Genomic DNA, 56,032 nt, shown 5'->3' with positions numbered 1-56,032 from the left:
GTCCTCACCTTCTGAAAGAGCCGCGGATATCTTGGCGGCCCGGTTCTGAGGAGAACCCATGTCGCTTGCCGTGGTGCGCTCGCGCGCGCCGGCCGCTGGCCGCGCGCCTGAAGTGACCGTCGAAGTCCATCTGGCTAACGGGTTGCCGTCGTTTTCGATCGTCGGCCTGCCCGATCTCGAGGTGCGCGAAAGCCGCGAGCGCGTCCGCGCCGCGCTGCAGAACTGCGGGTTCGACTTTCCCGTGCGCCGCATCACCGTCAATCTGGCGCCGGCCGATTTGCCGAAGGAATCGGGCCGTTTCGATCTTCCGATCGCGCTCGGCATCCTCGCAGCAAGCGGGCAGATTCCCGACGACGCGCTCGGCGAGCGCGAGTTTGCCGGCGAGCTTTCGCTGACGGGGGCCCTGCGTCCGATGCGCGGCGCCTTCGCGATGGCATGCGGCACCGCACGCAGCCGTCGCAAAGACGCGCAGGCGAAGCCGGCGTCGCAGCTAACCGCGCGAGCCGCCCAAGCCGCCCAAGCCGCCCAAGCCGCCCAAGCCGCCCAAGCCGCCCAAGCCGATAAGCCAGATAGCGCGTTGCATGACCCTTCGCGCGAACCGCGAGGCCGTCCGCCCGAGTTGTATTTACCGGCGGCGAGTGCGCAGGAGGCAGCGTTGGTGCCGGGCGTGGCTGTCTTCGGCGCGTCGGACCTGCCTTCGCTGTGCGCGCACTTATCGGGCGAGCGCAATGGCCGTCTTACGCCGATCGCCCCGCCCATCCCCGGCGCGTCGGAGCCGAGGGCGGCGCCCCCGGATATGGCCGATGTCATCGGCCAGCACGGGGCACGGCGCGCACTCGAAGTGGCGGCGGCCGGCGGCCACCACGTCTTGATGGTCGGGCCACCGGGTGCGGGCAAGTCGATGTTGGCGGCGCGGCTGCCGGGCTTGCTGCCGCCCATGACGGACGATGAAGCGCTCAGCTCCGCCGCCCTGCTCTCGGCCAGCACGCTCGGTTTTTCCCCGGCGCAATGGCGGCAACGGCCGTTTCGCGCGCCGCACCACTCGTCGAGCGCAGCCGCGCGCGTCGGCGGCCGCAACCCGCCTCAGCCGGGCGAGATCACGCTCGCTCACCTCGGGGTTCTCTTCCTCGACGAGTTGCCGGAATTCGATCGTCACGTGCTCGAGATGCTGCGCGAACCGCTGGAAGTGGGCCGCATCACGGTGTCGCGCGCCGCGCTACAAGTCGATTTTCCCGCCGCTTGCCAGTTCGTCGCCGCGATGAATCCCTGTCCGTGCGGCTGGCGCGGCGATCCCGGCGGGCGCTGCCGCTGCACGCCCGAAGTCGCTGCGCGCTATTTGCGCAAGCTGTCGGGGCCGCTCGTGGATCGCATCGATATTCAGATCGAGCTGCCGGCGCTCACGCCAGCGGAACTGAGCGCGCGCGCCGCCGAAAAGAGCGAGCCGAGCGCGATGGCCGCAGCGCGCGTGGCGGCAGCCCGCGAGCGGCAGATCGAGCGACAAGGAAAAACCAATCGCGAACTCTCCGGCCGCGAGGTCGACGACGTCTGTCGATTGGACGCCGCCGGCGAAGCGCTTCTGCGCGAAGCGGGCGAGCGCTTCCGGTGGTCGGCACGCGCCTATTACCGCGTGTTGAAGGTGGCACGCTCGATCGCCGATCTAGCGGCAGACGCGATGCCCGCCGCGCAGCATGTCGCCGAAGCCATTCAGTATCGCCGCGTGTTTTCGCTCCCCTGAGGCGTCCGGCTTTGAAGGTTTCTCGCTTAGAAGGGCGAACTCGCGACGAGCGAAAGCTCGGGTCCGTCGATTTGAAGTGGCGTCATGCCAAATTAGGGGGCAATCGCTGTCCAGGTATTCCGAGCGGGCGCGTCGATCCCATCGAAGCCAATTTTTTGGCTGTCAAGACTTGACTTGTGCACAATTTAGGCTTTCCTGGCATGTAACGCCAGTTTAAAAGCAACGTTGCAGGGATGCGCCACATCCCTTTGATTTTCAACAGTTTTTCTCCATGCCGCTTGCGTGATCAATCGGCCGACAGGCCCATCCCATGGGCTTGCCGGCGGACGAAGCGGGATTTCCCCACAGACTTATCCACAGCGTCTGTGGATAGCTCGAAAACCTACAAGAAATCCGTGGATTAGCGACTTTTCTTGGGGCAAAACCTTCACTCGTATGAGCGATCGTCAACTGTCCTCTTCATCGGCCGTTCGCCGCACGAGGAGCGACTAAAGGTCAGTCGAGCTTGAGCGACCCGAAAAATTGGTCGGACTGATCCTGGGGCGGGACGCGCGCGGCGATGATCGCCGCTTGGTAGACGTGCCGTCCGCGCACGGCGATCCATGCGTGGATGGTGCGCTGCTGGTGGGCATCGCCGGCCGCGCCCGTCGCAACGATATCGACACCCGGCACGGCGGCCCCCGTCGCAAGCGGAACTTGCACGGCGTGTTCGACCGGCGACGCGCTGACATTGCGCGCGAGCGCGCGACGCAAATCGTCGGCCACCGTTTGGCCGAGGGCGGCATCGTCGCGCGGCAAATCCACGACGGCGATCGCAAACACGACGTGCTGCGTTTCGGCCGCACGCACATGCATCGGCAGGGTTTGGCCGGCAATCGCCACTTGCCGTTCGTCCACGGTCGGCTTGGCGGGCAGATCGATGGCGTAGCCTTCGGCGGCATCGGACACCGTCCGCCAGTTGTAGGCCGGGGAGCAAGCGCTGATGAGTGCCACGCCGAGCAACGCTTGCAGCACGACCGACGAAAGACGGCCCACGCTCGTCGCACGAGCGCGCGAGCGCGAAGCGACTAAAGCCGACGAACGGCGCTGCGAAAACGCACGCCGCCAGGCGGGCGCACAAGGAAAACAAAAGCGCATAGAGGGCGAAGGAATCGAAACATGGTGTGGGACCGAAAGCGAGATTATCCGACATGGTGCCGACGAGCCATGCGAGTTCGTGTGCACCTGCGCATGCCCGACGGCCGCCCTTTTCCGAATATGGGTAAAATAGCGACGCAAAATCGCGCCTGCTCCGGCCGCCCGCCGTCGAGCCCCCGCATCCAGCGGGGCGCGATGATCCGCATGAGGTCGTCACCATGAGCCAAGCCCCCGCTTCTTCCGCCCGCCGCGCGAGTTCGCTGCGCTATATCGCCTTCGCCTGCGTGGCCGTCGCGATTGCGATCGCCGCCTACTTCACGTTCGGCCGCAGCCAGCAAGTCCCCGCTGCAACCTTCACGCTGTTGTCCGGGCAGAAGCTGTCCACGTCCGACCTGAAAGGCAAGGTCTACCTCGTGAACTTCTGGGCGACCGACTGCGAAACGTGCATCAAGGAAATGCCGCAGATGGTCGACACCTACAACCGCTATAAGGGCCAGGGCTTGGAGTTCGTCGCGGTCGCGATGCAATACGACGCGCCGATGTACGTCGTCAATTACACCCAAACGCGCAAACTGCCGTTCAAAGTGGCGATGGATGACGGCACCGCGGCCAAGAAGTTCGGCAACGTCCAAATGACGCCGACCACCTTCGTCGTCGACAAGAACGGCACGATTCTCAAGCGCTATGTCGGCGAGCCGCAATTCGCCGAACTCGATCAGCTTCTGCAAAAGGCACTCGGCTCGGCCTGAGCCGGCGCAGCGCACGCTCGCGGCGTAGAGCCTCGACCTCGGGCGAGACGCCCTAGTGCCCTTCCTTCCCGGCCTCGCCACGCTCGGCGAGGCCGTATCGTTTGATCTTCTCGTAAAGCGTCGCCTTGCCGATCTGCAGCTCGTCGGCCGCGGCTAAAACGGCGCCGGCGTGCTGATCGAGCACTTCGGCAATCACCGCCCGCTCGAACTGCTCGACACGCTCCTTCAGCGATTGCGCCGGCTGACCGCCGTGCCCCCGGTCGCCCGATGCGCCCTCGATGCCCAGCACGATGCGATCGGCCGCGTTGCGCAGCTCGCGCACGTTGCCGGGCCAGTCTCGCGCCATCAGGTCCGCACGCTGGCGCGCCGTCAGTATCGGCGCGGGCCGCCCGTAGCGAACGGCGGCCTCGAGCATGAAGTGTTCGATCAGGGGGGCGATATCCTCGCGGCGCTCCACCAGCGGCGGCACGTCGATCGTCACGACATTCAGCCGATACAGCAGATCGCGCCGGAAAGTGCCGGCCGCGACCAGCGCCTGCATGTCGCCTTTGGCCGCGGCGATCACGCGCAAATCGACACGCACGGCCTGGTTCGAACCCAAGCGCTCGAGCGAGCCCTCCTGCAACACGCGCAGCAGCTTCACTTGCAGCGCCGGCGGCATGCTCTCGATCTCGTCGAGAAAGACGGTGCCGCCCGATGCGTATTCGAGCTTGCCGATGCGACGCTTCGTCGCACCCGTGAAGGCGCCCGGTTCATAGCCGAACATTTCCGACTCGAACATCGATTCGGGCAATGCGCCGCAATTGACTGCCACGAACGGCTTGGCCTGGCGCGGCGACAGTTCGTGCAAGCTACGCGCGACCAGTTCCTTGCCCGCTCCGGTATCGCCGATGATCAGCACGGGCGCGTCCGTCGGGGCGATATTGGCGATCAACCGGCGCACTTCCCCGATAGCGGGACTGCGGCCGATGATGCGCGGCACGAGCGCATCGCGTGCGGCCAATTCGCGCCGCAGCGCGGCGTTTTCGAGGACTAGGCGCCGGCGCTCGAGCGCACGGCGTACCGTGTCGACGAGGCGTTCCGCGGCAAACGGCTTTTCGACGAAATCGTAAGCGCCGTCGCGCATCGCCTGGACAGCCATGGAGATGTCGCCATGCCCAGTAACGAGGATGACGGGGACATCGGGCGCGCGCTGATGGCACTCGCCGAGCAAGTCGAGCCCGCTCGCGCCGGGCAGGCGGACGTCGCTCACGACGATGCCGGCGAAACGCTCGTCGAGCAGATCGAGCACGCCGCTCGCCTCCTCCACCGAGCCATAGCCGCTGACGGCGAACCCCGCCAGTTGCAAGCTCTGGACGCTTGCACGACGCACGAGTTCGTCGTCCTCGATGAAGAGAACTTGTAGGTTATCCGTCGTCGCGGTCGAGTTCATGGTTTGCCTGAGAAGTTCGCGCGCAGTGCTAGCTCGAAGCGCCGGCGTCGCGCTGCCCCACGGCGGCCGGCGCCGCCGCCGGCGAGGCCGCGCGCCGCAAGGTCAGCACGAACGCCGCGCCGCCGCCCGCTTCGTTGCGAGCGACGAGCGAGCCGCCGCAATCGCGCGCGATCGAGGAAGCGATCGCCAAACCGAGGCCGAGGCCCTTGCCCGCCCCCTTCGTCGTAAAGAACGGCTCGAAAAGCTTGGACATCGCCTCGGCTGGAATGCCGGGCCCATTGTCGCGCACAGCGAGCGCGAGCGCGTCGCCGCCCAGGTCGATATCGATCGACAGGCGCGCCGCGGCCACGGGCTCGAGTGCATCCAGCGCGTTGCCGATCAAATTGATGAGCGCCTGTTCGAGACGCAGGCCGTCGCAGTAAACGGCGAGCGCGGGATGATCGGCGTTCAAGTCCAACGGACGGTACTTGAGTTGCTCGCGCCGCGGCTCCGCGTGTTCCGACGCTGCGGGCAGCTGCGGATCGGCCAGGCTTGGAACCTCGCGCACGCGGACCTCGAGCGACACGCGCTGCAGCCGCTCTTGCAGCACTTGCAACGCATTGCGCAACGCCCGTGCGAGCGGCGAGCACGCATTGCTCGGTTGCGCACGGCCGACGAACAATTTCAGCTGATTGGTAATCTTGCCCATACGCTCGGTGAGCGCGCCGATCGCTTCGAGATTTTCGCGCGCAGCAGGCAGCGCCCCTCGCTCGATCAAGACGCGCGTGTTGTCCGAAAACGTACGCAACGCCGCGAGCGGTTGATTGAGTTCGTGCGTGATGCCGGCAGCCATTTGCCCTAGTGCGGCGAGCTTGCTCGTCTGAAGCAGTTCCGCGTGCGCCGCGCGCAGTTCGCTTTCCGCACGCGTGCGCTCGGCCACTTCGGTTTGCAGTTGCGCGTTGGCGGCCGACAAATCGGCCGTCCGTTCCTCCACGCGCCGGTTCAGCTCGGCGTAGGCGGCCTGCAGCCTGGCCCGCCCGGCTTCGCGATCGCGGGCGCGGGCCCGCCGTACGCGCCAGTAAAACGCAAGCAAGCACAGCGAAATGAAACCGAAGCCGGCGGCGGCCGTGGCGTTGCGCGCGTCGTCGATGACCGAGCCCACGGGAGCGAGCGTCATCAACTGCCACTCTGGCCCATGGACAGTGCGCCGTGTCAGCAAGTAGTACGGCGAAGGTGCGTGCGTGCCGATTCGCACGATCCGAGCATCGGGCGTATCGAGCGCGCGCACCGGTGCCATCGGCAATGTCGTGATCTGGGCCCCGGCATACTGTCGCGTCTCGTCGATGGCAGCCACGACGGCGAGCGGCAGATCGCGCACCGAGCGATATTTCCACGCCTGCACCGACGAAAGAAAAATCACGCCGTGTCTATCGGCGACCAGTACCGGCTCGCTCGAATCCGTCCCGGGAAACCCTTCGAGGTTGAGCTTTAGGACGGCTGCGCCGACGATCCGGTCACCGCGGCGAACCGGTTGCGAGAGATAGTAGCCCGGCACGTGCGAGACGGTACCGATGCCGAAGAAGCGCCCCACGTGCGAGGCCATCGCATCGACGAAATACGGACGAAAGCGGTATTGCGAGCCCACGAAGCTGTCCGCGCGATCCCAATTGCTGGCGGCCAAACATAGGCCGTCGGCGCGGATGATATAGGTGACGTCGGCATGCACGTGCGCATTCGCGTCTTCGAGGTAGCGGTTGGCCCGCGCGATGGCATCGGGCGAGCCGGTGTCCAGCGCTTCGGCTACGACAGGATGGCTCGCCACGAGGTAGGACAGCGATTCGTAGCGCTCGAGCGTGTCGCTGAGCGCGCCAGCCGTGCGGCCGGCGCGGGCGGCGGCCTGGCGCTGTAAGACGTCGATCCCGCGCCGCCAGGCGAAATGCCAAGTGGCGGCGCACACGGCGAGCAGCACCGAGGCAAGCGCGAGAACGACAATGAGGCGACGCGTCACGTTGACGGATTCCGGGCAAAAGCGTGACCTATTGTGGCATAGCCCGTCGATCGCCCTGGCGCCGCCGAGCGTCAGACGCCCGCGCTATTCGTCTGCGCGTCGGCTTCGACCGCCGCACCGCCACGGCCCAATTGCGCGTTCAGCTTCGTGCGATCGAGTTCCTTCTCCCAAGCCGAGACGACGACAGCCGCCACGCCGTTGCCGACGATATTCGTCAGCGCGCGGCATTCGCTCATGAACCGGTCGATACCGAGAATCAGCACCATGCCCGAAAGCGGGATCGTCGGCACCACGGCGAGCGTGGCGGCCAGCGTGATGAAGCCGGCGCCCGTCACGCCGCTCGCGCCCTTGGAGGTCAGCATGGCCACGGCGATCAGCGTGAGCTGTTGCATCAGCGTAAGGTCGGTGTTCGTCGCCTGCGCGATGAACAGCACGGCCATCGTCATATAGATGTTCGTGCCGTCGAGGTTGAACGAGTAGCCCGTGGGCACGACGAGGCCGACGACCGACCGCGAGCATCCGAGCTTTTCGAGCTTGCCCATCAGTTGCGGCAACGCGGCTTCCGACGAACTCGTCCCGAGGACGATCAGCATTTCCTCCTTGATGTACGCCACGAACCGAACGATGTTGAAGCCGACGAGGCGAGCGACGGTACCGAGTACGACGAGCACGAAGACGATCGACGTCAGGTAGAACGTGCCGATCAACTTCATGAGCGGCAGCAGCGAGCCGACGCCGTACTTGCCGATCGTGAAGGCCATCGCGCCGAACGCGCCGATCGGTGCGAGCTTCGTCACGATGCGCACGATGCCGAACAGCACTTGCGAGACGCTTTCGATGAATTCGGTTACGGGTTTGCCGCGCTCGCCGATCGTCGCGAGCACGCTGCCGAAGAGCAAGGCGATCAGCAAGATCTGCAAAATCTCGCCTTGCGCGAAGGCGTCGATCATCGTGTGCGGGATGATGTGCATGAAGAAATCGACGGCGCTTTGACCGTGCGCTTTCGCCGCGTACGACGCCACGGCCTTGCCGTCGAGCGTATTCACGTCGACGTTGAAGCCCGCGCCCGGTTTCAGGACGTGCGTGGCGATGAGGCCGAGCAGCAGCGCGAAGGTGGAGATGACCTCGAAGTAGAGCAGCGCCTTGCCGCCTACGCGGCCGACCTTCTTCATGTCTTCCATGCCGGCGATGCCGGTGACCACCGTACAGAAGATGATCGGGCCGATCACCATCTTCACGAGGTTGATGAATGCGTCCCCGAGCGGTTTCATGTCGATCGCGAGCGCGCTCGAAAAATGACCGAGCGCGATGCCGGCGATGATCGCCGCAATCACCTGCAGATAGAGGATTCGATAGAAGGGTTTCTTCAGAGGACGCATCGTTGTCTCCCAGCTTAGGAATGAATCGATCGGCCGAGGCGGCCGTTCGTGGGGTCCATCGATTGCAAGGTCAATGCCAGTGCGAGACACCAACTATCTCTTTGATTTTTTTGATGTTTCCCGTCAAAGGCAGCGCCCGGCGTCCAGCTTCCCGGAATGTCGGAGAGCAGCCGTCCGGTTGGCTGGAAACGTGAATCGGTCTGAATCTCCAGTGCGTTTCGGCGGAATGCGTTTGCTGGGGGTACAAATAAGTGGTTGCCGACCGATATGAGCAAGCGAAATTTGAATAAACTGAGGGATGACAATCCGGCCTGGGGCGAGCCTGAGTTTGCGCGGGCACGTCCGGCGCAAGCCGTGCTTCCCGAACTGTTCGGCGTAGAGGTCGCCGAACAAATTCTTAAGCGTCGCGGGCGCCCCAAATCCGTGCATGCAAAAGTCGCCCTGAAGTTACGGATCGACCCCGATGTGGTGGAGGCGTATAGAGCACAAGGTGCTGGGTGGCAGACGCGTATCAACGATGCACTGCGCGATTACGCGAAATCGAACGGGATGCTTTGAACCCCGAAGCCAAACGAAAACGCGGCGGCGCGACCGATCATCCGAACCGATCGCGCCGCCGCGCAGGCAGCAGGCCGAAAAGCTTAACGGCGCACAGCCGGAGACATCAAACCACGCCTTCCACGCCCGCGTCGTGCGCTTGTTGATCGGCGTGGTAGCTCGAGCGCACCATCGCACCCACGGCCGCATGCGTGAAGCCCATCTTATAGGCCTCTTCCTCGTACATCTTGAACGTATCGGGGTGCACGTAGGCGCGCACGGGCAGATGGTGTTCCGACGGCTGCAGATACTGGCCGATCGTCAGCATATCGACATCGTGCGCACGCAGATCGCGCATCACTTGCAAGATCTCTTCTTCCGTCTCGCCGAGGCCCACCATGATGCCCGACTTCGTCGGCACGTCCGGATGCAGCGCCTTGAAATCCTTCAGCAGCTTGAGCGAGTGCGCATAATCGGACCCTGGGCGCGCTTCCTTGTACAGACGCGGCACCGTTTCGAGGTTGTGGTTCATGACGTCCGGCGGCGCGGCGTTCAGGATCTCGAGCGCACGGTCGAGACGGCCACGGAAATCGGGCGTCAGGATTTCGATGCGCGTGGCAGGCGAGTGCTCGCGCACTTGCCGAATACATTCGACGAAATGCCCCGCCCCGCCGTCGCGCAGATCGTCGCGATCGACGCTCGTGATCACGACGTATTTGAGCTTGAGCGCCGCGATCGTCCGCGCGAGGTTGCCCGGCTCTTCGGTGTCGAGCGGATCGGGCCGGCCATGGCCGACGTCGCAGAACGGGCAGCGGCGCGTGCATTTGTCGCCCATGATCATGAACGTGGCCGTGCCCTTGCCGAAACACTCGCCGATGTTCGGACAGCTCGCCTCTTCGCAGACCGTATGCAAGTTGTGTTCGCGCAGGATCTGCTTGATCTCCGAAAAACGCGAACTGCCCGTTGCCGCCTTCACCCGAATCCATTCGGGCTTTTTCAGCTTCTCGACCGGGACGATCTTGATCGGAATACGCGCCGTCTTCGCTTGCGCCTTTTGCTTGGCAGTAGCGTCGTACGCGGGAGCGACTTGGGGCGCGTCGGAGGCGCCGCTGGGTTGAGCGGTAACGTCAGTCATTCGGTGATCCAGTCGATGAGCGTGCGCCAAGCGCGCCGCCGAGGTTCGCGGCGAGCCGTGCCGCCAGGGTTTCGGCCACTTCGTGCCAGCCGCAAGCGACGCCGAGCGTCGCCATGTCGACTGTCTCCAGGCCCGCGTAGCCGCACGGGTTGATCGCGAGAAACGGCCGCAAGTCCATCCTTACGTTCAGACTTACGCCGTGATAGCTGCATCCGTTGCGGATTTTCAGGCCGAGCGCGGCGACCTTCGCGCCTTCGTGCCCGAGCGCGCCCGCGCCGGGCGCCACATAGATGCCGGGCGCGCCAGGCCGACGCTCGCCCGCGAGATTATACGCCGCGAGGGTATCGATCACGGCTTGCTCGATCAGCGTCACCATTTCGCGCACCATGAGCTTGCGCCGGCGCAGGTCGAGCAACAGGTAGGCGACGACTTGTCCCGGGCCGTGATAGGTGATTTGACCGCCGCGGTCGACTTTCACGAGCGGAATCGCCGGATCGGCCGCCAGCAAATGAGCGGGGTCGCCCGCCTGACCCAGCGTGAACACGGGCGGATGTTCGACGAGCCAGATTTCGTCCGGCGTATCGGCCGTGCGCGCTTCGGTGAACGCGCGCATGGCGTCGAAGCTGACTTCGTAGGGCACCAAGCCTTGCCGGCGAACGATCGGCGTCAAATCCGCCAACGGGGCATCGAGCGCGGCGGCGCCGCTTGAACCCGCGCCCTGGGGCGCCTCATCCGAGGAAGACGATAGCGGAGGGGCGGACGATAAAGACAATGCGGCATACATGATGGCCGCAGTTTACCGGAATCGGGATCGGCGCGCCCGAGCCGACGGACGAGCGCTTGCGTCAAATCAAGCCCGATTCCGCAGGCTCCGGCTTAAGGCTTGCCCTCAAACGGTACGCCAACCGTTGCGGCGCGCGCCCCACCAGTCGGATAGCGCACGGGACACGTCGGCCAGCATCGATGCGCGCGAAAGCGGTGCGACGAACGCCACCCGTGCCGCCTCGGTGCCTTCCGCGCTAAGCCACAGCCGCTCGCCGGGACGCAAGCGAAGGGATCTGCCGGACGCCAGCCAATAATCTTCGACGTCGTTGCTGCGCGTTACCCACACCGGCGCACCATGGACCGACAAGCGCGTGCTGTGAGCCACCATCATCGACAGCGTTTCGCCGGGGGCGATTTCGAACGTGATACTTGAGGAAATTTGTCGCATGATCGTTCCGCCAAAAAGTTGCTCCGTGGCTACAATCGTAGGCACGCCAAGGCAATCGACAAAACGATCAATTCTCACGATCATGTGAGAAAAACTAACAAGCGAATCGAGAAAAGGCACCGTGGATCTGCGACAGCTGCCCATGCTCAATGCATTGAGGACCTTCGAAGCCGCCGCGCGCCACGAAAGCTTCTCGCGCGCGGCGGACGAGCTATTCGTCACCCACGGCGCCGTCAGCCACCAAATTCGGGCGCTCGAAGACGAACTCGGCACGCCGCTGTTTTCGCGCGAAGGCAAACGCGTGCGATTGACGGACGTGGGTTGCCGCTATGCCAAGGACGTGCGGGCAGCCCTAATGGCGCTCGCCGATGCGACGCGCGAGGTACGCGAGGGCCAGCGCGCCAGGCGGCTCGTGGTTTCGTCGGCGTCGTCCTTCTCCGCGCGCTGGATCACGCCGCGGATCGGCCGATTCATCGAGCGCCATCCCGAGATCGACCTGGAATTGTTGTCGACGAACGCCCTGACCGATTTCACGCGGGAGGATGTGGACGTGGCCATTCGCTTCGGCATCGGCCCCTACCCGGATCTGCACGTCGAGCCGCTGCTCGACGAAGTGTCGTTCCCCGTCTGCGCACCGACCTTCAACGGCGGCGCGCTGCCCATGACGCCGGCCGAATTGGCGGCATCGCCACGCCTACTGCGCTCGGACGATCAAATGTGGAAAGTGTGGTTCGAGGCGGCCGGGCTCGGGACCGTGCCCGAGCCGCGACGCGGCGTGCTGTATCAAGATTCGTCGAATTTGCTGCAGGCTGCCGTCGACGGACAAGGCATCGCGCTCGTGCGCCGCTCGATCGCGACGCACGAACTCGCCACCGGGCGGCTCGTGCGCTTATTCGAGATCGACGCGCGAAGCAAGTCGTCGTATTGGTTCGTCTGCCCGGCTCCGCTGCTGGCCAGCGGGCGCGTTCAGGCGTTTCGCACTTGGTTGATGGGCGAGATGGCGCGCTTTCGCGCGCAGTTCACAGCACAACCTTGACCATCGGATGCCCGGTGAGGGCCCGATAGATCTCGTCGAGCTGCTCACGGCTGTGCGCCCGCACCGTCACGGTCAACCCCGTGTAATTGCCCCCGCTCGAGGGCCGAATCTCCACGCGTGTCGCATCGAAGCTCGCATCGAATTGCCGCACGACGCTCACGACGGTCTCGGTGAAGTCGGGATGCGCCTTGCCCATGACCTTGATGGGAAAGTCGCAAGGAAACTCGAATAAGGATTCGTTCACCGGGCTCACGATCATCTCTCCGTTACTTCTTCTTGCCGAACATCAGCAAGAGCGAATCCCACACGCGACCGCCGATGCCCGCTTGCGGCACCGCCTGCAAGGCGACGACCGGGAACTGCGTGAGCGTCTTGCCGTCGGCGACGATTTGCACCATCCCCACTTGCTGACCGTTCGCGATCGGCGCCACGAGCGGCTCGTTCAGCACGAATTGCGGCTTGATCTTGTCGCCCATGCCGCGCGGCACGGTGATGTATTGGTCGCTCTTCACGCCCACTTGCACGCTGTTCGCCGCGCCCTTGTACACGCGCGGCGTTTGCACGCTTTGGTTCGCCTTGAACAGACGCACGGTGTCATAGGCCGAATAGCCGTAGTTCAGCATTTTCATGCTGTCTTGCACGCGCTCGTGCTCTTTATCCTCGCCCATCATCACGCTGACGAGACGGCGCGAAGCATCGGCCACGCCCGGCAAAGGCCGCTTGGCCGAGGCGATCAGGCAGTAGCCGGCCGCTTGCGTAAGGCCCGTCTTCAAGCCGTCGACCGTCGGATCGATCCAGAGCAGCCGGTTGCGGTTCGGCTGCTTGATCTTGTTGTACGTGAATTCCTTCACCGAGAAGATGCTGTAGTACTCGGGGAAATCGCGAATCAGATGGGCCGAGAGCACGGCGAGGTCGCCGGCCGTCGTGTAGTGCCCCGGCGACGGCATGCCGTTCACGTCGGCATAGTGCGTGCCCTTCATGCCGAGCCGTTGCGCTTCCGCGTTCATCATCTCGACGAAATGCGCCTCGCTGCCGCCGACAAGCTCGGCCAGGGCGATCGCCGCGTCGTTGCCCGACTGAATGATCATGCCGTAGACGAGGTCGTGCACGGTGACAGGCTTCTCGGCTTCGATGAACATGCGCGATTCGTCGTTTTTCACCCGGCGTACCGCATCGCTCGGGGTCACGACCTGATCCATCGAAATCTTTTTCGTCTGCAAGGCTTCGAAGACGAGGTAGGCCGTCATCAATTTCGTGAGCGAGGCCGGTTCGACGCGCTCGTCGGCATTGCCCGATGCGAGCACTTGATTGCTCGTCGCGTCGACGAGCACCCAGGACTTGGCCGTCACGGCCGGTGGCGGCACCTGCGCCTGCGCGGCGGGCGCGTAAGCGGCGCCCGCGACGAGCGTTGCGGCGACGAGCGCGGCGATCGGCGCGGTACGCTGCAACGAAGAGGGAACGAAAGACGAGACAAGCGACGGGAAGCAGAGCGAGGAGGAACGCATAGATCGATTCGTGCAGAAAAGCGCCGCGCGCCACGCGCGCGATCGGGAAGTGCCGGCCGCCCATCGGCGGTTCTCGCCGCCCTTCGCGGCGCACGATGAAACGAGCGCCGCGCCGGCACGGCGCCCATTGGACCGGCTACGCACGATTCGGTTCGCTCGATTCGCTCGCGTAGGCCGCAAAGGCTACCCGAAAAGCATCGGGCAGGGCCTCCTAGATGGGACGGTGCGAAAAAAATTTGCGCCCATTATACGCGGCACGTCTTCTCGAAAATGCGTTTTTGTCGGTGCGGCCGCACGCGGTCTGCCGCGTGGAGCCCCGCCTCGCGGGCCTCGCCGCGCGCCGATTCGTCAGTCGGATGCCCGCTCAACGCCAGGCATCGAGCACGATACGTTTCAAGATATGCAGCTTGCGATGGAGAAAGTGCTCCGCGCCAGGAATCACGACGACGGGTAGCTCCTGCGGGCGAGCCCAGTCGAACACGGAGGCGATCGGGACCGTCTCGTCCTGCTCGCCGTGAACGACGAGCGTGTTCTCCGGCACCGCGGCGATGTCGAAGCGGCTGGCGGCCGTGCCGACGAACACCATCCGCTCGACGCTTTGGCCGCGCTCGGCCAGCCTGCGCGCGACGTGCGACACGACGGCCGTGCCGAACGAAAAACCCGCCAGCACGAGCGGCACCGATGCGTGCCCCGGCTGCGCGCGCATATGCTCGAGCAACGCAAGCAGATCCTCGCGCTCGCCGATCCCCTCGTCGTACTGGCCTTCGGTCTGCCCCACGCCGCGAAAATTCGAGCGATAGGTCGCGTAGCCGAGCTGCACGAGCGTACGGGCGAGCGTCACCGCCACTTTGTTGTCCATCGAGCCGCCGAACAGCGGATGCGGATGGGCCACGAGCGCAATGCCGCGCACCGTCCCATCCGGCTCGTCGAGTGCGACTTCGATCTTTCCGACGGGACCGTCGATGAGAAATTTCTTCGTGTGAACGTTCATGGATGACGCTTCGCAAAAGCCCGTTGGATCGCGCAAATCAGGCGATCTTGTCGATCAACAGGCGCTCGACGATCTTGCCTTCCTTCAAATGCGAATCGACGATCTCGTCGAGATCGGCTTCGTCGAAGTACGTGTACCACGTGCCCTCCGGGTAGACGACGACGGCCGGGCCAAGTTCGCAGCGATCGAGACAACCCGCCTTGTTGATCCGCACGTTGCCGGGGCCCGCGAGGCCGAGCTGCTTCACGCGCTTTTTCGTGTGGTCGATCATCTTTTCGGCGTTGCAGCGCAGAGCGCAACTGGGGCGTTCCGCGTCGGGGTCGCGCTTGTTCGTGCAGAAAAAGACGTGGTACTTGTAAAAGGAGTCCATGGTCTCGGGATTCGGGTGGTGAGCCGGGTCGGTGCCTCGCGTTGCGTTGCGCATCGGCATCGCGCATGCGTGAACGCCCGGCGTCAATGAGATGGCGAAGTCGGCCGATTATAGCGAGCGTTGCGCGGGCCCGCTGGCGCGTCGGTCGCTCATTGAACGGCGGCGCCCGCCTGCATGCCGAGCCACGCCACGAGCTGCGCGACGAATTGGTCGCTCGCGGCCGCGAGCGCTTGCACGCCACCCGCCGCATTGGCCATGCTCGCCGGTGCGCGTGCCACGAAGGTCTGCTGTGCAATCAAGGCGCCCTCGCGGGTAAGCGTCGCACGCGCCATCAAAGCGCCGTGGCTCTCGCTCTGGCTGTCGAATACCTGCTCGAATTGGTCGAGTTCGATCGTGAGCAGCGGCGCATTCACCGCCTCGCCGCCGCTCAGCACGGCCCCGCGCGCGGCCAACGCCCCGCGCACGCGCACGGTCAGCAACTGGGCGGGCCGCATCGTCCAATGACTGTTCGCGTAGCTTGCTGTCTGGCGCGGGTCCGCATAGCTCATGCGATACAGGATGTTGTTGGAGTCGAGCGCCGCCGGCGCACGGACGTCGAACATGCGCACCACGGGGAGCGGGCCCGAAAAGGCAGGCGGCGTCGGCGGACCGAGGTCGTAGCGGATGTTCGCGATGGCAGCGGGCGTGCCGAACGCGCAGCCGCCCATCGCCGCCAATACGGCGGCGCTCGCCAGCGCGCAGACCGCAGCGATGAACAGGCGAGCGCGGGGACGGCCCCCGCATGGCCGGCCGGTGGTGCCTACGCGTGCCGGACTCGGATCGGATGAACGTGCCATACAGTGCGCTTCCCTTTCTGATCAATGCTGCGTGCCGGCCGCCGCGGGCCAGGCGAATCCGGGCTCGCCAGGGCCGGGCTGCGCACGTCCCACGCCGAAAAGCAGGCTCCTCGGGCTCGTGCTGAAGGTATCGGCCGCGCGATCGAACGCGCGCGCCGCGCCGCTCACGTCGGCGGCCAACGCACCCATGCGCGGCAGCGTCTCGTAGTCGAGCCGCGCCGACATCGATTGCAGCGACGCATCCATCGTCGCCAGCGCACCGCTCGCGCGATCGGCCGCCGAACCGATCTTGTTCAAGTTCGACGCGAGCGGCCCGCTCGGGGACGAGAGCGCGGTCACGAGCGCGTTCGTCGAAGCCAACGTGCGCGCGAGGTCGTTCATCGTCCGCGGCAATTGCGTCGCCGCCGGTTTCGCCGCTTGCGCAAGGTCGTTCACCGCATCGGCGGCGTGCTGCAGGCTGGACGCCGTCGCCAACAGCTGGGTGCGCGTCTGGTCCGATAGCATCGCATCGGCGCGCGCCGCCACGCTCTGCAATTCGCTCACCAACGCATCGCCTCGTTGTTGCAGCTGATCGAGCAAGCCCGGGCGCATCGGCAATTGGGCGACGTGCTTGGCCGATGTCGGCACCGGCGCGAGATCGGCACCGGTGTCGTCGAGTTGAACGAACGCGATGCCCGTGACGCCTTGCAGTCCAAGACTACCGAAGGTCGAGCGCGTGATCGGAGCATCTTTGTCGACGAGGATGCGAATGACGATCGTCCCGGGGTGCGCGCGATCGAAGCGGATCGACTGTACCTTCCCCACTTCCAGGCCGCGATAGCGGACGTCGGCATCGGTCGACAGCCCCGTGACGTTCGTATGCGAAATCAAATCATAGGGTATGCGCACCCGGCGATCGAGGTTGAACCAGAAGACCGCCAGCGCGATCGCGACGCCAAGCCCGATCGTGAAGAGGCCGGCCCAAAAAGCATGTGATTTATTTTCCATGCGCGGGGGTCCTATCGTTCGGCGGCGCGCCGAGCGCGGCATGCCGGTACGTCATAGCGGCACCTCGGCCGACGCCGACTCGAGCGCGGCCGGCGGCAGCTTGGCGCGGCGCTCGGGCGGGAGCGCCTGCAGCGCGCGCCGCCCCCGCCGGCCGAGGAAGAATTCGTGGATGAACGGATGATCGACGGCCGCCGCTTCCTCGATCGGCGCGGCCACGAGCACGCGCCGATCGGCGATCACGGCCACCCGCGTCGACAGCGACGTCATCGTATCGAGATCGTGCGTGACCATGACAACCGTCAAGCCGAGCGCACGATGCAGCGTCGCGATCAATTCGACGAAATCTTCCGAGGCCTTCGGGTCGAGCCCCGCCGTCGGTTCGTCGAGAAAGAGCAGTTCCGGCTCCAGTGCGAGCGCCCGCGCGATGCCTACGCGCTTGATCATGCCGCCCGAGAGCGCGGCGGGCATTTTCGACGCGTGTTTGCACGGCAGCCCCACCATTTCGAGTTTGAGCATGACGATGTCATGCAACAACGCGGGCGGCACGCGGCCCAGTTCGCGAATCGGCTGCGCGACGTTGTCGAATACGGACATCGACGAAAAAAGCGCCCCTTGCTGGAACAACATGCCCATTCGGCTGCGCATGATGCGCCCCGTTTGCTCGTCGATGGTCGCGGTATCGCGCCCGAATACTTCGATGCAGCCGGACGTGGGCGCCTCGAGCCCGAGGATCTGCCGGATCAGCGTGGTCTTGCCCGAGCCCGAACCGCCGACGATCGAGACGATCTCCCCGCGCCGGACATCGAAATCCAAATGCTCGTGCACGATCATGGCGCCATAGCGCTTGGTCAGATCGCGCACCGCGATCACGCGCTCCGCGATCGCGGGCGGTGGACAGTGACGCACAGCGGCGGTGAGCGGAGCGGTCATAACCCGACGTTCTGAAAAACGATCGCAAAAATCGCATCGGCCAAAATGACGACGGTAATCGACGAGACGACCGACGAGGTCGTGCCCGTACCGAGGCTCTGCGAGTTCGGTTTGATGCGGAAACCGAAGTGGCAGGCAACGAGCGCGATCAGCATCCCGAAGGCAACGCCCTTCCCGAGCCCGATCCATAGATTGGCGATCGGCACGACGCTCGGCAGCGCGCGAGCAAAATAGGCAACATCGATGCCGAGCACGAGCTGGGCCGCCAAGGCGCCGCCGATCAAGGCGACGACGTTGGTCCACATGACGAGCAGCGGCATGGCCACCGACAGCGCGATCACGCGCGGCAACACGAGGCGCAGGCCATGCGGAATACCCATGACGAGCATCGCGTCGAGTTCTTCCGTCACGCGCATGACGCCGATTTGCGCGGTGATGGCCGACCCCGAGCGGCCCGCGACGAGGATCGCCGAGAGCACCGGACCGAGTTCGCGGATCACCGCGAGCCCGAGGATATTGACGATGTATTGATTCGCGCCGAACAGCCGCAATTGCTGAGCCGACAAGTAACTGAGAACGATGCCGATCAAAAATGCCACGAGCGCCGTGATCGGCAATGCCTTCGCCCCTGCGCTATAGACGTTCGCCGAAATTTCGAGCCACGGCGCGCGGGCGGGGCGGCGCAGCACCGATAGGGTATCGAGCACGAAGCGGCCGAACATCGCCAAACCGCCGTAGACGTGATCGGCGAAGCCCAACACCGAGCGGCCCAGCGCGGTGACGGCATCGATGCGCTCGACGGCCTCGGGGCTTTCGCGCTGCGTTTCGAGCAACGCGATGCGCGCGAAGATATCGCGTTGCGTGTCCGTGAGCGTGATGCGTTCGGGCATTTTGCGGCCCCATACGCGCCACAGCGCCTGCCCGCCGACGTGATCCATTCGCTCCACCGCCGACAGATCCCACTGGGCGGACGCCTCGCCGGCCGGCGCCGCTCGCGCAAGCGCGCTCAGGCGCGAGGCGGCGCCCGCGCGAGCACGATCGCGCGCCAGCGCCAGCGCGGTCCATTGGCCGGACAGCGTGACGAGCGGGCCCAGGCTGCTCGACTCGATGCGCAAGCCTGGCGGAGTATCGAAGTCCAAGGAAGGGGCATCCCACGCGAGGAACTGAACTGCGGCCATTGTAGCGGGCTGCGCTCGGGTGCGGCCTGTACCGGGGCGGTAGGGACGTTGGCGACCCTGCCGGCCTCGGCGGGTGCGGCGGCGCACGCCGCGACCGGCCCAGCGCGCGTGGGGCGCGCGTTTGCCGCGCTACGTCACGCTGGCCCCACTACAATACGACCATGACCGATACCCTTTTTCCCTCTCCGAGCCCCGGTTCCGCGTCCAACGGCCGCGGCGACGACTGGCGGATCGACCGAGACCGGGCCCGCGCCGGCGGCGCGAGCGCGATTGCCGCCGACGCGCTGGAAATCGTCGACGAAACAGCCTCGACCAATACCGACTTGATGGCGCGCATGAAGGCGCTGCCGCGCGAGCGCGCCGCCTTCGGCGTGCATGCCGTGCGGGCCGCCTACCGGCAAACGGCGGGGCGCGGACGGCAAGGCCGCAGTTGGCAGACGAAACCGGGACACGCGCTCACGTTCTCGCTCGCCTGCGTGCTGCCGCGCCCGCTGGCGGGGCTCGCCGGCCTCAGCCTGGCCACGGGCGTCGCCGTCGTCGATGCGCTTGCTCGCTTGGCGCCCGGCGAAGCCGCGCGGTTCGCGCTGAAATGGCCGAACGATGTTCTGCTCGACGGCCGCAAACTGGCGGGCATTCTGATCGAGACGGCCTGGAGCACGGCGAACGCGAGCGCCGTCGTCATCGGTGTCGGTATCAACGTGCGGCGCGACGAAGCGCTCGAAGCCGAACTCGAAGCGGCTTCCTCGCCCCTGCCCGCTCAAGCGCGCGCCACGCCGCCTGCCGCCCTGTCGCAAGCCCTGCCGGACGCAAACCTGACCGATACGCTGGCCGTCGTCGTCAAGGCGTTGACCGAGATGATCGAGCGCTTCGGCCCGCAAGGGTTCGCGGCATTCGTCGACCGTTGGAATGCCTATCATGCGTTCGCGAATCGCGAGGTCGTATTGATCGACAAAGGCGAGGAACTGGCGCGCGGTATCGCAACGGGCGTCGACGGCTCCGGGCAACTGCTGCTGTTGTCGGATACGGGCATGCAGGCCATCGCGACGGGCGACGTCTCGCTACGGCTGGCCGGCGATACGCCATGAGCGGTCGCGCGCCGTTCCTGCTGATCGATGCGGGCAACAGCCGCGTGAAATGGGCGCTCGCCGATGCGCCGGGCGCCCTGCTGCGCAGCGGCGCGTTTGCGCACGCCCAGGAGGCGAGCGCCGACGAGCAGGCCGCCCCCGATGGAAGCGGCGGCAACGTGGGCGCAGCATGGCGCCCCGCGTCGATCGTCGAATGGGCCGGCCTGCCGCCGCCGGACGGAGCCTGGATCTCGAATGTCGCGGGCGAAGCCGTCGCCGAGCGGCTGAAAGCCGTCATCGACCGACATTGGCCGGGTCTGCCTTGCACGTTCATTCGCGCGCGCGAGCGGCAATGCGGGGTCGTCAACGGCTACGGTGCGCCGGAACGCCTCGGCAGCGATCGCTGGGCCGGCCTGATCGGGGCGCACGCCGCGTTTCCCGGCGAGCCGCTCTTGATCGCGACGCTCGGCACCGCGACGACGCTCGAAGCGCTCACGGCCGACGGCCGCTTCGTCGGCGGTATGATCGCACCGGGATGGTCGCTGATGATGCGCTCGCTTGGCGAGCACACGGCGCAGCTACCGACGTTGGCCGCCGATTCGGTGCGCACGTTGGTTGGCGATGCGCTGGCGCAGCATTGGTTCGCGACCGAGACCCACCACGCGATCACGGCGGGTTCGCTGCTCGCTCAGGCCGGCCTGCTCGAGCGCGCGTGGCGCGAGCTTTGCCGCGCCTGGGATAAGCCGGTGCGGCTAGTCGTCGGCGGTGGCGCGGCCGGCGACGTCGCCGGTGTGCTCGACGTGCCGCATACGCGCCACGACACGCTTGTGTTGTCGGGGCTTGCGTTGATCGCGGCGCAGGACGGCGCCGTCGATAGAGGAATGTGAACGATAAGGAGACGTGACGATGTTGCGTTGGCTAATCGCCATTTTGTTTCTCGCCAATTTGATCGCGTTCGGCTTGGCAAGCGGCATGCTCGGGCCGCTGCCCGCCGCGGGCGCGCGCGAGCCGCATCATCTCGAGCGGCAAGTCCACCCCGAATGGATCAAGGCCAGGCCGATCTCGGAGGCCGAAACGGCCGAGCAGGCCATCGTCGGCCAGCCCGATCCCTCGCCGTCGATCAAGGCTGCGCCGCTCGCACCTTCTTGAGCAACGCTGTGGTCGAGCGCTCGTGCTCGAAGGCAATTGCCAGCGCGCGCCCGCCCCAGCTCCGCACGAGCGCCGATTCGGGCAGCGCGTCCATGTCGTAATCGCCGCCTTTGACGAGCACGTCCGGGCGCACCGCGCGAATCAATTCGATTGGCGTTTGTTCCTCGAATCGCACCACCCAGTCCACACACTCCAACGAGGCGAGCAGCGCCATTCGATCGTCCTCGACATTGATCGGTCGATCATCGCCCTTGCCCAGCATGCGGACCGACGCGTCGCTGTTGACGCCCACGATCAGACACGCACCGAGCGCCTTCGCGCGTGCCAGATAGGTCACGTGGCCGCGATGCAAAATATCGAACACCCCGTTCGTGAAAACGACGGGCGCGGCCAGCATATCGCGTCGGGCGGCAAGCGCCTCGCGCGTAGTGATCTTGCGTTCGAACGATACGGGAGACATGGGCGGAATATCCGTTAGGGCAATCGGCAAGCGAGCCGATGGTCAACGCGCCGGCAACAAAAAGCCCGCCGGAGCGAGGAGCAACTCCCCTCGCGCCGACGGGCTCGGCCAATCGATGCGGCTCGTCAAGCGGGCTGGTGTTCGGCCGAACCCGCCGCCGGCAAGCGCGAGGTGACTTCCTTGCGGTAGCGGTTCAATTCCTGGGCCGTCGTGAACGTGCGCTCGAACAACAACGAGAGATTGTGCAAGATGCGCTCGACGACCTTCTTTTCCCAGCCGTCGTCGAAGCGGATTTGCTCGTCGAGCCAGCGCTCGAGCCATTCGGGATCGGGCAGGCGCGATTGAATCGTGTCGCGCGGGAACAGATCGCGATTCACGTGCAGGTTCGTGGGGTGCAACGGCTTTTCGGTGCGGCGCGCCGAGGCCATCAACACGCCGATCTTGGAAAACGCCGCGCGTGCGACGTCGCCGCAGTTGTTCAGCGCCTTCTTCATGTAGCGCAGATAAGCACCGCCGTGACGGGCTTCGTCGCGCGAAATCGTTTCGTAGATGTGCTTGATGACGGGCTCGGTGTGCCATTCGGCGGCACGGCGATACCAGTGATTCAAGCGAATTTCGCCGCAGAAGTGCAGCATCAGCGTTTCGAGCGGCGGCGCCGGATCGAATTCGAAGCGCACCGCGTGCAACTCGGCTTCCGTCGGCACCATCTCGGGCTTGAAGCGGCGCAGGTACTCCATGAGAACCAGCGAATGCTTTTGCTCCTCGAAGAACCACACGCTCATGAACGCGGAGAAGTCGCTGTCGTGGTGATTATCGCGCAGGAACATCTCCGTCGCCGGCAGCGCCGACCACTCCGTGATCGCGTTCATCTTGATCGTCGCGGCCTGCTCGTCGGTCAGGAGCGACGCGTCGAACTTGTCCCAGGGAATGTCCTTCTCCATGTCCCATCGGACCGATTCGAGCGATTTGTAAAGTTCCGGATAAAGCATGGTGTTCATAGGTCCCACCCCTGGTCTGCCCATTCCAACTCGTATGACGATTACCGCACGCGACCCGTCGCCACGCCTGGGCGGCGAAAAGCTCACGATTTTACGCTGTGATTACGATCGTTTATTGATCGAACTCAAGGCCTGCGATGCGGCGATACGCCCCCGCGCTCGCACCGGCCGGCGCTTAGCGCCCCGGGCGATGACCGAACGCGGCACCGCGCTCGCGCCGAGTCATTTCTCGTGTCCTGCGGACGGCGGCACGACGACCTGCCGCGCTCTTGGTTTTTCAGTGTTCGCCCACGGATCGTAATCTTTGAAATGATAGCACGCGCCGCGCTAGCACCGGCCTCTCGGACGCACTCGACGCGCCGCAGCAACGCCGGCCGCGCTCAAACGTCGGCGCGCGGCGCCTCCACGCCTGCCGTCGCCGTGCTGCGCCCGCCCGCGCCGCTCGTCTTCGCCTCGTCTTGGGTGGCGCGAATCCACTCGGCCAGCCGCTCCTGTTGCGCCATGGCATCTCGAAAACCGAGATCGATCAACTCGTTGGCAAATTCGGCTTCGAACAGCAGATAGCTCGCGAACGATGCGCCCGCCGCGCGATTGCCGCCGACCGCCCCCAACAGCCCCCGGACCGTGAGCGGCAGACGCTTGAGGTGCCGCGCGGCGATGAGTTCGATGCGCTCGCTCGGCGCGATCGGCAGGACGTCGACGTGCCGCCAGCCGCTCTCGGGTTCGACCTGCTGCGGAAGGTGGCGAATCATCCCGTTGATGTGTTCGATCCGCTCGATATCCGCGCCGATCGAATCCAGAAACACGCTGGCCAGCACCTGTTGGCCGATCTGGGCGAGCGACGGGTACCCGCTTTCGAGGCCCGCAGCCGCCGGCACTTCGGGGCGCGGCGCCGCCGCACCGAGCACGACGATACGCTGGGCACCGAAATGGATCGCGGGGCTCAAGGGGGCGATCTGCCGGATCGAGCCGTCGCCGAAGTATTCGGTACAGCCGTCGAGTTCGAGCGGCACGGCGGGAAACAGAAACGGGATGGCGGCCGATGCGAGCAAATGCGCCGGCTTGAGCGCCACCATGCGCGCCCCGCGCTGCGCGCGCCGCCAAGACTGGATCGGCTCTTCCGCTTGGTAGAACGTCAGATGCCGGCCGCTCGAGTAACTGAGCGCCGTGATCGAGAGCGCGTGCAGCGCATGCGCATCGAGCATGTCGGCGATGCGCGCGAAGTCGAGCGCACCGTGCAGCAGGTCCGCCAGCGGACGGTTGTCGAATAGCGCGCGCGGCGAGCGCCGCACGGCCCACCCGAAGCTCATCGCCGCCAGCCAGCGCGCGCCGGCCGCCGCCACGCCGCGCCAATCCGTGCGATAGACCTGTCGCGCACGAATGTTGGACCAAAAATCGATGAGCCGGCTCACGCCGAACACGAAATCGTCCGCATGGCTCGCGATGGAAGCCGCGTTGATCGCCCCCGCCGAGGTCCCGCAGACGATCGTGAACGGCGACGCCGGCGCAAGCGGCGCCACGTCTCGCGCGATTTGCGCCAGCGCTTTGAGCGCCCCGACCTGATACGCGGCGCGGGCGCCGCCCCCCATTAATACCAACGCTAGCCGCACGGCGTCCAACCCAAAGAAAGCACGAACGAGCGTCGCCCGCCGCCCACCCGCATGGCGCGACAAATCGGACCCAAGCAACGCTGCCGGGCAAGCATCATTGTTCCCCGCGCTTCATTTTTCCCCGGCAGCCGATGCCGGCTTGGCCGGACGCTTACGCGCGTTCGCCGCCTTGGCCGCCGCCTTAGCCACCGGCTTGGCCGAAGAATCGGCGGGCTTATCGGCCGCCTTGGTACGCGACGCACCGTCCGCGCCGGCCTTCTTCGACGAAGGCTGCTTCGGCCCCGCCTCGCCGCCGGCGCCCGGCTCAGTCATGGCGAAGGCCGCAAGCTGATTGAACTGCGACTGCAGCAGATTCCACCAGCCCGACGGATCGAAGGCGGCGCTCGCGGCCTCGCCGGCTTGCGCGCCCGCCCCCGACGGTTCGTCGGCCGAAGGAGCGGCACCGCTTGCGCCCGCGCCCGGCTGCGCAGCGGCATGGCCCGTACCCATATCGTTCGAACGGTTCGGCCATCCGCTCGTCGAGCTGCCCCACGACGAGGATGGACTCGCTTGCCCGCTCGCGGCCTCGGTCGGTTGCGTCATCGACGCCTGCGCGAATGCGCCGAACGCGCGCAGCGTCGATAACGTCGCGCGCTGCACTTCGAGCGCCTGGATCGCCGATTGCAGCATGTTCAAGTTCAGCTTGAGCCATTGCTCGACGGCGCGCATATCGGTGATGCGCTTATCGAGTTCCTCGACGTTCATGAGCGGCGACATCATGTCCGACATGGCGGCGAGCGGCGAGCCGAAGCCTTGCGCCGTCCCCGGCTGCATTCCCGGAAACGCCGCGCCGAACGGCGTGAGGCGCATCATGTCCCACATCTTGTCGAGCATTTCGGCGGGCGGAAAGCCAGGGAAGCCCGGGAATGGCGGTTGGCCGCCGGCGGTGTCGGTCATCGGATGCTCCTTCGATACGGTAGGAATACGTGAAGATGCGTTCAGGAAAGGTCGTCGCCGCTCGGAAATTCGGGCGCGCGCCGCTCGCGCAGCGAGCGAATGCCCTCGTGCACGTCCGGGCCCGAGAAGCCCATGAATTCGAGCGCCAACGACGTGTCGAAGGTCGGCCCCGCCATGCGCAGCCAGTTGTTGAGCGCGTACTTTGTCCAGCGAATCGCGCTTTGCGAGCCTTGCGCCAATCGTGTGGCCACCTCGAACGCCTTCGGCAGCAACTCGGCCTCGTCGACGGCCAGTGAGACGAGCCCGATCCGCTCGGCCTCGGCCCCACTCACGGCTTCGCACAGCAGCAGGTAGTACTTGGCCTTGGCCATGCCGCACAAAAGCGGCCACACGATGGCGGCGTGATCGCCGGCCGCCACGCCCAAGCGTGTGTGCCCATCGATGATGCGAGCGTCGTTCGCGGCGATCGAGACGTCGGCCAGTAAGCCGGCGACGAGCCCGGCGCCCACGGCGGGCCCGTGCATCGCGGAGACGATCGGCTTGCTGCAGTTGATGACGTTGTAGACGAGATCGCGCGCCTCGCGCCAGACGCGCGAGCGAACGTCGAAGCGCTCGGCCATCTGTTCGACGAGGCCCAGATCTCCGCCCGCCGAAAAACCCTTGCCCTCGCCGCGGATCACGGCCACGCGCGTAGCCGGATCGCGGTCGACGTCGCGCCAGATTTCGGCGAGTTCGCGATGCATGCGATCGTCGGCCGCCGCGAGCGCGCTTTTATTCATCCCTTCCCCGCTCATGACGATTTCGAGTACGCCATGCGGATGACGCCGCAAACGCAGCGAGCGGTAGTGCGCGTAGGGCGCCAAGTCGTCGGGAGGTGTCGTATCGATCATCCGGGTCGGCTCGTCTCGGGTGGGGCAACAGCCCGCGCGGGCCGTCGCTCTATCGTCAGTGTAGGCCCGCGCGGGCGGCCTCGCATCGGGCCAAACCCGGCGCGCACTTCGCGGTTGCGTGCGATGTTGCCTGCGAAGTTTCCCCCATCGGCGGTGCCGTGAACACTAGCGACCGCGCTCCAGCGGAGCGACCGATTGCTCGATCGCGCCGAAAATCGATTTGCCGGCCTCGTCGAACATCTCGATCTTGACGGTATCGCCATACTTCATGAACTCGGTCTGCGGTGCGCCGCTCGCGATCGTTTCGAGGCAACGCTTCTCGGCGATGCAGCAATAGCCGCGCTTCTCGTCCTTGTTCGAGACGGTGCCCGAACCGACGATCGCGCCGGCCCGCAGATTGCGCGTTTTCGCGGCATGGGCGATCAGTTGCCCGAAGTGAAACACCATATCGACGCCGGCATCGGGTTGGCCGACCTTCTTGCCGTTCCAGTGGACGACGAGCGGCCGCGCGAGCCGGCCCTCGCGCCAATGTTCGCCGAGTTCGTCGGGCGTCACGGCCACGGGCGAGAAGGCCGTGGCGGGCTTGCTTTGGAAGAAGCCGAACCCCTTGGCGAGTTCGGCCGGAATCAGATTTCGCAGCGACACGTCGTTGACGAGCATGACGAGACGCACGGCCTTGAGCGCCGCCTCGGGCGCCGTCGCCATCGGCACATCGGTGGTGACCACGGCCACTTCGGCCTCGAAGTCGATGCCGAACGCCTCCGATGCGCAGACGATGTCGTCGTGCGGCCCGAGGAAGTCGTCGCTGCCGCCCTGGTACATCAGCGGATCGGTCCAGAACTCGGGCGGCATCTCGGCCCCGCGCGCGCGTCGCACGAGTTCGACGTGATTGACGTAGGCCGAGCCGTCCGCCCAGTGAAATGCGCGTGGCAGCGGCGCCATGCAGTCCTTCGGCTCGAAGGCGAATGTATGGCGGGCGCGGCCCTGATTCAGGGCGTCGTAGCGTTCGGCGAGTTGCGGCGCGTAAAAGGCCCAGTCGTCCAGCACGCGTTGCAGCGTCGGGGCGATGCCGTCGGCGATCGCGGCCGTGCGCAGATCGCGCGAGACGACGATCAGTTGACCGTCGCGGGAACCGTCTTTGAGCGTGGCAAGTTTCATGAAAACGAGATCGAAGCCGTGAGATGACGATAGAGGGAATCTATTTTACGATGGTGAACGCCCGATGCCAGTCGGCGGCGGCGAAGATGGCGCCTGTGGCCTGGGTGCTCGTCGCTTCCGTCGCCTCTGTCGCTTCTGCCGTTGCCGCTGACTGCTTTCGTGATTTTCGGCCTCCGTTCCTCTTTCTGAGCCATGTCCGCTATGCCCTCGTCTCCTTCCGATACGCTCGATCCGGCACTCGCCGACGGCGCCGATGCGCTCGACGACGCCACCGACGAGCAGGGGAAGGTCCGCTCGGGGATCCAATCGATCGAAGTGGGGTTTCGCTTGCTGGACGTGCTCACGAACGAGCCTCGCGCCATGATGCTGCGCGATCTCGCCAAGCGCGCGCAAATGAGCCCGGCGAAGGCGCATCGGTACCTCGTGAGCTTCCTGCGTCTGGGCCTCGTCGCGCAAGATCCCGTCTCGGGCCGCTATGAACTCGGGGGCTTCGCGCTGCAGATGGGGCTCGCGCGCCTTGCACGGGTGGACGGCGTCAAGCTGGCGCGGCTAGCGCTCGGCGAGCTGCGCGATCGTCTCGACGTCACTGTCGGCATTGCGGTCTGGGGCAATCTCGGCCCGACGGTCGTCCATTGGACGGAATCGAGCCATCCGGCAAAGGCATCGCTCAAGCTCGGCGACGTCATGCCGCTGCTCGGTTCGGCCACGGGCCTTTTGTTCGCCGCTTATCTGCCGCGCGGCAAGACCGCGGCAATGATCGAGCGCGAGCTGGTCGACTCGCGCCGCTCCGCCCATACGACCGGGCCGCGCAGCGAAGCCGAACTCGAACGCGTGCTCGGCGAAGTTCGCGCGCACGGCGCGGCACGCGTGGCCGGCATGCTGTTGCCGACCATTCACGCTTTTTGCATGCCCGTGTTCGACGCTTCGGGCAATCTCGCGCTCGGGCTGATCGCACTCGGGCACGAGGGGGCGTTCGACCTGTCGTGGGAAGGGGAAGTCGCCCAAGCGCTGAAGGCCTGCGCCGCCAAGCTCTCTTACGAACTCGGGTACAGCGACGCGCCACGCTAGGCCCGCCCGTTACGGGGCACGCCGAGGCATACGTCGCCGGGCCGTCGGCGCGATCGGTCGTTTGCAGGCATCATGTCGGTTTGTTCGCGCAGCTCGAATCGTCTCGGCGCCCTAAACGTCGTCGTTCGAATCGACGACCGAGCCCATCGCCATGTCGTATCTACCGTGTTCCAATGCCACGCCCGCCGTTCCTGCCGCCAGTGGGACGCACCGCCGTGCTTGGCGCTGGGGCGCCGCCTTGGCGGCGGCGGCAATCCTGCACGGGACGGCCGCCGTTTGGTTCGAGCGGATGCATGACGCGTTCGCGCCGCCGGCCGTCAAACCGCCGGTCCAGGTCGCGCTGCTGACGCCGCAACCGATCGCGCGCAACCGGCTTCGTGCGGCCCCGCGCTATCCGGCCCCGGAGCGGACCGAGCCGGCTCGCGGCCGGTCGTCAGGACTCGCGCCGGTGTTGCATGCGTTGACGCCCACGCGGCAAGCGGCCGGGGCGGCAGACGAAACCGCCGGCGCTAGCGCGGGCCGCGGCACCGCAGCCAGTGCGACGGCGCCGGGCACCGCACCGACGGCCGCGGCCGTGCCCGCGAGTGCGCCTGCCTCCGGTGTCCGATTCTCCGTCCCCCCATCGGGCAATCTGCACTACAACACGTTTTACAACGGGGTGGAAAACGCGCCCGGCACGATCCACTGGACGAGCGACGGCGACGGCTACCAAATGGTCGTGTCGGTCCCATTGCCGTTCGTGGGCACGTTCTCGTACGAAAGCCAGGGGCGCATCGATGCGTTCGGCCTTGCCCCCGAGCGCTATATCGAAAAGCGCGGACGCCGCCCGCAAGAGGTCACGACGTTCGACCGCACGGCCAAGCGCATCGGCTTTACGCGCTCGGGCGCCACGCTCGCGCTGCCCGACGGGGCGCAAGACCGCTTCAGCATGGTGATGCAGCTTGCAAGCCTCGTGCGCGGCGACCCCGGCGCCTACAAACCCGGCGTCACGCGCACGTTCTACGTGGCCGACGACGACAGCGGGGAAAACTGGCCGATCGAGACGATCGGCAACGAATCGATTCGCACTGCCGAAGGTTTCATCGACGCGCGCCACTTTATGAGACTGCCCCGGCACGAGGGCGACCGGCGCCGCATCGACGTCTGGCTCGCCCCCTCGCTCGATTGGCTGCCCGTGCGCATCATGCAGACGGAGCCGAACGGCTCGCAGATCGAACTGGTCTGGCGCGGGCCGCTCATGCCCCCGGGCGCGGAAAATGCGTCCTCCATGGGAAAGACACCGGATGACTCGTCCGATGCCCAGGCCAGCGAAGTCGGGCCGGTGCGCGAGCACCCCTAAACCGGTAAGCCGCGCGTGCCGTTATCGTAGGTATCGAGGCACACGGACGATCCTCGATGTTTTCCCTTGCCGCTCGAACGTTTTGCATGGTTGGGGTCTAACTTTTTAGGTCGACGATGCACGGAACGTACGTTTAGTTGCAATGTTCCAACCCGTTTTAAGCGTCGTTTAAGACCCACCCCTTGAAATTCCATGCAACACGCTCCAAGTACTGGGCGGAAAACGGCCAGGAGCCAAACGGAATAAGGAGTGTCGCCATGCAAATGATCTACAACAGCCCCAACTATTGTGTCGTCGAGTTCGCGCCGCAAGCGGACCACCTGGCGATGAACTCGGGTGGCTACGAAATCGTAGACAAGAACACGCAGCGCGAAATCTTCATCGACGGCGCGATGGCGGCGCAATTTCGCGAACACGTCCGCAAGCTCATCGAGGAGGAGCCGACGCTCGACGAAGTCGACGAGTTCCTAGGTCAATTCGATAGTCTGATGACCCAGCCCGTCGTGCTTCACTGACGGCTCGCCCTGGCCGCAAGGCGGCACGACATCCCCATCGAGCCCCGTCCGGCGTATCGGACGGGGTTTTCTTTTGTGGGCTGCCAGCAGCCGGGCGCTCCGGCGAGCGGAGCCGGCTACCGCTACAATGTGGGTTTCCCCGCTTAACGCACCGAGCCCGCTCGCCATGAATCCGTCCGCCGCCGCTCCCGCCGCCTCGCCCGCCACCGGCACACGCTACACGCGAGGTGCGGCGCTACCCGCGCTGCTCGCCTCGCGCATCCTGATTCTGGACGGCGCGATGGGCACGATGATCCAGCGCTACAAGCTGGACGAGGCCCGCTATCGCGGCGAGCGCTTCAAGGATTTGGGGCGTGACGTGAAGGGCAACAACGAGCTGCTCTCGCTCACGCAGCCCCACATCATCAGCGAGATTCACGAGCAGTACCTGGCCGCGGGCGCCGACATCATCGAAACGAACACGTTCGGTGCCACGTCGGTTGCGCAGTCCGACTACGGCATGGAATCGCTCGCGCGCGAAATGAACCTCGAATCGGCGAAGCTGGCACGCGCGGCCTGCGATAAATACTCGACGCCCGACAAACCGCGCTTCGTGGCCGGCGCGATCGGACCGACGCCGAAAACCGCCAGCATCTCGCCCGACGTGAACGATCCGGGCGCGCGCAACGTGACCTTCGACGAATTGCGCGCGGCGTACTACGAGCAAGCCCAGGCGCTGCTCGACGGCGGGGCGGACTTGTTCCTCGTCGAAACGATCTTCGATACGCTCAATGCGAAGGCGGCGCTGTTCGCGCTCGACGAATTGTTCGAGCAGACGGGCCAAGTGCTGCCCGTGATGATCTCGGGCACCGTGACCGACGCATCGGGCCGCATTCTCTCGGGGCAAACGGTGGAAGCGTTCTGGAATTCGCTGCGCCATGCCAAGCCGCTTACGTTCGGGTTGAACTGTGCGCTGGGCGCCGCCTTGATGCGCCCGTACATCGCCGAACTGGCCAAGCTGTGCGACACCTACGTCTCCTGCTATCCGAACGCGGGCTTGCCGAACCCGATGAGCGATACGGGCTTCGACGAAACGCCGGAGGACACCTCGCGGCAGTTGCAGGAATTCGCGCAAGCGGGGCTCGTGAATCTTGCGGGCGGGTGCTGCGGCACGACCCCCGAGCACATCGCGGCGATAGCCAAAGCGCTGAGCGGCGTGAAGCCGCGCGCGTGGGCCAACTATCGCGACGCGGCTTGAACAAGCAGCAGACCTAACCGAGAACGTGGAACATGCCCGCAGTCCAGAAGCTGACGATCGCCGGCTATAAGTCGATTCGCGAACTGCGGGATTTCGAGCTACGCGACCTGAACGTCTTGATCGGCGCCAACGGCGCCGGCAAGTCGAACTTCATCGGTTATTTTCGGATGCTCGCCGAGATGTACGAGCAGCGGCTCCAACTCTACGTGCAAAAGCAAGGCGGCCCGGACGCGCTGCTGCATTTTTCGCGCAAAGCGACCGATCGCGTCCGCAGCAAGCTGCATTTCTCAAGCGAGAGCACGTTTAGCAGCGTCTATGCCTTTGAACTCGTGCCCACGCAGGACAATCGGCTGGTTTTCGCCGACGAACAGGTTTGGCACCTGGGGGCCGGGACGACGGCCGCAGACCGCCACTTCGCATTGGGCTTCGGCCATACCGAGTCGCATGTCAAAAGTTCGGAACTCAAGTTTCCCCAAGACGCCCAACCGACCCTAGGCAGTTGGCGCATTTATCACTTTCACGACACGAGCGAAAACGCGAAGCTCAAGCAAGGGCACGCAGCGAACGATACGCTCCGCCTGAAGGAAGATGGGGCAAATCTGGCCGCCTACTTGAGAATGCTTCGCCTCAAGCATTCGGAGTACTACAGGCTGATCGTTCAAGCGATCCGGTCCGCGGCTCCATTCTTCGATGACTTCGTCCACCGCGAAAACGGCGAAGAAACCGTTGAACTGGAATGGCTGGACAAGGGCGATCCCGATACCCCAGTAAAGGCACATCGACTCTCGGACGGGACGCTTCGCTTCATGTGCCTCGCGACGCTATTGCTCCAACCTTGGCAACTGATGCCCGACGTCATTCTCGTCGACGAGCCGGAACTCGGGCTCCATCCTTACGCGATCAATCTCCTGGCCGACTTGCTCAAGCGCGCGTCCGAACGCAAGCAGGTCATCGTCTCGACGCAGTCGGTCGAATTGGTCGATTGCATGGAGCCCGCCGACGTGGTGGTCGTCGACCGCAAAGACAACGCTTCAGTGCTCACGCGGCTCGACGCTGCGGCACTCGCAAACTGGCTCGAAGACTACTCGCTCGGCGAGCTTTGGAAGACGAACGTTTTTGGCGGGAGGCCGGCCTAATGGTCAATCTGATCGTAGTCTGCGAAGGACAGACTGAAGAAGCGTTCGTCAATGGAGTGCTTGCGCAGACGTTAGCGGAAGATCATGTTTTCGCCACACCCCGTACGATTCGGACATCGGCCAATTCGCGCGGCGGTGCGCTCAATCTGGAGCGCGTAAAGCATCATCTCAGAAACACGCTCCGGGAGCGAGACGATACGTACGTGACGACGTTCTTCGACCTTTATGGACTCGATTCAACGTTTCGTGGCGTAGCCGAAACGAAGGGTCGCCCGCCGGCCGAACGAGCAGACACGATTCAGCGATTGCTGCACGAAGACGTTGTGGAATTTGTGGAATGCCGCCACGAGCGCTTCTTGCCGCATGTCCAGCCGCACGAATTCGAAGCGCTATTGTTTTCCGATGTAAGCCGCCTGCGCGAGATAGAGCCCGACTGGGCGGTACACGAACAAGCGCTGATGCAAGTGAGCCGGGCGGTGGAAAATCCCGAGTGGATCAACGATTCGCCCGAGACGGCACCGTCGATGCGCTTGCGCGCGCTCAAGCCGAAATTCCGCAAAGTAACGCACGGACCCATCGCCGCCGCCAAGATCGGTCTCGACAAGATCCGCGAGAAGTGCCCGCATTTCCGGCAATGGTTTGAGCGCATCGCCGCCCTACGCCCTCTGTGAATCCCACGCGCCCCCATATCGTTTCCTATCGACGACCACCATGACCGAACACATGATGCGCCTTGCCGGCCTCGAGCCGTTTAACGTCGCCTCCGGCGCGCTTTTCATCAACGTCGGCGAACGCACGAACGTCACGGGTTCCAAGGCGTTCGCCCGCATGATTCTGAACGGCCAGTTCGACGAAGCGCTCGCGGTTGCGCGGCAGCAAGTGGAGAACGGCGCGCAGATCATCGATATCAACATGGACGAGGCGATGCTCGATTCGAAAGCGGCGATGGTGCGCTTTCTGAACCTCATCGCCTCCGAGCCCGATATCGCCCGCGTGCCGATCATGATCGACTCCTCCAAGTGGGAGGTGATCGAAGCGGGCCTCAAATGCGTCCAGGGCAAGGCAATCGTCAACTCGATCTCGCTGAAGGAAGGCGAAGACGCTTTCCGCCATCATGCGCGGCTCATTCGCCGCTACGGCGCCGCCGCCGTCGTCATGGCATTCGACGAAACCGGCCAAGCCGACACGTTCGAACGCAAAACGCAGATTTGCGCGCGCTCGTATCGCTTCCTCGTCGACGAAGTCGGCTTCGAGCCCGAAGACATCATCTTCGACCCGAACATCTTCGCGGTGGCCACCGGCATCGAGGAGCACAACAACTACGCCGTCGATTTCATCGAAGCCACACGGTGGATCAAGCAGAACCTGCCGTATGCGAAGGTGAGCGGCGGCGTGTCGAACGTATCGTTCTCGTTCCGCGGCAACGACCCGGTGCGCGAAGCGATCCACACGGTGTTTCTGTATCACGCGATTCAAGCCGGGATGGACATGGGCATCGTCAACGCCGGCCAGCTCGGCGTCTATGCCGATCTCGACGCCGAGCTGCGCGATCGCGTGGAGGACGTCATCCTCAATCGCCGCGCCGACGCGACCGATCGCCTGCTCGAAATCGCCGATAAGTTCAAGACCGGCGCCGCCAAGAAGGAAGAGAACCTCGAATGGCGCAATCAAGGCGTGGAGGCGCGCCTTGCCCATGCGCTCGTGCACGGCATCACGAACTTCATCGTCGAAGATACGGAAGAAGCGCGGCAAAAGATTCATGCAGCCGGGGGGCGCCCGATCAACGTGATCGAAGGGCCGCTGATGGACGGCATGAACATCGTCGGCGACTTGTTCGGGCAGGGCAAGATGTTCTTGCCGCAGGTGGTCAAATCGGCCCGTGTCATGAAGCAAGCGGTGGCGCATCTGATTCCCTTCATCGAAGAGGAAAAGAAGCGGCTGGCCGAGGCGGGCGGCGACGTGCGCGCGAAGGGCAAGATCGTGATCGCCACCGTCAAGGGCGATGTGCATGACATCGGCAAGAACATCGTCTCGGTCGTGCTTCAGTGCAATAACTTCGAAGTCGTCAACATGGGCGTCATGGTCCCGTGCAACGAGATTCTCGCCAAGGCGAAGGTCGAAGGGGCGGATATCGTCGGTCTGTCGGGGCTCATTACGCCGAGCCTCGAGGAAATGGCCTACGTGGCCTCCGAAATGCAGCGCGACGAGTACTTCCGCATCAAGAAGATTCCGCTCTTGATCGGCGGCGCGACCACCTCGCGCGTGCACACGGCCGTGAAGATCGCCCCGCATTACGAAGGGCCCGTCGTTTATGTGCCCGACGCGTCGCGCTCGGTGTCGGTCGCGTCGAATCTGCTGTCGGACGAAGGCGCGGCGAAGTATCTCGACGAACTCAAGACCGAGTACGACCGCATCCGCCAGCAGCACGCCAACAAGAAGGCGCAGCCGATGGTGACGCTCGACGAGGCGCGGGCCAACAAAGCCAAGATCGACTGGGCGGGGTATCGGCCCGTCAAACCGGCGTTCATCGGCCGGCGCGTGTTCAAGAACTACGATCTGAACGAGTTGGCCCAGTACGTCGATTGGGGCCCGTTCTTCCAGACGTGGGACCTCGCCGGCCCCTACCCGGCCATTCTGAACGACGAGATCGTCGGCGAATCGGCGCGGCGCGTGTTTTCCGATGCCAAGTCGATGCTCGCGCGATTGATCTCGGGACGCTGGCTGACGGCCAACGGCGTGATCGCGCTGCTGCCTGCCAACACCGTCGGCGACGACATCGAGATCTACACGGACGAGACGCGCACGCAGGTGGCGATGAAGTGGCACAGCCTGCGCCAGCAGAGCGTGCGGCCTGTCGTCGACGGCGTGATGCGGCCGAACCGGTCGCTGGCCGATTTCATCGCGCCGAAAGAATCGGGCGTTGCCGATTACATCGGCCTGTTCGCCGTGACGGCGGGCATCGGCGTCGATGTGAAGGAAAAGCAATTCCTGGCCGATCACGACGATTACAGCGCGATCATGCTCAAGGCGCTGGCCGACCGGCTGGCGGAAGCGTTCGCCGAAGCGATGCATGCCCGCGTGCGGCGCGAACTGTGGGGCTATGCGCACAACGAAACGCTCGATAACGAAGCGTTGATCGCCGAACGCTATGTCGGTATTCGGCCGGCGCCTGGCTATCCGGCCTGCCCCGATCACCTCGTCAAGCGCGACCTGTTCGCAACGCTCAAGGCAGAGGAAATCGGTATGACCGTCACCGAATCGCTCGCGATGCTCCCGGCGGCGAGCGTGTCGGGCTTTTACATCGCCCATCCCGAGAGCCGCTATTTCTCGGTCGGCAAGATCGCCCGCGATCAGGTGGAAGACTTCGCACGGCGCAACGACATTGCACTGTCCGATGCGCAGCGCGCGCTTGCGCCGTTGTTGTAATCAGTGTGGAGTTCGCTCGCTAGACACGGATACGCATAAGGCTACGAACTCAGCAAAACATCGAGGAGCCCGGTTCACACGCTGGTGTGAACCGGGCTCTTTTTTTGGGATGACCGAGGCACAGGTTCCCCAGCTGCCGGCAGGTTAGTCGGCCGGCTGCACGCGACAGCCGACTTGCGACATCCGGGCTTTGCGCCGCCCGCAGCAAAGCAAGGAGCATGTTCCCCGCCCTGAGCCAGAGCGACAGGCGTTATCTGTCGGTCCTAAAATTATGACTCCATATCATCGCCTTGCACGCGCGGCGTATCGTGGTCTTCCGGCTGCGTTAGACAGCGCCGCAGTGCGCAGCCTTGACCGCAACTCGACATGGAGCACAACCCAATATGCCCATTCCAGCGTACATGTGGCTTAAGGATGATGGCGGAGCAGATATCAAGGGTTCCGTTACGGTGCAGGAACGTGAAGGAAGCATCGAGGTGATCGGTTTCGACCACGGCGTAAATCTTCCAGTCGATCGCCGCGCGGGGACAATCACCGGTACCCGCTCACACTCTCCCATGAGCGTCGAAAAGGAGTTCGATGCCTCGAGCCCCTATCTCTACAAGGCCGTGACTACAGGGCAGGTGCTGCAGTCCGCTGAATTAAAGTGGTACAGGATTAACGATGCCGGCCGGGAAGAAGTGTACTTCATCATGCTGCTGGAAGGCGTGAAGATAACGGGCGTCAACCCCGGAATGGCAAACGCCAAGTTGACTGCGACGTCTGCACTCAACCACGCCGAGTCGGTTTCGATGATGTACGACCGCATCACGTGGCACTACACGGATGGCAACGTCAAGTACTCCGATTCGTGGGCCGAAAGGTAAATAACCGAGGAGAGCGTCGATGGCTTTGCAAGGAAAATTCGTAGTAAGCAACTCGCCTTTTTCGCCACTTTCCGTGTTCGGTGTGGGCGTATTCATGGCCTTTTCGGGCGAAGGTATTTATCGCAACCGTGGCGGGTGCACCGCGATCAAGGACAACGGACCGATACCCGCCGGTCGGTATTGGATCGTCGACCGCCCCGCAGGAGGACTTCGCTCAAGAGGGCTCGCTTGGTCCAAGGATTTATGGAACGCAGTGAACGGGGCGCCTACCGATCGTAGCGAATGGTTCGCGCTTTATCGCGACGACGGCAGGATTGACGACTACACGTGGATAAACGGAACCGAGCGCGGCAATTTCCGGCTGCATCCGACCGGCGGCGGCGGACACTCGTTCGGATGTATCACCTTACAGAGCCGCTCTGAGTTTCAGGCTCTCCGACGCGCGTTGCTGCATACCACTACGATTTCGGCGGGCAAGTCCGGACTGGACGCGTACGGGACCATCGAGGTGATCGCCCATGGCAACGCTTGCCCATAGGGCTCTTAGGCTCGTTCTTTTCATCGGTTTGTTCATCCTGTCGGTCCGATATATCCACACTTACCCGATACCGATGACACAGGATCAGCAGCAGGACCTTATCGTCATATCGGGGAAATTAGGGGTTCGTGACGCCGAGGCGCTTTACATCTTCACGATGTGCTTTATAGACCTCATCGCTTCAATCCTCGCATACAGGATGATCATGAGCGTTTCGCGCCGTATGAGGCGATCCAAATAGCGAACCGTAGCCCTAAACGGAAGAGCCCGGTTCTCGCCGACTGGCGTGAACCGGGCTCATTTTCCCGACGAATGCTGCAAGATTTACCGCGCTACAGAAGCGTTGGCCAGCACGTCGTATCGATCACACGCCCCAGAGAACGTCCGCGTTCTCGCGGTGCGCTTCGCGCAGCATGTCGAGGAACGGATAGGCGCGCTGGGCGAGGCCGATCGGCAACTCGTGCGGCTCATGCCCTTCTTCGCCCTCATGGAAGTGCCCTTCGTGCTCGGCAATCTCCCGCTTGTCCGTCACGATCGCCGCCTCGAGTTTCGAGATCGCCACAGGCAGTTCGTCGTGCGTGATGACGCCGCGCGCGCCAAGATGCTTGCCGATGATGCCGACAAGATATTGGGCCAGATTTTCCAGCATAACGACGTCTGGCGCTGCACGACATTTGAATGTAATCAACATGATGGACCCATTTCCTTCGTTTTGTTTACCACACCTGACAGCGCCATGACATCGCTTGCCGCGAGCCCTCTCAGCCCTCGCCGAACCACGCAAGCCACACACCCCTTGCCAGGCGCCTCATGGAGACATATTAGCACCTGCTAAAATCCGCCTAGACACAAACGCGCGCGCGTTCGCGATGGGCGACCGCCTAGTCGGCGAGCACCGCTCGCCGCCCATTGCGCCAACCCCTTGCGTCCGCCACGCGGATCGCCACTGCCGAAGTACTCAAACAGCATGCTGCCCGTACATAAACAGACTCTCGAAGCCTTGCTCGCCGCCGGCGTCAAGCAAGTCATCAACGAATCGAACGGCGACACCGCCGCGGCCCCCGCGATCGCACTCGAGCGTCCGAAGGCGGCCGCGCATGGCGACGTCGCCTGCAACGTGGCCATGCAATTGGCCAAGCCGCTGCAGAAGAACCCGCGCGAACTCGCCCAGCGCATCGTCGATGCGCTGCTCGCCCAGCCCGGTGCAAAGGACTTGATCGACGCGGCCGAGATCGCCGGCCCCGGCTTCATCAACCTGCGCTTGACTGCGAAAGCCAAGCAAGCCGTCGTCGGTGCCGTCATGGCCGAAGGCGCCGCGTTCGGGCGCTCCGCTCACGGCGCCGGCAAACGCGTACTCGTCGAATTCGTCTCCGCGAATCCCACGGGACCGCTGCACCTTGGCCACGGCCGCCAAGCCGCGCTCGGCGATGCCCTCGCGAACGTCATCGCGAGCCAAGGCTACGCGGTCCACCGCGAGTTCTACTACAACGACGCCGGCGTTCAGATCCAAAACCTCGCGTTCTCCACGCAAGCGCGCGCGAAAGGGCTCAAGCCGGGTGAACCCGGCTGGCCGGAAGCCGCCTACAACGGCGAATACATCGGCGACATCGCGGGCGATTACATGAACGGCGAAACGGTCGCGGCCAAAGACGGCGAACCCGTCAAAGGCAAAGGCGACGCCGACGATCTCGACGCGATCCGCAAGTTCGCTGTCGCCTACCTGCGCCACGAGCAGGACATGGACTTGCAAGCATTCGGCGTGAAGTTCGACCAGTACTACCTCGAATCGTCGCTCTATACCGAAGGGCGCGTCGCCAAGACGGTCGATGCGCTGATCGCGGCCGGCAAGACGTTCGAGGAAGAAGGCGCGCTGTGGCTGCGCACGACCGAATACGGCGACGACAAAGACCGCGTCATGCGCAAGTCCGACGGCACCTATACCTATTTCCTGCCCGACGTCGCCTACCATGTCACCAAGTGGGAACGCGGCTTCGAAAAGGTCATCAACGTGCAGGGCTCGGATCACCACGGCACGATCGCGCGCGTGCGCGCGGGCCTCCAAGCGCTCGGCGTCGGCATCCCGAAGGGCTACCCCGACTACGTGCTGCACAAGATGGTCACCGTCATGCGCGACGGCCAGGAAGTGAAGATCTCCAAACGCGCCGGCAGCTACGTGACGGTACGCGACCTGATCGAATGGTCGGGCGGCGCGGTGCCGGGGCAGGAAGCGGCGCCCGATTTGCTCGACGAGGCGACCATTCAGCGCGGGCGCGACGCCGTGCGCTTCTTTCTTATCTCGCGCAAGGCCGATACCGAATTCGTATTCGACGTCGACCTCGCCCTCAAGCAGAACGACGAGAACCCGGTCTACTACGTCCAGTACGCCCATGCGCGGATCTGCTCGATCCTGGCCGAATGGAAATCGCGCTTCGGCGGCGACGAGGCGGTGTTACCGCAAGTGGACGTGTCCGTGCTCACCAGTGCGCGCGCCATGTCGCTCATGCACAAGCTCGCCGAGTATCCCGATATGCTCACGCATGCGGCCGTCGAACTTGCTCCGCACGCGATCGCGTTCTATCTGCGCGAACTCGCGAGCGAATTTCACTCGTTCTACAATGCCGAGCGCGTGCTGGTCGACTCGCAGGCCGAGCGCGATGCGCGTATCGCGCTGCTGGCGGCCACGCGCCAAGTGCTCGCCAATGGGCTGGCGATGATCGGCGTATCGTCGCCGGCCAAGATGTAACGTCCCGCGCATTCGCCGCGCGTCGGCACGCGCCGTCGCTATAATCGGTGGCCGCCCTCGCGCGGCCCTGCTCGGCATCTGCCGAGCGCCGCCTTCCGGGTTTCTTTCGCAGGTGAATCAGATAATGGCAAAACCGAGCCGCACTTCGCCACGCAGCACGTCCCCGAAGGGGAAACCATCCAAGCAAACCGGGGGCACCTTCCTCGGCGTCGTGCTGGGTTTGATCGTCGGCCTGGCGATCGCGGTCGTCGTCGCGCTTTACATCACGCGTGCACCCACGCCGTTCGTCGCCAAGGTGGCGCCGGGCGGCGCGTCGGATGCGGGCACCATCCAGCAGCAATACGATCCGAACCGCGCGCTGCAAGGCAAATCGCCGGGGCAGCCGGTCCCGCAAGCGGCTCAGCAAACGCCGCCGAACACCGCGCCGGGGCAGTCCGGCCAGCCGCCGGCGCAAGCCGGGGCCCCCGGTCTGCTGCAAGAGCCGCAGATCGTCGAAGTCCCGTCGGCGGGCGGTGCGTCCAGCGCGGGCGGCAACGCCGCCAACGCTCCCGCACAGCCGCAGCAAGCCCAAACCAACGCACCGGCCGAGCAGAAGAAGCCCTCCCAAACGGCGAACGTGCCGCCCACGGCCGCGCCTAATGCCAACAATGCGGCCAACAATGCCGCCAACAACGCGGCGCACCCGAACAACGGCGCGCAGCCTGGGGCGAACGACGCGAATACGGGCTATTTCCTGCAAGTCGGCGCCTACAAGACGGCCGCCGACGCCGAGCAGCAACGCGCCCGCCTTGCATTCCAGGGTTTCGAATCGAAGGTGTCGCAGCGCGACGCAGGCGGTGTCACTTACTTCCGCGTGCGCATCGGGCCGTTCGCGAAGTTCGACGAAATGAATGCGACCCGCCAACGGCTGTCGGATGCCGGGATCGACACGGCCGTGATTCGCTTCACGAAGCAGTAAGCGTCACTCGCAACGAATAGGCCGGTCATGCGCCGTTCGCCGCTGAACTCCGCTCGGACGGCGCATGTCTTAATCGGCAGCCGAGAAGGCGCATGCCCGCGCCGCGGCCGGGCCGAATAGGCGTTCCACGTTTATCGTATCCACGAGCCAACAATGAAGAAACTGATCCGCACGCTCTTGTTCTCCGTCAGCCTGGCCGTTGTCGGCGCGAGCGCCGCCCTGGCATCGCCGGCTGCGCCGACGGCCGGCAAGGACTACACGGTCCTGAAGACGCCGCAGCCCCTCGACGTGCCCGCCGGCAAAATCGAAGTGATCGAGTTCATGTGGTACGGATGCCCGCACTGCAACGAATTCGACCCGTACCTGGAAAAATGGCTCGCCACGAAGCCGGCGGACGTCGTTTTCAAGCGCGTGCCGGTCGCCTTCCGCGACGACTTCATTCCGCACTCGAAGCTGCTGTATGCGCTGCGCGCGCTCGGTCTCGAGCAAAAGCTGACGCCTGTCGTGTTTCATGAAATCCACGTCAACAAGAATTACTTGCTGACGCCGCAAGATCAGGCGAAATTCCTGGCCACCCAAGGCGTGGATCCGACGAAGTTCATGGACGCGTACAACTCGTTCTCGACGCAATCGGAATTGACTCGCGACAAAGCCTTGCTGCAGGCTTACAACATCGACGGCGTGCCGACGCTCGCGGTGCAAGGCAAGTACGAAACGGGCCCCGCCGCCACCGATAGCCTGCCGGGCACGATTCAAGTCCTCGACTACCTCGTCGCGCAAGTGCGCGCGAAGAAGATGTAATGCCGCACGCGCCGGTATGACCTCGCCGCTGAAGGTTTTTATTACCGGCGCCTCGAGCGGCATCGGCCTTGCCCTCGCCGAGCACTATGCGAGGCAAGGCGCCGCCCTCGGGCTCGTGGCGCGCCGCCTCGAGCCGCTCGCCGAATTTGCCCGGCGCTTTCCTCGAGTTTCGATCTCCCTGTATTCGGCCGACGTGCGCGACGACGAAGCGATCGCGCGGGCGGCTTCCCAATTCATCGGCGAACACGGGTTGCCCGATGTCGTGATTGCCAATGCCGGCATCAGCAAGGGTGTCGTGACCGGCTTCGGCGATCTGGCAGCGTTTCGCGAAGTGATGGATGTCAACTATTTCGGCATGGCGGCCACCTTCGAGCCGTTCGCCAAAGCAATGACGCAGGCTCGCCGCGGCACGCTCGTCGGGATCGCCAGTGTGGCCGGCGTACGCGGCCTGCCCGGCTCCGGCGCTTACAGCGCGTCGAAAGCCGCCGCGCTGACCTATCTCGAATCGTTACGCGTCGAGATGCGGCCGTTCGATGTGGCCGTCGTGACGATTGCCCCCGGCTACATCCGCACGCCGATGACCGCGCACAATCCTTATCGCATGCCGTTCCTCATGGACGCCGAACGCTTCGCCGAAAAGGCGGCTGGCGCGATCGCACGTAAGGTGCGTTTTGCCGTGATTCCTTGGCCGATGCGGATCGTCGCGGCGTTGCTCGGCTGCCTGCCGCGTTGGTTGTACGACCGGCTCTTCGAAAAGGCACCGCGCAAGCCGCGCGCGGCGGGTTAGACGTCGGCTCGCCAGGACACCACAACGCCACCACACCGCGGCGCCGCGGCGCCGCTTTGCGCTCGGAAGCGGGCGAGCATATCGATATAAGGGACCTATCGTTGTCGATCACGCATGCTTCGGCTAAGCTCTTCGGCTAAGCTTTTCGGCTCGACCCTCGCAGCACCGACATCCGGCCGCCCCGTCTCAAACGGAGAATCCATGCACGTCAAACTGCTCGCCGCCACGCTCGCCGTCTTGCCCGCTCTTGCGTTCGCGAAACCGCTCACCGTCTGCACGGAGGCAAGCCCGGACGGCTTCGACGTCGTTCAATTCAACTCGCTCGTGACGACGAACGCATCGGCCGACGTGATCTTCAACACGCTCGTCGATTACGACGAGGCCGCCAAGAAGGTCGTGCCGGCATTGGCCGACAAATGGGAAGTCAGCAGCGATGGCTTGACCTACACGTTCCATTTGCGTCCGAACGTGGCCTTCCAAAGCACGGATTACTTCAAGCCGTCGCGCCCGTTGAACGCCGACGACGTCGTTTTCACGTTCGACCGGATGCTCGACAGTGCCAACCCATGGCATAAAGTGGCCGGCCCGAACGGCTTCCCGCATGCGCAATCGATGGGGCTCGTCAAGCTCGTAAAGGCCGTCAAGAAGGTCGACGAACGCACCGTCGAATTCGATTTGAACGAGCCGAACGCCACGTTCCTCCCCATGTTGACGATGGGGTTCGCGTCGATCTACTCCGCGCAGTACGCCGACGCGTTGCTGAAGGCGGGTAAGCAGACGGACCTGAACAGCAAGCCCATCGGCACGGGCCCGTTCGTGCTGAAGAGCTACACGAAAGACGCGGTGATCCGCTACGAGGCCAATCCGACCTACTGGGGACCGAAACCGAAGGCCGAGCGGCTCATCTACGCGATCACACCCGACGCCACGGTGCGCGCGCAAAAGGTGAAGGCGAACGAATGCCAGATCGCGCTATCGCCGAAGCCGGAAGATGTGGCCGACGCGAAGAGCGACAAATCGCTGGCCGTCGTGCAAACCCCGGCGTTCATGACCGCATTTGTGGCCCTGAACACGCAGCACAAGCCGCTCGACGACGAGCGCGTGAGGCAAGCCATCAACATGGCGTTCGATCGCGCAACGTATTTGAAGGTTGTCTTCGACAACACAGCCACGCCGGCCGTGAATCCGTATCCGCCCTCCACCTGGAGCTACGACGAGGCGATCGGTGCGTATCCCTACGATCCGGCGAAGGCCAAGGCGCTGCTCGCGCAGGCCGGCTATCCGAACGGGTTCTCGACGACGATCTGGGTACGCCCGCAAGGCAGCGTGCTCAATCCGAAGCCGAAGGCCGGCGCCGAGCTGCTGCAAGCCGATCTCGCCAAAATCGGCGTGAAAGCCGATGTCAGAGTGATCGAATGGGGCGAACTCATCAAGCAAGCCAAGCAAGGGCAACACGATATGCTGTTCATGGGGTGGGCCGGCGACAACGGCGATCCCGACAACTACCTGACACCGCTGTTCAGCTGCAACGGTGTCAAATCGGGCATCAATTTCGCTCGATTCTGCGATCCGAAGCTCGACAAGTTGATCGCTGACGGGCGCTCGGTGGCCGAGCAACCTACCCGTGCGAAAGACTACCAAGCCGCGCAAAAGATCATCCACGACGAAGCGCTCTGGATCCCGCTCGGGTATCCGACAGCGAGCGCCATCACGCGTCGATCGGTCGAGGGCTACAAAGTGAGCGCATTCGGCCGGCAAGATTTTGCGGACGTGTCGGTGAAGTGACGATGAACGTCGCGCGCGATGCTGTCGCGCGTGACGTTGACGCTCGTCATGGGCGCGCTTTAAGCTAGGGCGCTATCGCTTTAGCGCCACCCCGACGATCCCATCGAGCAGTCATGCGAAATCTCGGCCGCACGATCGCGGCTCTTACGATCTGGTTCGCCGCCGCGGCCGTTGCACAAACGGCCGTTGCCCAACCGCCCACCGCCGCGCCGGCCAAGCAACCGGCGGTGGACGATATCTCGCCGGCCGATTCGATCGCCGTCGCGCCGATGACGGTCGCGCAAGTCAGTGTCGCGCCGGCCGCCCCGGTACCCGCGCCTACGCCTCCGGTCGCGGCCGCGCCTCTCGGGCCGGCACCGATGGTGGCCGTGCCGCAGGCCGTCTATGTGACGGATTTCATCGCCGTGCCCGCGGGCGCGCCCCCATCCGGGTTGCTCGCCCGTCTGCGCGCCGCGCTTCATGCTCGCGCCGCCGGGCACGATGCGGGACTCGTGGCGCAAGCCGTCGTGCAGCGGCTCAACCATGCGGGCTTGGCGGCGCGCTATCTCGCGCCAGGCGAGCCGCCGCCCGTGCAGGGCTGGCTGATCGGCGGCGCCTTCCACTTGGAAAGCGCGGCGGCGAACGGGGCCGAATCGGACGGCACCGGGCTGCCGACCGGCGCGCTCGGCGCCGACGTCTCCGTCACCGTGGCCGACCTCGGGCACAATGCCGATACGCCATTCGCCCTCATCGGCGTACCGCCTGCTCAGGCGGATGGATCGAGCAAATGGCAGCCGTACGTCGTGCCGGCCAAGCTCGGATTCGAGCGCGCCGACCGCAATGCCGCCGTTGCCGCATTGGCTAGACAGATTGCCGATGCCTTCGTCGGCAATATGACGGCGTTGCGCCAAGCCGACGCCAAGGCGATTTCGCCCTGACGGCCGCGGTGGCATGCGCGTCCGATGGCAGCGCCGCCGAGCCTGCTCTATCCTTCTTGCCGTACGGCGCACCGGCCCCGGCGCGCCCCTTTGCCCGGGAGTCCGCCATGTCCTACCTGCTGTTGATCGTCGAACCTATCGGCCAGCGTGCCGAGCGCACGACCGACGAGGCCCACGCCGCCTACGATTCGATGGTCCGGTTCGGCGAGAACCTGAAAGCGCGCGGCCTGCTCGTCGCGGCGCAATCGCTCGCCTCCACCGACGAGGCGGTACGCGTCGAGCTTCGGGGCGGCGAGCGCCGCTTCATCGACGGCCCGTTCGCGGAAGCCAAGGAAATGGTCGGCGGCTTTTACCTGCTCAACTGCGACCGCGAGGAAGAAGCGCTCGCCATCGCGGCCGAGTGCCCGGCGGCGCAATGGTGCACGGTCGAAGTCAGACGCCTGGCGCCGTGCTACGAGTGACGCACAGGGGTTGCGCCGAGCGTTCGGCGACAGGCCCAGCCGATGTCGAAAACGCCGCGTGTCGTTCGTCGTAAAGACAGGAGCCCGACGAGCGGCCTCCATCACTTCGAGGAGCGACACGATGCGTTTCATGATCATGGTTCGGGCCAACGCTCGCAGCGAATCGGGCGCGATGCCGGAAGCCGGCTGGTTGGCCGCGATGGCCGCCTATCACGATGAACTCTCGCGCTCGGGCGTTTTGCTCGATGCCAACGGCCTGAAGCCGAGTTCGGACGGTTGGCGCGTGCGCTATTCGAGGGGCACGCGCACGATCGTCGATGGGCCGTTCGCCGAAACGAAGGAGCTGATTGCCGGCTATACGCTGATCCAAGTGCGTTCGCGCGAAGAAGCGCTCGAGTGGGCACGGCGCTTTCCCGCGCCGTTCGGCGAGACAGGCGACGGCGAAATCGAGGTCAGGCCATTGCTCGAACTCGAAGACTTCGAACCGAGCGATGCGATCAAACGCTTGCGCGAACTCGAGGCAAGCCGGCGCTGATCGACCATGACCGCTAATAACCCGACCCATCGTGCGATCGAAGCCGTGTGGCGCATCGAAGCGGCGCGCGTCGTCGCGCATGCCGCGCGGCTCGTGCGCGACATCGGCATCGCCGAGGAACTCGCGCAGGACGCGCTCGTCGCGGCGCTCGAACATTGGCCGCGCGATGGGGTACCCGACAATCCGGGGGCTTGGCTCATGGCGACAGTCAAGCATCGTGCGCTCGACAAGCTGCGCCAGGATGCCCTGCACGCAAGAAAACACGAAGCGATCGGGCGCGATCTCGATGCATTGGAAGCGCATGTGGTGCCGGATTTCGTCGATGCGATCGATGCCGCGCGCGCCGACGACATCGGCGACGACTTGCTGCGGCTCATCTTCACGGCCTGCCATCCGGTGCTATCGACCGATGCGCGTGTGGCGCTGACGCTGCGCCTCTTGGGCGGTCTCGCGACGCATGAGATCGCGCGTGCGTTTCTCGTACCGGAGCCGACGATCGCGCAGCGCATCGTGCGCGCCAAGCGTACGCTGCGCGAGGCACGCGTGCCGTTCGAAGTGCCGCGCGCCGATGCACGCGCAGCAAGAACCGCATCGGTGCTCGAGGTGGTCTATCTGATTTTCAACGAGGGGTATGCGGCTACGGCCGGCGAGGATTGGATCCGGCCTGCCCTGTGCGACGAAGCGTTGCGCCTAGGCCGCATCCTGGCCGAACTCGTGCAGGACGATAGCGAAGTGCAGGGTCTCGTCGCGTTAATGGAGCTGCAGGCATCGCGGCTTCATGCGCGCGTCGATGCAAACGGCCGGCCGGTGCTGCTCGCCGATCAGGACCGTTCGCGTTGGGACCCCCTGCTGATTCGGCGTGGGCTTGCCGCGCTCGCGCGGGCCGAAGCGTTGGGCGGCGAGCTGGGCCCCTATGCGCTGCAGGCAGCACTCGCTGCTTGCCATGCTCGCGCGCATCGCGTCGAAGACACGGACTGGGCGCAAATCGTCGCGCTCTACGATGCACTCGTGCAAGTGAACCCGTCTCCGATCGTCGAGCTGAACCGGGCGGTGGCGGTGGGCATGGCGTATGGTCCGCAGGCCGCCTTGGCGATCGTGGAGGCGCTGGCGACCGATCCGGCGCTGGCGCGCTATCACTGGTTGCCGAGCGTGCGAGGCGACTTGCTCGCGAAGCTCGGGCGGCACGAGCAAGCGCGCGCGGAGTTCGAGCGGGCGGCCACGATGACGCAAAACGCACGCGAGCGCGAACTGCTGCTCGTGCGCGCCGAGGCGATGCGCGGCACGCCGTAGCGTCGCCGGCCGTTACCCCGCCCGCGCGAACCGCACGATCCCGTCCGCGTCTTCGCTGCGCTCGAGTTCGCCCGCGAGCCATAGCAAGTGCAGATGGGCGAGCGCCTCGCCCATCGCGAACGTCATCTGATGAATATCGAGCGCGCGCTTGAACATGAGCGGGACGATATCGGCCGCGCTCACGGGCCGCTGCGCGCACGCCTCGCGCACCTCGGCGAGCCGCGCCTCATGATGGGCGCGCAGTTGCGCGATACGCGTATGCAGCCCGCGAAACGGCTTGCCGTGCGACGGCAGCACCAGCGTTTCGGCCGGCATCCCTTCATAGCGCCCCAGCGATTCGAGGTAGAGCGCGAGCGGATTGCCTTCCGGCTCGATGTCGAAGACGGAAACGTTCGTCGAAATACGCGGCAGTACCATGTCGCCCGAAATCAGCACGCCCGCAGCCTCGCAATAGAGCGCCGCGTGTTCCGGCGAATGCCCGTACCCGGTCACGACGCGCCAATCGTTCCCGCCGATGTGCACGACGTCGCCTTCCCGCATGCGGCGATACTGCGACGGCATCGACGGCACGAGCTTCGCGTAGTAATCGCGCCGGTTGCGCAGCTTCTCGAGCGCCTCGCGATCGGTGAGGCCGTGACGCGCGAAGTGACGCGCCGCGCCTTCGCCCCCCGCGTTCGAGCCGTCGCCGGCGGCCATCACGCGGCCGAGCATGTATTCGCCGAGCGTGATCCACAGCCGCACGTTCCACCGCTCGCGTGCGCCACCCTTGCAAATCCAATCGGCCAATCCGAGGTGATCCGGATGGCAATGCGTGACGATCGTGCGCAAAATCGGCAAACCACCGAGTTCGTGCTCGAAAATGCGCTCCCAGTGGGCCTGGATGGTTTCGTCGGCGATACCGCAATCGATCGCGCTCCACCCTGCCCGGCCGTCGATCTCGTCGCGCAGCAGCCATAGGTTGATGTGGTCGAGCGCAAACGGCAGCGGCATGCGGACCCAATACACCCCCGGCGCCACTTCGTGCAACCGCCCCGGCTCGGGCAAGGTATCGGCGAACGGATAGTCGAGCTGGTGTTCCAACGCATTCATCGGTTTAATCCTGAGCGAACGCAACCGGCTTCATCGCTAGTTGCACTTTGTCGAACTTGACGATAACGTAAACGTCCGTCGATTCTACCCCGACGCGTCCCTTATGACCCAGCACTTCACGATCACCGAACTCGCGCGCGAATTCGACGTTACGCCCCGCGCCATCCGCTTCTACGAAGACCAGGGGCTGCTCGCGCCGCGCCGGGAGGGCTCGAGCGGCCTGCGGCGCGTGTATTCGCCGCGCGATCGCACGCGCCTGAAGCTCACGCTGCGCGGCAAGCGGCTCGGCTTCACGCTCTCGGAGATTCGCGATCTGCTCGACCTGTACGAATCGCCGACCGACACCGCTGCGCAACTGCACGCGTTCTTGGCAACGATCGCCGAGCATCGCCAAGTGCTCGAGCGTCAGTTGGAAGACTTGACCGCGACGCTCGAAGATCTCGCGCAGTACGAATCGCAATGCCGCTCGATGCTGGCCGAGAACGGGGTCGACGGCGCGCGGGGCCCGGCGCCGAACGGCGGCGGCAGCGCTGTGCAATCGGAAGACGCATGAAGCACTTTCCTAAACTGCTGTCGTCGCAGATCGGCTTCGATGTTGCGCAGACGATGCTCGAAGGCTTCAATCGCCACTACGGCAATTTCTGCGCCGCGGCCGTGCACGCGAAAACGTTGTTCGAAGCGGCCGATTGGCTGGCCCTGCAAACGCTCGCGCGCGATCGCATCGCCTCGTACGACGACCGGGTCGAGGAATGCGTGCGTCTGCTCGAAGACGAATATGATGCCGAGAATATCGACGACGAGGTGTGGCAGCAGATCAAGCTGCACTACATCGGCCTACTGACGCACCACTTGCAGCCGGAATGCGCCGAAACGTTCTTCAATTCGGTTTGCTGCAAGATCCTGCATCGTTCCTACTTCAACAACGATTTCATCTTCGTGCGGCCCGTCATTTCGACGGAATACCTGGAAAACGAGGAGCCCGCCGCGAAGCCGACCTACCGGGCCTACTATCCCGGCAAGGACGGCCTGGCGGCCACGCTCGAGCGGATCGTCACGAATTTTCAGCTCGAGTGTCCGTTCGAGGATTTGACGCGCGACGCGGCTTGCATCATCGATGCGATCCACGAGACGTTCGGCGCGTTCTCGGAAGCGTTCAACTTCCAAGTGCACGTGCTGTCGTCGCTGTTCTTCCGTAACAAAGCCGCGTACATCATCGGCCGCATCATCAACGGCGAAGTGCTGCTGCCTTTCGCCGTGCCGATCCGTCACGTGAAGCCGGGCCTGCTCGCGCTCGATACCGTGTTGCTCAAGCGCGAGCAGTTGCAAATCATCTTCAGCTTTTCGCACTCGTATTTTCTCGTCGACATGGACGTGCCCTCGGCTTACGTCGACTTCCTCGGCACGATCATGCCCGGCAAGCCGAAGGCGGAAATCTACACGTCGGTCGGCTTGCAAAAGCAAGGCAAGAACAACTTCTATCGCGATCTGCTCAAGCACCTGTCGCACTCGAGCGATCACTTCATCATCGCCCCCGGTATCAAGGGGCTCGTGATGGTTGTGTTCACGCTGCCATCCTTCCCCTACGTCTTCAAGATCATCAAGGACGTGTTCCCGCCGCCGAAGGACACGACGCGCCAGAAAATCCAAGACAAATACTTGCTCGTGAAACGGCACGACCGGCTCGGGCGGATGGCCGACACGCTCGAATATTCGAGCGTCGCGCTGCCGCTCTCGCGCCTGGACGAACAACTCTTGCGCGAACTCGAGAAGGAGGCGCCTTCGATGATCGAATACGAAGGCGATTGTCTCGTCATCAAGCACGTCTATATCGAGCGCCGCATGGTGCCGCTCAATTTGTTCCTGCAAAACGGCACCGAGGCCGATATCGAGCACGCGATCAAGGAATACGGCGACGCGGTGAAGGAACTCATGCAGGCGAATATCTTCCCCGGCGACATGCTCTACAAGAATTTCGGCGTCACACGTCACGGCCGCGTCGTGTTCTACGATTACGACGAGATCGAATATCTGACGGACTGCAATGTCCGCCATGTGCCGCAAGCGCAGACCGAAGAAGACGAATTGTCGGCCGAACCGTGGTACGGTGTCGCCCCGAACGACATCTTCCCCGAAACGTATTCAACGTTCCTGCTCGGGGACCCGACGGTGCGCGAGTCCTTCATGCGCCATCACGCCGACTTCTTCGATCCGAAGCTCTGGCAACGACACAAGGATCTGCTGCTCAAGGGCGAATTGCCCGATTTTTTCCCGTACGACTCTGGCCTGCGTTTTTGCAATCGATTTCCTGCCCGGTTCGCCGGCGGGGACGCTGCCGATGCCGATGCCACGCAAGATGCCGCATCGCCGCATCCCGGCGGCGACGGCGCAGGCACGGCCCGCGCGGCATGAATGCCGTGCGCGGCGCGCACGGTCGCCACTTTCTTCATAGCCTGTCAGGGCTCAACCACTACGACAACGCACTATGAACGATCAAAACCATCCGCTCTCCCAGCTGTTCGCCAACAACGAAGCATGGGTCGAACGCAAGCTCGCCGAAGATCCGCAATACTTCGCGCGCCTGGCCGATCAGCAAGCGCCCGAGTATCTGTGGATCGGCTGCTCCGATTCGCGCGTGCCGGCCAACCAGATCATCGGCCTGCCGCCGGGCGAGGTGTTCGTCCATCGCAACATTGCGAATGTCGTCGTTCACTCGGATCTGAACTGCCTGTCGGTCATCCAGTTCGCCGTCGATCTGCTCAAGGTCAAGCACATCATGGTGGTAGGCCACTACGGTTGCTCGGGCGTGGGCGCCGCGCTGCACGATCGCCGCGTCGGCCTGGCCGACAACTGGCTGCACCACATTCATGACGTGCGCGCCAAGCACGCGGCGCTGCTCGAAGCCTGGCCGATGGTGGCGCGTCACCGCCGCCTCGTCGAACTCAATACGATCGAGCAGGTCGTCAACGTCTGCCGCACGACGATCGTCAACGACGCCTGGGCGCGCAGCCAGCCGCTCACGGTGCACGGCCTTGCCTACGGCGTGCACGACGGACGTGTGCGCAACCTCGGCATGACGATTTCGAACGCCGACGCGCTCGATGAAACCTATCGACGCTGTGTCGCCGCCCTTTCCGCCGAAACGGCGGGATCGGCGCAAAACGACGTGGTCGCCGCCGATTTCGCCTCGCTCGCGAAGGTCGAACAGGTGGTCCAGGGTGTGATCAAGGAGATCAAACATGACTGACGCAACGAGCAACATGAAGGATCCGATCGTGATCGTCTCGGCGGCTCGCACGCCGATGGCGGGCTTTCAAGGCGAGTTCGCCTCGCTGACGTCGCCGCAGCTCGGCTCGGCGGCCATCGCCGCCGCGCTCGAGCGCTCGGGCCTCAAACCCGAGCAGATCGAGGAAGTGCTGATGGGGTGCGTGCTGCCCGCGGGCCTCGGCCAAGCGCCGGCACGGCAAGCGGCGTTGGGCGCGGGCTTGCCGCTCGCGACGGGCTGCACGACCGTCAACAAGATGTGCGGCTCGGGCATGCGGGCGGCGATGTTCGCACACGACATGCTCGCGGCGGGCTCGGTCGACGTCATGATCGCCGGCGGCATGGAAAGCATGACGAACGCGCCTTATCTGCTGCCGAAGGCGCGCGGCGGCATGCGCATGGGGCACGGACAAGTGCTCGATCACATGTTCCTCGACGGCCTGGAAGACGCCTACGACAAAGGTCGCCTGATGGGCACGTTCGCCGAGGAGTGCGCGAGCGCCTATGGCTTCACGCGCGAGGCGCAAGACGCGTTCGCCATCGAATCGCTCGTACGCGCCAAGCGGGCCAACGAAGACGGTTCGTTCGCGTGGGAGATCGCGCCTGTGAAGATCGCGGGCCGCAAAGGCGACGAAACGACGATCTCTCGCGACGAGCAGCCGTTCAAGGCGAACATCGAGAAGATCGCCACCCTTAAGCCCGCGTTCAGCAAGACGGGCACCGTCACGGCGGCGAACTCGTCGTCGATTTCCGACGGCGCGGCGGCCCTGGTCTTGATGCGCGCATCGACCGCAGAACGGCTCGGGCTGACGCCGCTCGCGCGCATCGTGGGGCACGCCACGTTCGCGCAGGAACCGTCGAAGTTCACGACGGCACCCGTCGGCGCGATTCGCAAGCTGTTCGAGAAGAACGCATGGCACGCGAACGACGTCGATCTGTACGAAGTGAACGAAGCGTTCGCCGTCGTGACGATGGCTGCGATGACCGACCATAAGCTGCCGCACGAGAAGGTGAACGTGAACGGCGGCGCCTGCGCGCTCGGGCATCCGATCGGCGCCTCCGGGGCGCGCATCCTCGTCACCTTGATCGGCGCGCTGCGCAAGCGCGGCGGCAAGCGCGGCGTCGCGAGCCTGTGCATCGGCGGCGGCGAAGCGACGGCGATGGGGATCGAAATCGTTTGAAATCGTTTGATCGACGCACGCGGGCCGGCGCATCGACGCACGCGCCGGCGTCCGCCTCACGCGGGTTCATCGCGACAGGAGAGGATCGATGAAGACTGTCTTGATCGTCGGCGCATCGCGCGGCATCGGCCATGAATTCGTCCGCCAATACGAGGCGGCCGGCTGGCGCGTCATCGCCACGGCGCGCGATGAGCGCGCCCTCGCCGAACTCGACACGCGCGGCGTCTCGTCGATTTCGCTCGACATCGCCGAACCGCGGGACATCGCCGCGCTCGCCGCGAAGCTCGCCGGCGAGCGGCTCGATGCGGCGTTGATCGTGGCGGGCGTGTACGGACCGGCCACCGAGGGCGTCGAGCCGTTCAGCGTCGAAGACTTCGATTACGTCATGACGACGAACGTGCGCGGGCCGATGATGCTGCTGCCGATCCTGCTGCCGCTTGTCGAATCCGCCCACGGCGTGCTCGGCGTGATATCGAGCCGCATGGGCAGCATTGCCGAAGCGACGGGCACCACCGGTTGGCTCTATCGCACGAGCAAGGCCGCGTTGAACTGTGCGCTGCGCGTGGCGTCGCTGCAAACGCGGCGCGCCACGTGCATCGCGCTGCATCCGGGCTGGGTGCGCACCGACATGGGCGGCGCTCAGGCTGCGATCGACGTCGCGCGCAGCGTCACGGGCATGCGTTCGGTACTCGCGGCGGCGGCCGTCGATCGCGAAACCTACCACGGCCGATTCGTGCAATACGACGGCACGTCCATCGATTGGTAATCCTAACGATTTGCCGAAAGCGCGCGCCCATGAGGAATACCGGTTGAAGCTCAAGTTCGCACGGCGTGCGCTATACGTCGCTCTGGTCGCCATCGCGCTGCTAGCCTGCGCGGGATTGCTGACCCGCGCGCGCACCGCCGACGTTGCGCTCGTGCTCGGCAACACCGTCGAGCCGAACGGCCAGCCCTCACCGCGGCTCGCCGCGCGGCTCGCGCGGGCGCGGCGATGTTATGCCGAGCATCGGTGCCGCTACCTTTTCGTGAGCGGCGGCGTCGAGCGGTCGGGCATGGACGAAGCCGCCGTCATGCGCGCGTATCTGATCGCGCGCGGCGTGCCGAGCGAGCGCATCGTGGCCGACAGCGCGGGCGTCGATACGTGGTCGAGCGCGCGCAACGCCAGCGCGTTCATGCGCAGCCGCGGTTTCTCGAGCGCGCTCGCCGTCACGCAGTACTTTCATCTGCCCAGAACGATGCTGGCCTTGCGGCGTTTCGGCGTACGCGACGTGAGCGGTGCTTACCCGCGTTTTTGGGAATGGCGCGATCTGTATTCAACGGTGCGCGAGGTGCCCGCGATCGTCTGGTACGCCGTGCGCTCGCCGCTGCCGTTCGTCAAACAGACGAGCCGCGAGCCGCCACGATAGCAAGCAGTCCTAATCGAATATCGAATTGACGGAGACATCGACCATGGTGCTCGACCAAGATCACTCGATGATACGCGATGCCGTGCGCACGTTCGTGCGCGAGGCTATCGCACCGCATGCGGCCACCTGGGACCGCGAGCGAAGCTTTCCGCGCGAGGTGCATCGGCAACTCGCCGAACTCGGCGCTTATGGCGTGCTGGTTCCCTCGGAGTACGGGGGTGCGGGGCTCGATGCGCTCGCGCTCGCCGTCATACTGGAGGAGATCGCAGCGGGCGACGGCGGCACGTCCACCGCGATCTCCGTCAACAACTGCCCCGTGTGCAGCATCTTGCTCGCCTACGGCAACGACGAACAAAAGCGCGACTGGCTGACACCGCTCGCGCGCGGCGACATGCTCGGCGCGTTCTGCTTGACCGAGCCGCAAGCGGGATCGGACGCCTCGGCCTTGCGCACGGTCGCCGTCCGAGACGGCGACAGCTACGTCATCGACGGCGTCAAGCAGTTCATCACGAGCGGCAAGAACGGCGACGTCGCGATCGTCCTGGCCGTGACCGACAAAACCGCCGGCAAGCGCGGCATCAGCGCGTTCATCGTGCCCACGAATACGCCCGGCTACCTCGTTACCCGGCTCGAAGACAAATTGGGCCAGCATTCGTCCGACACGGCGCAGATCGTCTTCGAAGGCTGCCGCATCCCCGCGGCCAATCGGATCGGTGCGGAGGGCGAAGGCTACAAAATCGCGCTATCGGGGCTCGAAGGCGGGCGCATAGGCATCGCCGCGCAAAGCGTCGGGATGGCGCGCGCCGCGTTCGAAGCGGCCCTGGCCTATGCGCGCGAACGCGAGAGTTTCGGCCAGCCGCTGTATGCGCACCAGGCCGTGCAATTTCGCTTCGCCGAGATGGCGACGCAGCTCGAAGCCGCGCGGCAGCTCGTTTGGCATGCCGCGTCGCTCAAGGATGCGGGCCTGCCGTGTTTGACAGAGGCGGCGATGGCCAAGCTGTTCGCGTCGGAGGCGGCCGAGCGCATTTGCTCGAGTGCGATCCAGGCGTTCGGCGGCTACGGGTACGTGAGCGACTTTCCGGTCGAGCGCATCTATCGCGACGTACGCGTCTGCCAGATCTATGAAGGCACGAGCGATATTCAAAAGATCCTGATCGCGCGAGGGCTCGCGACATGACGCCTTCCCACGCGCGCAAGGCGCCGCCGCTCGAATGCCCATGCGGGGGCACGGCCCCGGGCCGGGCGAGCGACGCGCGCGCGCCGCGGTTCGACGCATGCTGCGGGCCCTATC

The 56,032-nt window shown here is 64.8% G+C and carries 56 protein-coding genes; 33 read left to right on the top strand and 23 right to left on the bottom strand.

All coding sequences use genetic code 11. The features are described from left to right. The first annotated feature begins 58 nt into the window (after positions 1-58). Positions 59-1,735 (top strand): YifB family Mg chelatase-like AAA ATPase, encoded by a 1,677-nt coding sequence (locus ACTHN9_RS12425; protein WP_440537067.1) that lies wholly within the window; start codon positions 59-61, stop codon positions 1,733-1,735. A 495-nt stretch (positions 1,736-2,230) separates the two neighbouring features. Here the strand turns inward: ACTHN9_RS12425 and ACTHN9_RS12420 are convergent, their stop codons facing one another. After that, positions 2,231-2,770 carry a hypothetical protein gene (locus ACTHN9_RS12420; RefSeq protein ID WP_440537066.1) on the bottom strand — a complete coding sequence of 180 codons (540 nt, stop codon included), beginning with the start codon at positions 2,768-2,770 and terminating at the stop codon, positions 2,231-2,233. 320 nt (positions 2,771-3,090) lie between these two features. Between ACTHN9_RS12420 and ACTHN9_RS12415 the strand changes: the two genes are divergently transcribed. Next, on the top strand, positions 3,091-3,621 hold the full coding sequence (locus ACTHN9_RS12415) for a TlpA disulfide reductase family protein (RefSeq protein ID WP_440537065.1): 531 nt from the start codon (positions 3,091-3,093) through the stop codon (positions 3,619-3,621). Between the two features lie 52 nt (positions 3,622-3,673). Here the strand turns inward: ACTHN9_RS12415 and ACTHN9_RS12410 are convergent, their stop codons facing one another. The 3 genes from ACTHN9_RS12410 to ACTHN9_RS12400 all read right to left on the bottom strand — a co-directional run bounded on the left by ACTHN9_RS12410 (position 3,674) and on the right by ACTHN9_RS12400 (position 8,419). Next, positions 3,674-5,053, bottom strand: a complete 1,380-nt coding sequence (locus tag ACTHN9_RS12410) for a sigma-54-dependent transcriptional regulator (RefSeq protein WP_440537064.1) — start codon at positions 5,051-5,053, stop codon at positions 3,674-3,676. Between the two features lie 28 nt (positions 5,054-5,081). Beyond that, entirely contained in the window at positions 5,082-7,040 is a 1,959-nt protein-coding gene (locus ACTHN9_RS12405; RefSeq protein WP_440537063.1) for an ATP-binding protein, read from the bottom strand. A 71-nt stretch (positions 7,041-7,111) separates the two neighbouring features. After that, a complete protein-coding gene (locus tag ACTHN9_RS12400) occupies positions 7,112-8,419 on the bottom strand; it encodes a dicarboxylate/amino acid:cation symporter (protein WP_440537062.1) in 1,308 nt (435 codons plus the stop codon). Between the two features lie 267 nt (positions 8,420-8,686). Here ACTHN9_RS12400 and ACTHN9_RS12395 point away from each other — a divergent pair, with 267 nt between their 5' ends. Continuing rightward, positions 8,687-8,977 (top strand): BrnA antitoxin family protein, encoded by a 291-nt coding sequence (locus ACTHN9_RS12395; RefSeq protein WP_440537061.1) that lies wholly within the window; start codon positions 8,687-8,689, stop codon positions 8,975-8,977. A 106-nt stretch (positions 8,978-9,083) separates the two neighbouring features. Here the strand turns inward: ACTHN9_RS12395 and lipA are convergent, their stop codons facing one another. The 3 genes from lipA to ACTHN9_RS12380 all read right to left on the bottom strand — a co-directional run bounded on the left by lipA (position 9,084) and on the right by ACTHN9_RS12380 (position 11,304). After that, a complete protein-coding gene (gene lipA, locus ACTHN9_RS12390) occupies positions 9,084-10,091 on the bottom strand; it encodes a lipoyl synthase (RefSeq protein ID WP_440537060.1) in 1,008 nt (335 codons plus the stop codon). Next, on the bottom strand, positions 10,084-10,875 hold the full coding sequence (gene lipB / locus ACTHN9_RS12385) for a lipoyl(octanoyl) transferase LipB (RefSeq protein WP_440537059.1): 792 nt from the start codon (positions 10,873-10,875) through the stop codon (positions 10,084-10,086). The genes lipA and lipB overlap by 8 nt, the downstream gene beginning before the upstream one ends. Positions 10,876-10,980: 105 nt before the next feature. After that, a complete protein-coding gene (locus ACTHN9_RS12380; RefSeq protein WP_440537058.1) occupies positions 10,981-11,304 on the bottom strand; it encodes a DUF2917 domain-containing protein in 324 nt (107 codons plus the stop codon). Between the two features lie 121 nt (positions 11,305-11,425). Between ACTHN9_RS12380 and ACTHN9_RS12375 the strand changes: the two genes are divergently transcribed. After that, positions 11,426-12,340 (top strand): transcriptional regulator GcvA, encoded by a 915-nt coding sequence (locus ACTHN9_RS12375; RefSeq protein ID WP_440537057.1) that lies wholly within the window; start codon positions 11,426-11,428, stop codon positions 12,338-12,340. On the opposite strand, the gene ACTHN9_RS12370 is transcribed toward ACTHN9_RS12375, so the two are convergent. The 8 genes from ACTHN9_RS12370 to ACTHN9_RS12335 all read right to left on the bottom strand — a co-directional run bounded on the left by ACTHN9_RS12370 (position 12,324) and on the right by ACTHN9_RS12335 (position 19,098). Continuing rightward, the gene (locus tag ACTHN9_RS12370) at positions 12,324-12,593 is read right to left on the bottom strand and encodes a DUF493 family protein (RefSeq protein ID WP_440537056.1); all 270 of its coding nucleotides are present in this window, start codon (positions 12,591-12,593) and stop codon (positions 12,324-12,326) included. The genes ACTHN9_RS12375 and ACTHN9_RS12370 overlap by 17 nt on opposite strands. Positions 12,594-12,606: 13 nt before the next feature. Continuing rightward, positions 12,607-13,845, bottom strand: a complete 1,239-nt coding sequence (locus tag ACTHN9_RS12365; RefSeq protein ID WP_440537055.1) for a D-alanyl-D-alanine carboxypeptidase family protein — start codon at positions 13,843-13,845, stop codon at positions 12,607-12,609. A 364-nt stretch (positions 13,846-14,209) separates the two neighbouring features. Next, entirely contained in the window at positions 14,210-14,836 is a 627-nt protein-coding gene (locus tag ACTHN9_RS12360; protein ID WP_440537054.1) for an alpha/beta hydrolase, read from the bottom strand. Between the two features lie 37 nt (positions 14,837-14,873). Then, positions 14,874-15,206, bottom strand: a complete 333-nt coding sequence (locus tag ACTHN9_RS12355) for a (2Fe-2S) ferredoxin domain-containing protein (protein ID WP_440537053.1) — start codon at positions 15,204-15,206, stop codon at positions 14,874-14,876. Between the two features lie 149 nt (positions 15,207-15,355). Then, positions 15,356-15,913: an ABC-type transport auxiliary lipoprotein family protein gene (locus tag ACTHN9_RS12350; protein WP_440537072.1), complete on the bottom strand. Its 558-nt coding sequence runs from the start codon at positions 15,911-15,913 to the stop codon at positions 15,356-15,358. Positions 15,914-16,063: 150 nt separating this feature from the next. Next, positions 16,064-17,029 (bottom strand): MlaD family protein, encoded by a 966-nt coding sequence (locus ACTHN9_RS12345; RefSeq protein WP_440537052.1) that lies wholly within the window; start codon positions 17,027-17,029, stop codon positions 16,064-16,066. Between the two features lie 51 nt (positions 17,030-17,080). Beyond that, entirely contained in the window at positions 17,081-17,959 is an 879-nt protein-coding gene (locus ACTHN9_RS12340) for an ABC transporter ATP-binding protein (RefSeq protein WP_440537051.1), read from the bottom strand. Beyond that, entirely contained in the window at positions 17,956-19,098 is a 1,143-nt protein-coding gene (locus ACTHN9_RS12335) for an MlaE family ABC transporter permease (protein WP_440537050.1), read from the bottom strand. Before ACTHN9_RS12335 ends, ACTHN9_RS12340 begins: the two co-directional genes overlap by 4 nt. Positions 19,099-19,298: 200 nt before the next feature. On the opposite strand from ACTHN9_RS12335, the gene ACTHN9_RS12330 reads away from it, so the two are divergent. From ACTHN9_RS12330 to ACTHN9_RS12320, 3 genes are read left to right on the top strand one after another with little or no spacing between them, the layout of a single operon-like run. Beyond that, the gene (locus tag ACTHN9_RS12330; RefSeq protein WP_440537049.1) at positions 19,299-20,222 is read left to right on the top strand and encodes a biotin--[acetyl-CoA-carboxylase] ligase; all 924 of its coding nucleotides are present in this window, start codon (positions 19,299-19,301) and stop codon (positions 20,220-20,222) included. Further along, a complete protein-coding gene (locus tag ACTHN9_RS12325) occupies positions 20,219-21,088 on the top strand; it encodes a type III pantothenate kinase (RefSeq protein WP_440537048.1) in 870 nt (289 codons plus the stop codon). The genes ACTHN9_RS12330 and ACTHN9_RS12325 overlap by 4 nt, the downstream gene beginning before the upstream one ends. 19 nt (positions 21,089-21,107) lie before the next feature. Then, positions 21,108-21,350, top strand: coding sequence for a hypothetical protein (locus tag ACTHN9_RS12320; RefSeq protein WP_440537047.1), 243 nt, complete (start codon positions 21,108-21,110; stop codon positions 21,348-21,350). Here the strand turns inward: ACTHN9_RS12320 and rfaE2 are convergent. Both rfaE2 and ACTHN9_RS12310 read right to left on the bottom strand, forming a co-directional pair. After that, positions 21,322-21,810 carry a D-glycero-beta-D-manno-heptose 1-phosphate adenylyltransferase gene (rfaE2, locus tag ACTHN9_RS12315; protein ID WP_440537046.1) on the bottom strand — a complete coding sequence of 163 codons (489 nt, stop codon included), beginning with the start codon at positions 21,808-21,810 and terminating at the stop codon, positions 21,322-21,324. The genes ACTHN9_RS12320 and rfaE2 overlap by 29 nt on opposite strands. Positions 21,811-21,935: 125 nt before the next feature. Continuing rightward, positions 21,936-22,799 (bottom strand): ferritin-like domain-containing protein, encoded by an 864-nt coding sequence (locus ACTHN9_RS12310; RefSeq protein ID WP_440537071.1) that lies wholly within the window; start codon positions 22,797-22,799, stop codon positions 21,936-21,938. Positions 22,800-22,842: 43 nt separating this feature from the next. Between ACTHN9_RS12310 and ACTHN9_RS12305 the strand changes: the two genes are divergently transcribed. Further along, positions 22,843-23,109 carry a hypothetical protein gene (locus ACTHN9_RS12305; protein WP_440537045.1) on the top strand — a complete coding sequence of 89 codons (267 nt, stop codon included), beginning with the start codon at positions 22,843-22,845 and terminating at the stop codon, positions 23,107-23,109. 79 nt (positions 23,110-23,188) lie between these two features. On the opposite strand, the gene ACTHN9_RS12300 is transcribed toward ACTHN9_RS12305, so the two are convergent. From ACTHN9_RS12300 to ACTHN9_RS12285, 4 genes are all read right to left on the bottom strand, one after another. Continuing rightward, positions 23,189-24,418, bottom strand: a complete 1,230-nt coding sequence (locus ACTHN9_RS12300; protein ID WP_440537044.1) for a patatin-like phospholipase family protein — start codon at positions 24,416-24,418, stop codon at positions 23,189-23,191. 111 nt (positions 24,419-24,529) lie between these two features. Beyond that, positions 24,530-25,354 carry a PhaM family polyhydroxyalkanoate granule multifunctional regulatory protein gene (locus ACTHN9_RS12295; RefSeq protein WP_440537043.1) on the bottom strand — a complete coding sequence of 275 codons (825 nt, stop codon included), beginning with the start codon at positions 25,352-25,354 and terminating at the stop codon, positions 24,530-24,532. A 41-nt stretch (positions 25,355-25,395) separates the two neighbouring features. Continuing rightward, complete coding sequence (locus tag ACTHN9_RS12290) at positions 25,396-26,244, bottom strand: enoyl-CoA hydratase/isomerase family protein (RefSeq protein WP_440537042.1); 849 nt, start codon at positions 26,242-26,244, stop codon at positions 25,396-25,398. Positions 26,245-26,409: 165 nt separating this feature from the next. Beyond that, complete coding sequence (locus ACTHN9_RS12285) at positions 26,410-27,402, bottom strand: fumarylacetoacetate hydrolase family protein (protein WP_440537041.1); 993 nt, start codon at positions 27,400-27,402, stop codon at positions 26,410-26,412. A gap of 201 nt (positions 27,403-27,603) precedes the next feature. On the opposite strand from ACTHN9_RS12285, the gene ACTHN9_RS12280 reads away from it, so the two are divergent. From ACTHN9_RS12280 to ACTHN9_RS12240, 9 genes are all read left to right on the top strand, one after another. Further along, positions 27,604-28,470, top strand: a complete 867-nt coding sequence (locus ACTHN9_RS12280) for an IclR family transcriptional regulator (protein ID WP_440537040.1) — start codon at positions 27,604-27,606, stop codon at positions 28,468-28,470. A 151-nt stretch (positions 28,471-28,621) separates the two neighbouring features. Beyond that, complete coding sequence (locus ACTHN9_RS12275; protein WP_440537039.1) at positions 28,622-29,809, top strand: DUF3108 domain-containing protein; 1,188 nt, start codon at positions 28,622-28,624, stop codon at positions 29,807-29,809. 257 nt (positions 29,810-30,066) lie between these two features. Further along, positions 30,067-30,324, top strand: a complete 258-nt coding sequence (locus tag ACTHN9_RS12270) for a BTH_I0359 family protein (RefSeq protein ID WP_440537038.1) — start codon at positions 30,067-30,069, stop codon at positions 30,322-30,324. 166 nt (positions 30,325-30,490) lie between these two features. Next, positions 30,491-31,561, top strand: coding sequence for a homocysteine S-methyltransferase family protein (locus ACTHN9_RS12265; protein ID WP_440537037.1), 1,071 nt, complete (start codon positions 30,491-30,493; stop codon positions 31,559-31,561). A gap of 32 nt (positions 31,562-31,593) precedes the next feature. Further along, on the top strand, positions 31,594-32,697 hold the full coding sequence (locus tag ACTHN9_RS12260) for an AAA family ATPase (RefSeq protein WP_440537036.1): 1,104 nt from the start codon (positions 31,594-31,596) through the stop codon (positions 32,695-32,697). Next, positions 32,697-33,368: a DUF4276 family protein gene (locus tag ACTHN9_RS12255; RefSeq protein ID WP_440537035.1), complete on the top strand. Its 672-nt coding sequence runs from the start codon at positions 32,697-32,699 to the stop codon at positions 33,366-33,368. The genes ACTHN9_RS12260 and ACTHN9_RS12255 overlap by 1 nt, the downstream gene beginning before the upstream one ends. 40 nt (positions 33,369-33,408) lie before the next feature. Further along, positions 33,409-36,123 (top strand): methionine synthase, encoded by a 2,715-nt coding sequence (gene metH, locus ACTHN9_RS12250; RefSeq protein WP_440537034.1) that lies wholly within the window; start codon positions 33,409-33,411, stop codon positions 36,121-36,123. Positions 36,124-36,506: 383 nt separating this feature from the next. Then, entirely contained in the window at positions 36,507-36,989 is a 483-nt protein-coding gene (tssD, locus tag ACTHN9_RS12245) for a type VI secretion system tube protein TssD (RefSeq protein ID WP_440537033.1), read from the top strand. A gap of 19 nt (positions 36,990-37,008) precedes the next feature. Further along, positions 37,009-37,527: a DUF2778 domain-containing protein gene (locus tag ACTHN9_RS12240; protein WP_440537032.1), complete on the top strand. Its 519-nt coding sequence runs from the start codon at positions 37,009-37,011 to the stop codon at positions 37,525-37,527. Positions 37,528-37,891: 364 nt separating this feature from the next. On the opposite strand, the gene ACTHN9_RS12235 is transcribed toward ACTHN9_RS12240, so the two are convergent. Then, a complete protein-coding gene (locus tag ACTHN9_RS12235; protein ID WP_440537031.1) occupies positions 37,892-38,218 on the bottom strand; it encodes a DUF1840 domain-containing protein in 327 nt (108 codons plus the stop codon). A 276-nt stretch (positions 38,219-38,494) separates the two neighbouring features. On the opposite strand from ACTHN9_RS12235, the gene argS reads away from it, so the two are divergent. From argS to ACTHN9_RS12190, 9 genes are all read left to right on the top strand, one after another. Further along, complete coding sequence (argS, locus tag ACTHN9_RS12230; RefSeq protein ID WP_440537030.1) at positions 38,495-40,270, top strand: arginine--tRNA ligase; 1,776 nt, start codon at positions 38,495-38,497, stop codon at positions 40,268-40,270. 124 nt (positions 40,271-40,394) lie between these two features. Beyond that, positions 40,395-41,228, top strand: a complete 834-nt coding sequence (locus tag ACTHN9_RS12225; RefSeq protein WP_440537029.1) for an SPOR domain-containing protein — start codon at positions 40,395-40,397, stop codon at positions 41,226-41,228. Positions 41,229-41,381: 153 nt separating this feature from the next. Then, complete coding sequence (locus ACTHN9_RS12220) at positions 41,382-42,029, top strand: thiol:disulfide interchange protein DsbA/DsbL (protein WP_440537028.1); 648 nt, start codon at positions 41,382-41,384, stop codon at positions 42,027-42,029. Between the two features lie 16 nt (positions 42,030-42,045). Beyond that, positions 42,046-42,816 (top strand): SDR family oxidoreductase, encoded by a 771-nt coding sequence (locus ACTHN9_RS12215; protein ID WP_440537027.1) that lies wholly within the window; start codon positions 42,046-42,048, stop codon positions 42,814-42,816. Positions 42,817-43,017: 201 nt separating this feature from the next. Next, on the top strand, positions 43,018-44,601 hold the full coding sequence (locus ACTHN9_RS12210) for an ABC transporter substrate-binding protein (RefSeq protein ID WP_440537026.1): 1,584 nt from the start codon (positions 43,018-43,020) through the stop codon (positions 44,599-44,601). Positions 44,602-44,714: 113 nt separating this feature from the next. Further along, positions 44,715-45,518 (top strand): hypothetical protein, encoded by an 804-nt coding sequence (locus tag ACTHN9_RS12205; RefSeq protein ID WP_440537025.1) that lies wholly within the window; start codon positions 44,715-44,717, stop codon positions 45,516-45,518. Positions 45,519-45,625: 107 nt separating this feature from the next. After that, positions 45,626-45,979 carry a YciI family protein gene (locus ACTHN9_RS12200; protein WP_440537024.1) on the top strand — a complete coding sequence of 118 codons (354 nt, stop codon included), beginning with the start codon at positions 45,626-45,628 and terminating at the stop codon, positions 45,977-45,979. 121 nt (positions 45,980-46,100) lie between these two features. Next, positions 46,101-46,514 (top strand): YciI family protein, encoded by a 414-nt coding sequence (locus tag ACTHN9_RS12195; protein WP_440537023.1) that lies wholly within the window; start codon positions 46,101-46,103, stop codon positions 46,512-46,514. Positions 46,515-46,520: 6 nt separating this feature from the next. Next, entirely contained in the window at positions 46,521-47,804 is a 1,284-nt protein-coding gene (locus ACTHN9_RS12190) for an RNA polymerase sigma factor (protein ID WP_440537022.1), read from the top strand. Between the two features lie 12 nt (positions 47,805-47,816). Here ACTHN9_RS12190 and ACTHN9_RS12185 read toward each other — a convergent pair whose 3' ends face one another. Next, complete coding sequence (locus tag ACTHN9_RS12185; protein WP_440537021.1) at positions 47,817-48,893, bottom strand: MBL fold metallo-hydrolase; 1,077 nt, start codon at positions 48,891-48,893, stop codon at positions 47,817-47,819. A gap of 103 nt (positions 48,894-48,996) precedes the next feature. Between ACTHN9_RS12185 and ACTHN9_RS12180 the strand changes: the two genes are divergently transcribed. From ACTHN9_RS12180 to ACTHN9_RS12150, 7 genes are all read left to right on the top strand, one after another. Then, the gene (locus tag ACTHN9_RS12180) at positions 48,997-49,446 is read left to right on the top strand and encodes a MerR family transcriptional regulator (RefSeq protein ID WP_440537020.1); all 450 of its coding nucleotides are present in this window, start codon (positions 48,997-48,999) and stop codon (positions 49,444-49,446) included. Beyond that, positions 49,443-51,302, top strand: a complete 1,860-nt coding sequence (gene aceK, locus ACTHN9_RS12175) for a bifunctional isocitrate dehydrogenase kinase/phosphatase (RefSeq protein WP_440537019.1) — start codon at positions 49,443-49,445, stop codon at positions 51,300-51,302. Before ACTHN9_RS12180 ends, aceK begins: the two co-directional genes overlap by 4 nt. A gap of 73 nt (positions 51,303-51,375) precedes the next feature. Continuing rightward, complete coding sequence (can, locus tag ACTHN9_RS12170; RefSeq protein ID WP_440537018.1) at positions 51,376-52,137, top strand: carbonate dehydratase; 762 nt, start codon at positions 51,376-51,378, stop codon at positions 52,135-52,137. After that, positions 52,130-53,335, top strand: coding sequence for an acetyl-CoA C-acetyltransferase (locus ACTHN9_RS12165; protein ID WP_440537017.1), 1,206 nt, complete (start codon positions 52,130-52,132; stop codon positions 53,333-53,335). The genes can and ACTHN9_RS12165 overlap by 8 nt, the downstream gene beginning before the upstream one ends. A gap of 88 nt (positions 53,336-53,423) precedes the next feature. Next, entirely contained in the window at positions 53,424-54,101 is a 678-nt protein-coding gene (locus ACTHN9_RS12160) for an SDR family oxidoreductase (protein ID WP_440537016.1), read from the top strand. A 43-nt stretch (positions 54,102-54,144) separates the two neighbouring features. After that, positions 54,145-54,741 carry a YdcF family protein gene (locus ACTHN9_RS12155; protein ID WP_440537015.1) on the top strand — a complete coding sequence of 199 codons (597 nt, stop codon included), beginning with the start codon at positions 54,145-54,147 and terminating at the stop codon, positions 54,739-54,741. A gap of 43 nt (positions 54,742-54,784) precedes the next feature. Then, entirely contained in the window at positions 54,785-55,918 is a 1,134-nt protein-coding gene (locus ACTHN9_RS12150) for an acyl-CoA dehydrogenase family protein (protein ID WP_440537014.1), read from the top strand. The last annotated feature ends 114 nt before the right edge of the window (positions 55,919-56,032 follow it).

The organism is Trinickia sp. (genome assembly GCF_051953405.1).
Classification (GTDB): Bacteria; Pseudomonadota; Gammaproteobacteria; order Burkholderiales; family Burkholderiaceae; genus Trinickia.
Note: the sequence above shows the minus strand (reverse complement) of the source record. Positions and strands in the feature narration are given on the sequence as shown.

Bases quoted from the DNA above. Each gene is read 5' to 3' on its own strand.
- ACTHN9_RS12160 (WP_440537016.1), top strand. From the start codon at position 53,424: ATGAAGACTGTCTTGATCGTCGGCGCATCGCGCGGCATCGGCCATGAA.
- ACTHN9_RS12165 (WP_440537017.1), top strand. From the start codon at position 52,130: ATGACTGACGCAACGAGCAACATGAAGGATCCGATCGTGATCGTCTCG.
- ACTHN9_RS12395 (WP_440537061.1), top strand. From the start codon at position 8,687: ATGAGCAAGCGAAATTTGAATAAACTGAGGGATGACAATCCGGCCTGG.
- ACTHN9_RS12235 (WP_440537031.1), bottom strand. From the start codon at position 38,218: ATGTTGATTACATTCAAATGTCGTGCAGCGCCAGACGTCGTTATGCTG.
- ACTHN9_RS12195 (WP_440537023.1), top strand. From the start codon at position 46,101: ATGCGTTTCATGATCATGGTTCGGGCCAACGCTCGCAGCGAATCGGGC.
- ACTHN9_RS12260 (WP_440537036.1), top strand. From the start codon at position 31,594: ATGCCCGCAGTCCAGAAGCTGACGATCGCCGGCTATAAGTCGATTCGC.
- ACTHN9_RS12350 (WP_440537072.1), bottom strand. From the start codon at position 15,913: ATGGGCGGCTGCGCGTTCGGCACGCCCGCTGCCATCGCGAACATCCGC.
- ACTHN9_RS12330 (WP_440537049.1), top strand. From the start codon at position 19,299: ATGACCGATACCCTTTTTCCCTCTCCGAGCCCCGGTTCCGCGTCCAAC.
- ACTHN9_RS12150 (WP_440537014.1), top strand. From the start codon at position 54,785: ATGGTGCTCGACCAAGATCACTCGATGATACGCGATGCCGTGCGCACG.
- ACTHN9_RS12325 (WP_440537048.1), top strand. From the start codon at position 20,219: ATGAGCGGTCGCGCGCCGTTCCTGCTGATCGATGCGGGCAACAGCCGC.
- ACTHN9_RS12365 (WP_440537055.1), bottom strand. From the start codon at position 13,845: ATGCGTTCCTCCTCGCTCTGCTTCCCGTCGCTTGTCTCGTCTTTCGTT.
- ACTHN9_RS12400 (WP_440537062.1), bottom strand. From the start codon at position 8,419: ATGCGTCCTCTGAAGAAACCCTTCTATCGAATCCTCTATCTGCAGGTG.
- ACTHN9_RS12305 (WP_440537045.1), top strand. From the start codon at position 22,843: ATGACGATTACCGCACGCGACCCGTCGCCACGCCTGGGCGGCGAAAAG.
- lipB (WP_440537059.1), bottom strand. From the start codon at position 10,875: ATGTATGCCGCATTGTCTTTATCGTCCGCCCCTCCGCTATCGTCTTCC.
- ACTHN9_RS12180 (WP_440537020.1), top strand. From the start codon at position 48,997: ATGACCCAGCACTTCACGATCACCGAACTCGCGCGCGAATTCGACGTT.
- ACTHN9_RS12415 (WP_440537065.1), top strand. From the start codon at position 3,091: ATGAGCCAAGCCCCCGCTTCTTCCGCCCGCCGCGCGAGTTCGCTGCGC.
- rfaE2 (WP_440537046.1), bottom strand. From the start codon at position 21,810: ATGTCTCCCGTATCGTTCGAACGCAAGATCACTACGCGCGAGGCGCTT.
- ACTHN9_RS12310 (WP_440537071.1), bottom strand. From the start codon at position 22,799: ATGCTTTATCCGGAACTTTACAAATCGCTCGAATCGGTCCGATGGGAC.
- ACTHN9_RS12205 (WP_440537025.1), top strand. From the start codon at position 44,715: ATGCGAAATCTCGGCCGCACGATCGCGGCTCTTACGATCTGGTTCGCC.
- ACTHN9_RS12280 (WP_440537040.1), top strand. From the start codon at position 27,604: ATGCCCTCGTCTCCTTCCGATACGCTCGATCCGGCACTCGCCGACGGC.
- ACTHN9_RS12340 (WP_440537051.1), bottom strand. From the start codon at position 17,959: ATGACCGCTCCGCTCACCGCCGCTGTGCGTCACTGTCCACCGCCCGCG.
- ACTHN9_RS12345 (WP_440537052.1), bottom strand. From the start codon at position 17,029: ATGGAAAATAAATCACATGCTTTTTGGGCCGGCCTCTTCACGATCGGG.
- ACTHN9_RS12285 (WP_440537041.1), bottom strand. From the start codon at position 27,402: ATGAAACTTGCCACGCTCAAAGACGGTTCCCGCGACGGTCAACTGATC.
- ACTHN9_RS12215 (WP_440537027.1), top strand. From the start codon at position 42,046: ATGACCTCGCCGCTGAAGGTTTTTATTACCGGCGCCTCGAGCGGCATC.
- ACTHN9_RS12190 (WP_440537022.1), top strand. From the start codon at position 46,521: ATGACCGCTAATAACCCGACCCATCGTGCGATCGAAGCCGTGTGGCGC.
- ACTHN9_RS12290 (WP_440537042.1), bottom strand. From the start codon at position 26,244: ATGATCGATACGACACCTCCCGACGACTTGGCGCCCTACGCGCACTAC.
- tssD (WP_440537033.1), top strand. From the start codon at position 36,507: ATGCCCATTCCAGCGTACATGTGGCTTAAGGATGATGGCGGAGCAGAT.
- ACTHN9_RS12210 (WP_440537026.1), top strand. From the start codon at position 43,018: ATGCACGTCAAACTGCTCGCCGCCACGCTCGCCGTCTTGCCCGCTCTT.
- can (WP_440537018.1), top strand. From the start codon at position 51,376: ATGAACGATCAAAACCATCCGCTCTCCCAGCTGTTCGCCAACAACGAA.
- ACTHN9_RS12295 (WP_440537043.1), bottom strand. From the start codon at position 25,354: ATGACCGACACCGCCGGCGGCCAACCGCCATTCCCGGGCTTCCCTGGC.
- argS (WP_440537030.1), top strand. From the start codon at position 38,495: ATGCTGCCCGTACATAAACAGACTCTCGAAGCCTTGCTCGCCGCCGGC.
- ACTHN9_RS12425 (WP_440537067.1), top strand. From the start codon at position 59: ATGTCGCTTGCCGTGGTGCGCTCGCGCGCGCCGGCCGCTGGCCGCGCG.
- ACTHN9_RS12320 (WP_440537047.1), top strand. From the start codon at position 21,108: ATGTTGCGTTGGCTAATCGCCATTTTGTTTCTCGCCAATTTGATCGCG.
- ACTHN9_RS12380 (WP_440537058.1), bottom strand. From the start codon at position 11,304: ATGCGACAAATTTCCTCAAGTATCACGTTCGAAATCGCCCCCGGCGAA.
- ACTHN9_RS12355 (WP_440537053.1), bottom strand. From the start codon at position 15,206: ATGGACTCCTTTTACAAGTACCACGTCTTTTTCTGCACGAACAAGCGC.
- aceK (WP_440537019.1), top strand. From the start codon at position 49,443: ATGAAGCACTTTCCTAAACTGCTGTCGTCGCAGATCGGCTTCGATGTT.
- ACTHN9_RS12270 (WP_440537038.1), top strand. From the start codon at position 30,067: ATGCAAATGATCTACAACAGCCCCAACTATTGTGTCGTCGAGTTCGCG.
- ACTHN9_RS12185 (WP_440537021.1), bottom strand. From the start codon at position 48,893: ATGAATGCGTTGGAACACCAGCTCGACTATCCGTTCGCCGATACCTTG.
- metH (WP_440537034.1), top strand. From the start codon at position 33,409: ATGACCGAACACATGATGCGCCTTGCCGGCCTCGAGCCGTTTAACGTC.
- ACTHN9_RS12255 (WP_440537035.1), top strand. From the start codon at position 32,697: ATGGTCAATCTGATCGTAGTCTGCGAAGGACAGACTGAAGAAGCGTTC.
- ACTHN9_RS12225 (WP_440537029.1), top strand. From the start codon at position 40,395: ATGGCAAAACCGAGCCGCACTTCGCCACGCAGCACGTCCCCGAAGGGG.
- ACTHN9_RS12410 (WP_440537064.1), bottom strand. From the start codon at position 5,053: ATGAACTCGACCGCGACGACGGATAACCTACAAGTTCTCTTCATCGAG.
- ACTHN9_RS12275 (WP_440537039.1), top strand. From the start codon at position 28,622: ATGTCGTATCTACCGTGTTCCAATGCCACGCCCGCCGTTCCTGCCGCC.
- ACTHN9_RS12265 (WP_440537037.1), top strand. From the start codon at position 30,491: ATGAATCCGTCCGCCGCCGCTCCCGCCGCCTCGCCCGCCACCGGCACA.
- ACTHN9_RS12220 (WP_440537028.1), top strand. From the start codon at position 41,382: ATGAAGAAACTGATCCGCACGCTCTTGTTCTCCGTCAGCCTGGCCGTT.
- ACTHN9_RS12200 (WP_440537024.1), top strand. From the start codon at position 45,626: ATGTCCTACCTGCTGTTGATCGTCGAACCTATCGGCCAGCGTGCCGAG.
- ACTHN9_RS12360 (WP_440537054.1), bottom strand. From the start codon at position 14,836: ATGAACGTTCACACGAAGAAATTTCTCATCGACGGTCCCGTCGGAAAG.
- ACTHN9_RS12240 (WP_440537032.1), top strand. From the start codon at position 37,009: ATGGCTTTGCAAGGAAAATTCGTAGTAAGCAACTCGCCTTTTTCGCCA.
- lipA (WP_440537060.1), bottom strand. From the start codon at position 10,091: ATGACTGACGTTACCGCTCAACCCAGCGGCGCCTCCGACGCGCCCCAA.